The 56,070-nt window shown below is 73.1% G+C and carries 52 protein-coding genes and 3 pseudogenes (2 of these 55 running past the window's edge); 27 read left to right on the plus strand and 28 right to left on the minus strand.

Features of this window, described 5'->3' with window-relative positions; all coding sequences use genetic code 11:
- Positions 1-110 carry the end of an SDR family oxidoreductase gene (locus ACGBYP_RS10565; protein ID WP_411583812.1) on the plus strand. It extends 790 nt beyond the left edge of the window, so only the last 110 of its 900 coding nucleotides appear in the window; its start codon lies beyond the left edge, outside the window; it ends in the stop codon at positions 108-110.
- A gap of 110 nt (positions 111-220) precedes the next feature.
- A complete protein-coding gene (locus ACGBYP_RS10570; RefSeq protein ID WP_411583814.1) occupies positions 221-1,039 on the plus strand; it encodes an alpha/beta fold hydrolase in 819 nt (272 codons plus the stop codon).
- A gap of 56 nt (positions 1,040-1,095) precedes the next feature.
- Here ACGBYP_RS10570 and ACGBYP_RS10575 read toward each other — a convergent pair whose 3' ends face one another.
- The gene (locus tag ACGBYP_RS10575) at positions 1,096-2,073 is read right to left on the minus strand and encodes a LysR family transcriptional regulator (RefSeq protein ID WP_411583815.1); all 978 of its coding nucleotides are present in this window, start codon (positions 2,071-2,073) and stop codon (positions 1,096-1,098) included.
- Between the two features lie 679 nt (positions 2,074-2,752).
- On the opposite strand from ACGBYP_RS10575, the gene ACGBYP_RS10580 reads away from it, so the two are divergent.
- The 5 genes from ACGBYP_RS10580 to ACGBYP_RS10600 all read left to right on the plus strand — a co-directional run bounded on the left by ACGBYP_RS10580 (position 2,753) and on the right by ACGBYP_RS10600 (position 9,664).
- The gene (locus ACGBYP_RS10580; protein WP_411585211.1) at positions 2,753-3,634 is read left to right on the plus strand and encodes an EamA family transporter; all 882 of its coding nucleotides are present in this window, start codon (positions 2,753-2,755) and stop codon (positions 3,632-3,634) included.
- Between the two features lie 559 nt (positions 3,635-4,193).
- Positions 4,194-4,736: an RNA polymerase sigma factor gene (locus tag ACGBYP_RS10585; protein ID WP_411583817.1), complete on the plus strand. Its 543-nt coding sequence runs from the start codon at positions 4,194-4,196 to the stop codon at positions 4,734-4,736.
- Positions 4,733-5,755: a hypothetical protein gene (locus ACGBYP_RS10590; RefSeq protein ID WP_411583819.1), complete on the plus strand. Its 1,023-nt coding sequence runs from the start codon at positions 4,733-4,735 to the stop codon at positions 5,753-5,755. The genes ACGBYP_RS10585 and ACGBYP_RS10590 overlap by 4 nt, the downstream gene beginning before the upstream one ends.
- 364 nt (positions 5,756-6,119) lie before the next feature.
- Entirely contained in the window at positions 6,120-7,196 is a 1,077-nt protein-coding gene (locus tag ACGBYP_RS10595) for an alpha/beta fold hydrolase (protein ID WP_411583821.1), read from the plus strand.
- The gene (locus tag ACGBYP_RS10600; protein ID WP_411583823.1) at positions 7,193-9,664 is read left to right on the plus strand and encodes a GMC oxidoreductase; all 2,472 of its coding nucleotides are present in this window, start codon (positions 7,193-7,195) and stop codon (positions 9,662-9,664) included. Before ACGBYP_RS10595 ends, ACGBYP_RS10600 begins: the two co-directional genes overlap by 4 nt.
- On the opposite strand, the gene ACGBYP_RS10605 is transcribed toward ACGBYP_RS10600, so the two are convergent.
- The 3 genes from ACGBYP_RS10605 to ACGBYP_RS10615 form a co-directional block, all read right to left on the minus strand.
- Positions 9,582-10,415 carry a hypothetical protein gene (locus tag ACGBYP_RS10605; RefSeq protein ID WP_411583825.1) on the minus strand — a complete coding sequence of 278 codons (834 nt, stop codon included), beginning with the start codon at positions 10,413-10,415 and terminating at the stop codon, positions 9,582-9,584. The two genes, ACGBYP_RS10600 and ACGBYP_RS10605, sit on opposite strands and share 83 nt — an antisense overlap.
- A 78-nt stretch (positions 10,416-10,493) precedes the next feature.
- Positions 10,494-11,345 (minus strand): class I SAM-dependent methyltransferase, encoded by an 852-nt coding sequence (locus ACGBYP_RS10610; protein ID WP_411583827.1) that lies wholly within the window; start codon positions 11,343-11,345, stop codon positions 10,494-10,496.
- 106 nt (positions 11,346-11,451) lie between these two features.
- Positions 11,452-12,048 (minus strand): helix-turn-helix domain-containing protein, encoded by a 597-nt coding sequence (locus ACGBYP_RS10615; RefSeq protein WP_411583829.1) that lies wholly within the window; start codon positions 12,046-12,048, stop codon positions 11,452-11,454.
- A gap of 89 nt (positions 12,049-12,137) precedes the next feature.
- On the opposite strand from ACGBYP_RS10615, the gene ACGBYP_RS10620 reads away from it, so the two are divergent.
- The 3 genes from ACGBYP_RS10620 to ACGBYP_RS10630 all read left to right on the plus strand — a co-directional run bounded on the left by ACGBYP_RS10620 (position 12,138) and on the right by ACGBYP_RS10630 (position 17,008).
- Entirely contained in the window at positions 12,138-13,163 is a 1,026-nt protein-coding gene (locus ACGBYP_RS10620) for an NAD(P)/FAD-dependent oxidoreductase (protein WP_411583831.1), read from the plus strand.
- Between the two features lie 81 nt (positions 13,164-13,244).
- A complete protein-coding gene (locus ACGBYP_RS10625; protein ID WP_411583833.1) occupies positions 13,245-14,747 on the plus strand; it encodes an MFS transporter in 1,503 nt (500 codons plus the stop codon).
- Between the two features lie 452 nt (positions 14,748-15,199).
- Complete coding sequence (locus ACGBYP_RS10630) at positions 15,200-17,008, plus strand: FAD-dependent oxidoreductase (RefSeq protein WP_411583835.1); 1,809 nt, start codon at positions 15,200-15,202, stop codon at positions 17,006-17,008.
- Positions 17,009-17,046: 38 nt separating this feature from the next.
- On the opposite strand, the gene ACGBYP_RS10635 is transcribed toward ACGBYP_RS10630, so the two are convergent.
- Positions 17,047-17,538, minus strand: coding sequence for a winged helix-turn-helix transcriptional regulator (locus tag ACGBYP_RS10635; RefSeq protein WP_411583837.1), 492 nt, complete (start codon positions 17,536-17,538; stop codon positions 17,047-17,049).
- Positions 17,539-17,618: 80 nt separating this feature from the next.
- Here ACGBYP_RS10635 and ACGBYP_RS10640 point away from each other — a divergent pair, with 80 nt between their 5' ends.
- Positions 17,619-18,338 carry an SDR family oxidoreductase gene (locus tag ACGBYP_RS10640; protein WP_411583839.1) on the plus strand — a complete coding sequence of 240 codons (720 nt, stop codon included), beginning with the start codon at positions 17,619-17,621 and terminating at the stop codon, positions 18,336-18,338.
- A gap of 46 nt (positions 18,339-18,384) precedes the next feature.
- Positions 18,385-18,558, plus strand: a complete 174-nt coding sequence (locus ACGBYP_RS10645; RefSeq protein ID WP_411583840.1) for a hypothetical protein — start codon at positions 18,385-18,387, stop codon at positions 18,556-18,558.
- 758 nt (positions 18,559-19,316) lie between these two features.
- Here the strand turns inward: ACGBYP_RS10645 and ACGBYP_RS10650 are convergent.
- The 6 genes from ACGBYP_RS10650 to ACGBYP_RS10675 all read right to left on the minus strand — a co-directional run bounded on the left by ACGBYP_RS10650 (position 19,317) and on the right by ACGBYP_RS10675 (position 26,493).
- Positions 19,317-19,934, minus strand: a complete 618-nt coding sequence (locus tag ACGBYP_RS10650) for a hypothetical protein (protein ID WP_411583842.1) — start codon at positions 19,932-19,934, stop codon at positions 19,317-19,319.
- Positions 19,935-20,868: 934 nt separating this feature from the next.
- On the minus strand, positions 20,869-22,293 hold the full coding sequence (locus tag ACGBYP_RS10655) for a metallophosphoesterase (protein ID WP_411583843.1): 1,425 nt from the start codon (positions 22,291-22,293) through the stop codon (positions 20,869-20,871).
- Positions 22,294-22,658: 365 nt separating this feature from the next.
- The gene (locus ACGBYP_RS10660) at positions 22,659-23,507 is read right to left on the minus strand and encodes an NmrA family NAD(P)-binding protein (RefSeq protein ID WP_411583845.1); all 849 of its coding nucleotides are present in this window, start codon (positions 23,505-23,507) and stop codon (positions 22,659-22,661) included.
- A 60-nt stretch (positions 23,508-23,567) separates the two neighbouring features.
- Complete coding sequence (locus ACGBYP_RS10665; RefSeq protein WP_411583847.1) at positions 23,568-24,518, minus strand: nitroreductase/quinone reductase family protein; 951 nt, start codon at positions 24,516-24,518, stop codon at positions 23,568-23,570.
- A gap of 92 nt (positions 24,519-24,610) precedes the next feature.
- Positions 24,611-25,360 (minus strand): SDR family NAD(P)-dependent oxidoreductase, encoded by a 750-nt coding sequence (locus ACGBYP_RS10670; protein WP_411583849.1) that lies wholly within the window; start codon positions 25,358-25,360, stop codon positions 24,611-24,613.
- A gap of 50 nt (positions 25,361-25,410) precedes the next feature.
- Positions 25,411-26,493 (minus strand): alkene reductase, encoded by a 1,083-nt coding sequence (locus ACGBYP_RS10675; RefSeq protein ID WP_411583851.1) that lies wholly within the window; start codon positions 26,491-26,493, stop codon positions 25,411-25,413.
- Between the two features lie 171 nt (positions 26,494-26,664).
- Here ACGBYP_RS10675 and ACGBYP_RS10680 point away from each other — a divergent pair, with 171 nt between their 5' ends.
- On the plus strand, positions 26,665-27,150 hold the full coding sequence (locus ACGBYP_RS10680; RefSeq protein ID WP_411583853.1) for a MarR family winged helix-turn-helix transcriptional regulator: 486 nt from the start codon (positions 26,665-26,667) through the stop codon (positions 27,148-27,150).
- Between the two features lie 55 nt (positions 27,151-27,205).
- Here ACGBYP_RS10680 and ACGBYP_RS10685 read toward each other — a convergent pair whose 3' ends face one another.
- On the minus strand, positions 27,206-27,826 hold the full coding sequence (locus tag ACGBYP_RS10685) for a zinc-binding dehydrogenase (protein WP_411585213.1): 621 nt from the start codon (positions 27,824-27,826) through the stop codon (positions 27,206-27,208).
- A gap of 2 nt (positions 27,827-27,828) precedes the next feature.
- Complete coding sequence (locus ACGBYP_RS10690) at positions 27,829-28,017, minus strand: hypothetical protein (RefSeq protein WP_411583855.1); 189 nt, start codon at positions 28,015-28,017, stop codon at positions 27,829-27,831.
- A 131-nt stretch (positions 28,018-28,148) separates the two neighbouring features.
- Between ACGBYP_RS10690 and ACGBYP_RS10695 the strand changes: the two genes are divergently transcribed.
- From ACGBYP_RS10695 to ACGBYP_RS10705, 3 genes are read left to right on the plus strand one after another with little or no spacing between them, the layout of a single operon-like run.
- A complete protein-coding gene (locus ACGBYP_RS10695; RefSeq protein ID WP_411583856.1) occupies positions 28,149-28,286 on the plus strand; it encodes a hypothetical protein in 138 nt (45 codons plus the stop codon).
- Between the two features lie 32 nt (positions 28,287-28,318).
- Complete coding sequence (locus tag ACGBYP_RS10700; protein WP_411583858.1) at positions 28,319-28,999, plus strand: LLM class flavin-dependent oxidoreductase; 681 nt, start codon at positions 28,319-28,321, stop codon at positions 28,997-28,999.
- Complete coding sequence (locus ACGBYP_RS10705) at positions 28,920-29,210, plus strand: hypothetical protein (RefSeq protein ID WP_411583859.1); 291 nt, start codon at positions 28,920-28,922, stop codon at positions 29,208-29,210. Before ACGBYP_RS10700 ends, ACGBYP_RS10705 begins: the two co-directional genes overlap by 80 nt.
- Positions 29,211-29,226: 16 nt before the next feature.
- Here ACGBYP_RS10705 and ACGBYP_RS10710 read toward each other — a convergent pair whose 3' ends face one another.
- On the minus strand, positions 29,227-29,784 hold the full coding sequence (locus tag ACGBYP_RS10710; protein ID WP_411583861.1) for a TetR-like C-terminal domain-containing protein: 558 nt from the start codon (positions 29,782-29,784) through the stop codon (positions 29,227-29,229).
- 178 nt (positions 29,785-29,962) lie between these two features.
- On the opposite strand from ACGBYP_RS10710, the gene ACGBYP_RS10715 reads away from it, so the two are divergent.
- The 5 genes and pseudogenes from ACGBYP_RS10715 (at position 29,963) to ACGBYP_RS10735 (ending at position 34,763) form a co-directional block, all read left to right on the plus strand.
- Positions 29,963-30,706 carry an SDR family oxidoreductase gene (locus ACGBYP_RS10715; protein WP_411583863.1) on the plus strand — a complete coding sequence of 248 codons (744 nt, stop codon included), beginning with the start codon at positions 29,963-29,965 and terminating at the stop codon, positions 30,704-30,706.
- Positions 30,707-30,735: 29 nt separating this feature from the next.
- A complete protein-coding gene (locus ACGBYP_RS10720; RefSeq protein WP_411583865.1) occupies positions 30,736-31,629 on the plus strand; it encodes an SDR family oxidoreductase in 894 nt (297 codons plus the stop codon).
- Between the two features lie 279 nt (positions 31,630-31,908).
- Positions 31,909-32,871: pseudogene (locus tag ACGBYP_RS10725) on the plus strand (aldo/keto reductase).
- 416 nt (positions 32,872-33,287) lie between these two features.
- Positions 33,288-33,944, plus strand: a complete 657-nt coding sequence (locus tag ACGBYP_RS10730) for a TetR/AcrR family transcriptional regulator (protein WP_411583867.1) — start codon at positions 33,288-33,290, stop codon at positions 33,942-33,944.
- 147 nt (positions 33,945-34,091) lie between these two features.
- Positions 34,092-34,763, plus strand: coding sequence for a WHG domain-containing protein (locus ACGBYP_RS10735; RefSeq protein ID WP_411583869.1), 672 nt, complete (start codon positions 34,092-34,094; stop codon positions 34,761-34,763).
- Positions 34,764-35,300: 537 nt separating this feature from the next.
- Here the strand turns inward: ACGBYP_RS10735 and ACGBYP_RS10740 are convergent.
- From ACGBYP_RS10740 to ACGBYP_RS10750, 3 genes are all read right to left on the minus strand, one after another.
- Positions 35,301-35,639 carry a hypothetical protein gene (locus ACGBYP_RS10740; protein WP_411583871.1) on the minus strand — a complete coding sequence of 113 codons (339 nt, stop codon included), beginning with the start codon at positions 35,637-35,639 and terminating at the stop codon, positions 35,301-35,303.
- Between the two features lie 122 nt (positions 35,640-35,761).
- Positions 35,762-36,256 carry an SRPBCC family protein gene (locus ACGBYP_RS10745; RefSeq protein ID WP_411583872.1) on the minus strand — a complete coding sequence of 165 codons (495 nt, stop codon included), beginning with the start codon at positions 36,254-36,256 and terminating at the stop codon, positions 35,762-35,764.
- A gap of 54 nt (positions 36,257-36,310) precedes the next feature.
- A complete protein-coding gene (locus ACGBYP_RS10750) occupies positions 36,311-36,916 on the minus strand; it encodes an ester cyclase (RefSeq protein WP_411583874.1) in 606 nt (201 codons plus the stop codon).
- 926 nt (positions 36,917-37,842) lie between these two features.
- Here ACGBYP_RS10750 and ACGBYP_RS10755 point away from each other — a divergent pair.
- Positions 37,843-38,400 (plus strand): annotated as a pseudogene (locus ACGBYP_RS10755) (LysR family transcriptional regulator); the annotation flags it as partial.
- A gap of 191 nt (positions 38,401-38,591) precedes the next feature.
- Entirely contained in the window at positions 38,592-38,735 is a 144-nt protein-coding gene (locus tag ACGBYP_RS10760; protein WP_411585232.1) for a hypothetical protein, read from the plus strand.
- A gap of 51 nt (positions 38,736-38,786) precedes the next feature.
- On the opposite strand, the gene ACGBYP_RS10765 is transcribed toward ACGBYP_RS10760, so the two are convergent.
- Positions 38,787-39,602 (minus strand): TIGR03557 family F420-dependent LLM class oxidoreductase, encoded by an 816-nt coding sequence (locus tag ACGBYP_RS10765; RefSeq protein ID WP_411585215.1) that lies wholly within the window; start codon positions 39,600-39,602, stop codon positions 38,787-38,789.
- Positions 39,603-39,821: 219 nt separating this feature from the next.
- Here ACGBYP_RS10765 and ACGBYP_RS10770 point away from each other — a divergent pair, with 219 nt between their 5' ends.
- Positions 39,822-40,343, plus strand: coding sequence for an IS3 family transposase (locus ACGBYP_RS10770; RefSeq protein WP_411585216.1), 522 nt, complete (start codon positions 39,822-39,824; stop codon positions 40,341-40,343).
- Here the strand turns inward: ACGBYP_RS10770 and ACGBYP_RS10775 are convergent.
- Positions 40,261-40,989, minus strand: a pseudogene (locus ACGBYP_RS10775) (F0F1 ATP synthase subunit beta); the annotation flags it as partial. The gene ACGBYP_RS10770 and the pseudogene ACGBYP_RS10775 overlap by 83 nt on opposite strands.
- 177 nt (positions 40,990-41,166) lie before the next feature.
- Here ACGBYP_RS10775 and ACGBYP_RS10780 point away from each other — a divergent pair.
- Positions 41,167-41,763 (plus strand): helix-turn-helix domain-containing protein, encoded by a 597-nt coding sequence (locus ACGBYP_RS10780; RefSeq protein ID WP_411583876.1) that lies wholly within the window; start codon positions 41,167-41,169, stop codon positions 41,761-41,763.
- Positions 41,764-41,788: 25 nt separating this feature from the next.
- Here the strand turns inward: ACGBYP_RS10780 and ACGBYP_RS10785 are convergent, their stop codons facing one another.
- The 3 genes from ACGBYP_RS10785 to ACGBYP_RS10795 form a co-directional block, all read right to left on the minus strand.
- Entirely contained in the window at positions 41,789-42,037 is a 249-nt protein-coding gene (locus tag ACGBYP_RS10785; RefSeq protein ID WP_411585217.1) for a LuxR C-terminal-related transcriptional regulator, read from the minus strand.
- 1,214 nt (positions 42,038-43,251) lie between these two features.
- Complete coding sequence (locus tag ACGBYP_RS10790; protein WP_411583877.1) at positions 43,252-43,419, minus strand: hypothetical protein; 168 nt, start codon at positions 43,417-43,419, stop codon at positions 43,252-43,254.
- Between the two features lie 401 nt (positions 43,420-43,820).
- The gene (locus ACGBYP_RS10795) at positions 43,821-44,300 is read right to left on the minus strand and encodes an Hsp20/alpha crystallin family protein (RefSeq protein WP_411583878.1); all 480 of its coding nucleotides are present in this window, start codon (positions 44,298-44,300) and stop codon (positions 43,821-43,823) included.
- 321 nt (positions 44,301-44,621) lie between these two features.
- Between ACGBYP_RS10795 and ACGBYP_RS10800 the strand changes: the two genes are divergently transcribed.
- Complete coding sequence (locus tag ACGBYP_RS10800; protein WP_411583879.1) at positions 44,622-45,635, plus strand: universal stress protein; 1,014 nt, start codon at positions 44,622-44,624, stop codon at positions 45,633-45,635.
- Between the two features lie 121 nt (positions 45,636-45,756).
- On the opposite strand, the gene ACGBYP_RS10805 is transcribed toward ACGBYP_RS10800, so the two are convergent.
- The 6 genes from ACGBYP_RS10805 to ACGBYP_RS10830 all read right to left on the minus strand — a co-directional run bounded on the left by ACGBYP_RS10805 (position 45,757) and on the right by ACGBYP_RS10830 (position 55,490).
- On the minus strand, positions 45,757-46,413 hold the full coding sequence (locus tag ACGBYP_RS10805; RefSeq protein ID WP_411583881.1) for a phosphatase PAP2 family protein: 657 nt from the start codon (positions 46,411-46,413) through the stop codon (positions 45,757-45,759).
- Positions 46,410-47,468, minus strand: a complete 1,059-nt coding sequence (locus ACGBYP_RS10810; RefSeq protein ID WP_411583883.1) for a lysylphosphatidylglycerol synthase transmembrane domain-containing protein — start codon at positions 47,466-47,468, stop codon at positions 46,410-46,412. Before ACGBYP_RS10810 ends, ACGBYP_RS10805 begins: the two co-directional genes overlap by 4 nt.
- The gene (locus ACGBYP_RS10815) at positions 47,465-49,804 is read right to left on the minus strand and encodes a phosphatase PAP2 family protein (RefSeq protein ID WP_411583885.1); all 2,340 of its coding nucleotides are present in this window, start codon (positions 49,802-49,804) and stop codon (positions 47,465-47,467) included. Before ACGBYP_RS10815 ends, ACGBYP_RS10810 begins: the two co-directional genes overlap by 4 nt.
- Positions 49,805-49,945: 141 nt before the next feature.
- Positions 49,946-52,792 carry an alkaline phosphatase D family protein gene (locus tag ACGBYP_RS10820; protein WP_411583887.1) on the minus strand — a complete coding sequence of 949 codons (2,847 nt, stop codon included), beginning with the start codon at positions 52,790-52,792 and terminating at the stop codon, positions 49,946-49,948.
- Positions 52,789-55,164: a PEP/pyruvate-binding domain-containing protein gene (locus tag ACGBYP_RS10825; protein WP_411583889.1), complete on the minus strand. Its 2,376-nt coding sequence runs from the start codon at positions 55,162-55,164 to the stop codon at positions 52,789-52,791. Before ACGBYP_RS10825 ends, ACGBYP_RS10820 begins: the two co-directional genes overlap by 4 nt.
- Positions 55,161-55,490, minus strand: a complete 330-nt coding sequence (locus tag ACGBYP_RS10830; protein WP_411583891.1) for a hypothetical protein — start codon at positions 55,488-55,490, stop codon at positions 55,161-55,163. The genes ACGBYP_RS10825 and ACGBYP_RS10830 overlap by 4 nt, the downstream gene beginning before the upstream one ends.
- Before the next feature lie 288 nt (positions 55,491-55,778).
- Between ACGBYP_RS10830 and ACGBYP_RS10835 the strand changes: the two genes are divergently transcribed.
- On the plus strand, positions 55,779-56,070 hold the beginning of the coding sequence (locus tag ACGBYP_RS10835; RefSeq protein ID WP_411583893.1) for a DivIVA domain-containing protein. 524 nt of this gene lie beyond the right edge of the window; 292 of the gene's 816 nt are visible here — the first part of the coding sequence; it begins with the start codon at positions 55,779-55,781; its stop codon lies off the right edge, out of view.

Here is a 56,070-nt window from a genome sequence, read left to right on the forward strand (position 1 = left end):
CGGCCCAGCCGGCAGAGATGGCCCCGGCGTTCGTCTTCCTGGCCAGCCCGGAGTCCAGCTACGTCAACGCCGCCACGGTCAGCGCGAACGGCGGCACGCCCACGCCGTGAGGAAGGTTCTTCCCCGGCTTCGGGAGGCTCGGGAGAAGTGCCCGGACGAAGGTCGCACGGGCCCGGCCGTCGCCAGGACGGCCGGGCCCGTGCGCCGGACAGGAGACCGCATGCCCTCGCTGACGACCCATGATGGAGTGCGGCTGCACTACCAGGAGCAGGGGGCCGGACGGCCGCTGGTGCTGCTTCACGGCTGGACGTTCAGCGGCCGGTTCTTCGACCGCAACATCGACGCGCTGGCCGAGGGCGCCCGGGTGGTGACCGTCGATCTACGCGGGCACGGCGACTCCGACAAGCCCGAGCACGGTTACCGCGTCGCCCGGCTGGCCCGCGACCTGCTCGACGTCCTGCAGACCCTCGACCTGCAGGGGGCCACCGTGCTCGGCTGGTCACTGGGCTGCCCGGTGATCTGGCAGTACCTGGAGCTGTTCGGCAGGCACCGCATCGACCGGGCGGTGTTCGTCGAGCAGACCCCGCGGCAGTACCTCGGCGTCGACTGGCCCTGGTACCACGCCCAGTGCTTCGACGACGCCGCGCTGGCCGCAATGCAGGCGCAGGTAGCGGCCGACCCTGCCGGGCAGGACCGTCAGCAGCTGCAGACGATCATGCGCACCCAGCCGACCGACGCCGAGCGGGAGCTGCTCCTGGCCGAGATGGCCAAGTGCCCGCCACGGGTGCGTAACGCCGTGATGGCCGACCACACTCGGCACGACTGGCGCGACTTATTGCCCACCCTCGACCTGCCCACGCTGGTGTGCGTCGCCCGGCAGGACGCCGTCTTCGACTGGCGCGGCCCAGCCTGGGTCGGCGAGCACGTGCCCGGCGCGTACACCGAGTACTTCGAGGAGAGCAGCCACGCGCTGATGTTCGACGAGCCGGAGCGCTTCAACCGGGTCGTCGCCGGCTTCCATGCGGGAGGGGATCGGTGAGCGACTTGTCGTTCCCTACGGTCGGGCGGGCGCACCGCGCTTTTCGCCGACGCCGGCTACGAACCCGACGACGTGTGGGCGCCGGCCGACTCCTGGCAGTGGCGCGACGTGGACCCCGTGCCGTGCTCTTTCCCCCTGGGCAGCGTGTCGATGGGTAGTCGACTGGCCGTGGCCTGTACCGCGGCCAGCAAGTCGGTGTCCTGGTCGGCTCGGGTGAGCGCGACCACCGAAGCCGGGCTGAGGTCGGGCACGGGGATATAGCGCACCCCGACCGACTCGGCCGGCAGGCACTTGGTGATGTAGGCCGGTGCCACGCCCACGGTGTGGCCGAGGGCGTGCTGATGCACGAAGGCCTGGGGATCGGTGGTGGCTATGGTTGGCCAGCGTCGTGGCTGGCGGCCGCCGCGTTCGGGCACGAGGTTCCAGTAGTCGGCCCATGCGCCGGTGCCGGTCACCGTCTCGCCGAGGAACGGCTGGTCGAGCAGGTCGCGGACAGAGACCGTCCGCGCGGAGGCCAGTCGGTGCCGGCGGCCGACCACGGCCACCCGAGGGACGTTGAACAACGGTGTAACCCGCACGCGGGGGTCCTCGATGGGGCCAGTGGTGATTACGACGTCGACCGTGCCGTCGGCCAGCGCCGGGACCCGTTCGTCGGTACGCACCATGCTGACTTGAACTTCTCGCCCGCTGAGGGTGCCTAGCAGCTGCAACAGTTGGGGGGTCCGCGGGCCGGCGCCGCCGCCGAACAGTCCGACGCGCAACCCCGATGGGTGGGTCCGGGCCCGGCCGACCGCGGTGCACAGCTCATCGACGGCGCCCAGCACGCCGGTCGCGTGCTCGAGCAGAACCAAGCCGCTGGCTGTAGGACGGGCCGGAGGGGTCGAGCGGTCAACCAGCCGGGTGGCTAGCTCGGCCTCCAGGTCGCTGATCGCGGTGCTCACGCTGGGTTGAGAGACACCGAGGCGGGCGGCGGCCCGGGTGAACGAGCCCTCCTCCACCACGGCCACGAAACACCGCAGGTGCCGCAGGTCCATGTAGGAACTCCTCACCGAAGCCACTTGCCTCAGCGCATGCCTTGGCCACCAGATTCCGGACTGCGACGTCCAGGATTCCGCGGACCGGGGGCGGCGCCCGCCGTGTGGTGCTGGACCGCTTCTGCTGGTGTAAGCATCCTCGCCGCGAGAAATCCAAGCGAGCTGCGCCGCCGCGTTCTCGAAGGGCTGGCATCATGCTGCTTCAGCAGCAATCGCATCCGCGGCTGTGACCGCCCAGATCTGACGACGCAGCGCTCCGCCCCGGTCGTGAACCGGAATCGAGCAGCCTCTTTGTGGCACCGCGTCCGCAGCGGAGCCGGGAACGAGCGCTATCCCCCACCCGGCAGCGACGAGACCTGTGGTCGGTGCGGCGAGCCTGCGATCACGCGCCTACATGGCAGCGACCCGTTGCCTGACCGGTGGGGTGCCGGTATTCGAACGCCAGCGGATTGAGAGGGCCGATGCCCCTATCGACGATGGGCATGGGCGGTGCCGCCACTGCGCCGTTCCGCTTGACTGGAACCTAAATCGCACGCATCCGTCCCGGCGCGGCCGGTGATGACCGGGTCCGTGTGCCCCATGACCGTCGGAGGGCCTGTGACCAGCATGCTGGCTGCCGCCGGACGGCGCTCGGACCTCACCTGGTTGGTGGCGGTCGCCGCTGCCCTGTGGGGGATGTCTGCGCTCCTGCGCGAACCGCTCCTCGACATGGGACTGCCACCCCGCGCTCATCGTGCTGTACGAGCACGTCGTTCTGGCAGCGGCCACCTCGCCGCTGCTCCTCCCGGCGCTGCGCCGCTTCGCCGCCGCCGGCCTCCGCACGCGGATCGCCGTGGTCACCATCGGTGCCGGGTCGTCGGCGCTGGCCACCACGGCGTTCACCGCGGCGTTCGAGCTGGGTGACCCCATCACGCCCCAGGTGCTGCAGAAGCTGCAGCCGCTCATCGCCCTCCTGCTGGCCGCCGTGCTGCTCGGTGAGCGGCTCCGGCGCCGATTCTGGACCTTCGCCGTGCCTGCGCTCGTCGGGGCGTGGCTGCTGGCCTTTCCGCGTCCGCTGGACATCAGCGTCGCCTCGGCCGCGGCTGCGTCCCTGGCGCTCGGAGCTGCGGTGCTGTGGGCCGCCGGGACGGTGCTGGGTCGGTTCGCCGCAGCCGAGATGACCGCCGACGACACCATGGCGTTGCGGTTCGCCTTTGGCCTGGTGGCGATGGTCGGGATGGTCAGCCTGCGGGGGGGGTGGGCGCCGCTGCCGCTGCGCGCGGTGCCGTTCGTGGTGGGTCTCGCCCTCGTCACCGGCCTGCTCGCCCTCGCCCTGTACTACCGCGCCCTGCGGCACACCCCGGCCAGTCGGGCGACGCTGGCTGAACTCGCCTTCCCGGTCACCGCGGCAGGGGTGGGCGTCGTCGTCCTCGGCCGGGCGCTCACGCCCTCGCAGTGGCTCGGTTTCGTCGTCGTGCTCGTCGCCGTCACCGCCGTCGTGCTCAATGAGCACTCCGCCCGGCGACCGTCCGTCGCCGTCCCCGACTCTGCCGCCGACGCACTCCGGACCACCGTTCGGTGACACAGAGGCGGTGGGATCTAAGGCACGGAGGACGGCGTGCAGTACCTGCACGCTGGGCTTCTGTGGCTTGCTGAGCCAGCATCGCGACGACGCCGCGCTGGACTGCGGGGGGGCGAATCAGGCTGACCCAGGTCTGTGTCCGGGGCCGCCGGATCTCCATCCCGAATCTTCAAAGCTCGTCACCCGCAGCCTGTCCGACAGGTCGGTGACCAACGCGTCGGTCAACCCACCCATTAGTGGCCGGACGGTTCGGCGGGATCGCCACGGCAACGGGGCGCGCGGCGTGACGCACCGCGCGCCTCTGGCAGTCACACCGGCTCGTCGTGTGACCCTGTCCGGGTCGCCGTCGGCCCAGGCCCGCCGGTTCTCGGGCCCGCGAGCCGTGGATGCGAGTGGCCGCGCCCCTGTCGTCGCCGTCGAGCAGGCCTCTGCCAAGACTTTGCCCAGCAGGGCACTCAGGGGCTGTGGCCCGGTCATCCCGTCGACCGGTCATGATCCGGACCCCCTGAATCCGGAGAGGGGTGTGGTGAAACTCGGGATGCCGGACACAGACAAGGTGATGAGCACCGACGATGCGTTCGCCGCCATGTACCGGACCCACCACGCGGCCATCTGCCGGTACGTCGCGCGGCGAATGAACCTGGCCGGGGACGACGAGGTGCGTGACGTCGCCGCGGAGGTGTTCACCACCGCCTGGCGCCGCCGCGCCGCTGTTCCGCCGGAGCCGCTGCCGTGGCTCTACGGGGTGGCCCGCCGCGTACTGGCCAACGAGCGGCGCGGATCTGTGCGCCGCCAGCGGCTGGCCGACCGGCTGTTCGTTCACGCGCTGGACCAGGTGACCGCTCCGGCGGACGTCGACCGGCCGGTCGTCCTCGACGCGCTCGACCGGCTCTCCGCCGCCGACCAGGAGGTGCTCGCCCTGGCGGCGTGGGAGGAACTGGGGCCGGCGCAGATCGCCGTGGTGCTGCGGTGCTCGCGGTCGGCAGCGTCCATGCGCCTGCACCGGGCCCGCGTCCGGCTGCGCGAGGCCATGTCCGCTCTCGACCCGCCACCGCACCTTCCTGCCCCCTCGACCGCTCTTGCCCCGGAGGTTGTGCCGTGACCGACGACCTGCAGCTGCTCGCCGCCGCCGACCCCGCTCCGGCGTCCCGGTGGCCCGGCGGCCCGATCGACGATGCCGCCGAGCGGCACCTGACAAACCTGGTCGCCGGTCAGTTCTTCGCGCCAGCCGCAGTCCGGCCCTGGCGGACGTACCGCCGCGGGATGGCGGCAGCGGCCGCGGCCGGGATTGCCTCCGTGCTGGTCGCCGTCGCGACCGGTGGGCCCGGCGTACCGGCGTCGCCGACTCCGGTGGTCGTGCGGCCGGTGGCGGCGCCTGCACCGCTCGCCGTGGACCCCTCCGTGCCGGTGCCCTCGCTGGCCGAGCTGACCATGGCCGCAGCGAACCAGGTGTCCGGCGACAGTCCTGCGGCCGTCCGGGGTAGCCACGTACGTGCCTGGTACCTCGCCTTCGGCGCCGAGGGCGAGGGGTTCCCCGCCGTCGAGCTACCGGAGGAACAGCTGTCCGTCCCCAGTCCCGACGGTGGGCTGACCGTCACCCGCGTGCCCGCTGACCCGGCTCACCCGACCGAGGTGCGGCTGGACGCCGACGGCACAGCGCCGGCCGACGCCGTCGAAGCGCATACCCGCGCCGCCGAGCTCGCCGCCTCTCCCGAGGACCGGACGCCGCCCCCAGCGGATGCGGCTGCGCTGGCGGCCCACCTCGCCGCCGTGGCAGCCCCCGCCCCGCCGGACGCCGTGGGCCTACTCGATGCCCTGCAGCGAGTGCTGCTGCGTTGGACGCCGGGGCCGGCGGAGCACTCCGCAATCGCCGCCTGGCTCGCCCAGCAACCCGGGCTGACCGCCCTCGGCGCCGTCACCGACCGCCTTGATCGGCCCGGGGTGGCCTACGCGCTCGACGTCACCGCGGAAGGAGGGACCGCCGAAATCCGGCGGACCGTTGTCCTCGACGCCGACACCGGCGCAGTCCTGTCCATCGAGCTGTCCTTCCTCGACGACACCGGCGAGTGGGACGTCGACCCGTACGCAGTGATCAGCTATGTGGCCTTCGGGGTGGGGTAAGCCGACCCGCTGTGACCGGGTTGCGCGCCGGTGCTCGTCAATCCCCTGGGGGACGTTGGCAATTTTGGTCCCGCTGGCGCTCGCAGTGCTAGCGGTGGTGGCAGCGGAGTTCTCGCTGCGCCGGGCGCGAACGGCTCAGGGAGGTGCCAGGCATCGACGGGCGGTGACGCACCCGTTGATCGACCGCGACGGCTGTACCGAGAGCAGGCGGTCCGCCTTGCGGACCCGGGCTATGCGGCGCGGGCGGACTGCCGCGCCGTTCGTGGACGTGGCCTTGGGGGACCGGCCGGGTCTCGTACCCTTCGAAGATCGTGTCCGCTCAGGACACAGGTGCGGCCGCGGGCCGAGGACGGATGCGCTGCCCATGAACACGTCGAGACCGACCCGCTGGGAAACAGAGGTCATCCCGTTCACGGCGGGGGACGGGATGCGGCTGAACCTGCACCATGTCGTCGGCGACCGGTCTGCGACGCGGGGGCCGGTGCTTCTCGTGCACGGCGCCGGGGTCAGGGCCGACATCTTCCGCCCACCGGGGCAGCTGACCGTGGTCGACGCGCTGCTGGACGATGGCTACGACGTCTGGCTGGAGAACTGGCGGGCCAGCGCTGATGTGGTGCCGACATCCTGGGATCTGGACCAGGCGGCCGTTCACGACCATCCGGAGGCGGTCCGCACGGTGGTTGCGGCGACCGGCGCGGACACGGTCAAGGCGGTCGTCCACTGCCAGGGATCCAGCAGCTTCGCGCTGTCCGCGGTGGCCGGCCTGCTCCCGGAGGTCGATGTCATCGTGTCGAACGCCGTCTCTCTCCATCCAGTCGTCCCGCTGGGCGCTCGGCTCAAGCTCCGCCGGCTCGCCCCACTCCTCGCGCCGCTGCTGCCCTACGTCGATCCCGGGTGGGGCGACGCTCCGCCGCCTCACCTGCTGCCGCGGCTGATGGTCGCGGCGGTCCAGGCCACTCATCGGGAATGCGGGAACGCCGTGTGCAAGATGGCGAGCTTCGCCTTCGGCTCGGGACGGCCGGCGCTGTGGTCGCACGACGAGCTCACAACGGCGACCCACGACTGGGTGCGATCCCAGTTCGGCCCCGTGCCGATGACCTTTTTCGCACAGATGGCAGAGTCCGTCCGCCGCGGGCGGCTGACACCTCTGGGCGCCGTCGACGGACTGCCCGACGACATCCTGACGGCACCACCGGCCACCGATGCCCGGTTCGTCCTGCTCGCCGGCGAGACCAACCGCTGCTTCCTACCGGAGAGCCAGGTCCGGACCTACCGTTACCTCGACGGGCACCGCCACGGGCACCACCGGCTGCACGTCCTTCCCCGATACGGCCAGCTGGACGTCTTCCTGGGCCGACACGCCTCCCGTGAGGTGTTCCCGCTGATCCTCGAGAGCTTGGCAGCGCCGGCCGGTGCGACGCGACAGCGCAGGGGGGCATGATGGGCTCCACCTCACCGAGAACGACGCAGCCACGGTGGGTAGCAGCGGAGCGGCTGCCGCGCGACGACTACCAGGCGCTGGTCATCGGTACCGGCTTCGGCGGCGCAGTGGCCGCATGCCGCCTTGCCCAGGCCGGGGTGGACGTCGCCGTGGTCGAGCGAGGCCGACGCTGGCCGCTGGGCAGCTTCCCGCGGGACGCGACCAAGCTGGACGACGGCTGGCTGTGGGCCTGCGGCCATGGGCTCTACGACGCCACCGCGCGAGGCGACATCCTCGCGATCCGCGCGGCTGGGTACGGCGGCGGCTCTCTGGTCTACGCCAATGTGGCGGCACGCCCGCCCGCCGAGGTGTTCGCCGACTGGCCGGCGCCGCTGTCCCGCGAGCACCTCGAGCCGTATTTCGACCTCGCGGCGCACATGCTCGGGGTCAGCCCGACACCGGCCGACCCGCGCACCGGGGCACCGCCGCCGAAGACCCGGTTGATGCAGGAGGCCGCCCGGCGGGTCGACCGGGTCGACGGCTTCTTCCATCCCAACCTTGCCGTCACCTTCGCCGATGATCCGCAACGCCCGAAGCCGCCCCGCCAGGCCGGCCTGCAGCAGGCGCCGTGCACTTTCTGCGGGGAGTGCGACATCGGCTGCAACGTCGGCGCCAAGAACACACTCGACCGCAACTACCTCGCCGTCGCCGAGGCCGCTGGCGCGGCGGTGGGCACCCGCACGGAGGCCGTGTGGATCCGCCGCGAGGACGCCACCGGGCCTGCCGGCGAGCCAGGCTACCGGGTGCGGCTGCGCGAACACGGACACGACAGCGCCGGCAAGGAGGGCGTCGAGCGCGAGGTCACCGCCCGCCATGTCTTCGTCTGCGCCGGCGCGTTGGGCAGCACCGAGCTCCTGCTGCGCAGTCGGGACCAGTACCGGACCCTGCCCGACCTGCCGCCGTCGCTGGGGGAGGGGTACTCCGGCAACGGTGACTTCCTGAGCTTCGGGTTCGACCTGCCCGACGCCGCCGAACCCGTGGCCGGGCCGACGATCACCACGGCCTCCGTCGTGCACGCCGACACGTCTGCTGGCGGCAGGTGGTTCGTCATCGAAGACGGGGGGTTCTCCCCGCACATCGCGCGGCTGGTCGCCGGGCTTGACCTCGCCGGCCTGCCGGCGCGGGTGGCCCGCGCCATGCGGCGGCGGGACCGGCGCACGATCGCCGACACCCGCGCCTTGGCCGCGGCGCTGCCCGACCGCCTGGCGGAGCGCACCAGCCGCACGGCGGTGCTGCTGGCCATGGGTCGCGACGCCGCCGACGGCCGGATCGCGCTGCGCGGGCGCGCACGGCGGCTGCACGTCACCTGGGACACCACGCGCAACGACCCGCTTTACGACGCCGAGGCCGCCGCGTCCGCCGAGATCGTGCGCGCCCTCGGCGGCCGTCCGGCTGTCACCCCGACCTGGCGGCTGTTCCGCCAGCCGGTCACCGTCCACAACCTGGGCGGCTGCCGGATGGGTGGTGGGCCTGCTGACGGGGTGGTCGACACCGACGGGCAGGTCTTCGGGCACCCGGGCCTTTACGTAGTGGATGGCGCTGTCCTGCCCGGGTCGACCGGCGGTAACCCGTCGATGACCATCGCCGCCGTGGCCGAACACTGCCTGCAGGCCGCGGTCCGGCGGATCACCGGTGACTCCTCGTGGGAGCCGCCCGAACGCCTGGACGTGGTGCGCCGCGAGATTCCCGAGGACGCCGCCGTGGCCAGGATCCGGCTCCGTGGCCCGACACCGCCTTCCCGGCCGGGGGTCGTCTTCCGCGAGACGATGCGCGGGTCGGTCGACGGGCGGGCGGTGGTCCTGCGGCTGACCGCACGGATCGAGGACCTGCAGCGCTTCCTCGCCGACCCGATCCACACCGTGGCCCTGACCGGCACAGTGGATGTGGCCGGCCTCACCCGGCGTCCGGCGTCCGTGCAGGACGGGGTGCTGCACCTGCTCGCACCCGCGGAGCCACCCGGGCACGGAGCGCGCACCATGGCCTACGCCCTGCGATTCGACGATGACACGGGTCGGATGTGGGTCCTGCGAGGCGTCAAGGACGTCCGCCGCCGTCCCGGGACCGGCCCGTGGCGCGCCACCACTGTGCTGACCACCACGCTGGAGGCCGAGGGTCAGGGGGCCGGCCCGGAGGGGCGGCTGACCATCACGGCATCCGCGGCGTTGCGACTGCTCGTCAGTCTCCGGGCCACCGGCCTGCCGCGCGCGCCTGCTCCTGTCACCGGGGCACGGGCCGTCGGCACCCTGCTGCGCTTCGGGAGCTTCTTCGCCACGGCAGTCGCCGAGGCATTCCTGCCCCGGACCTCCCGCCGGCGGCGGCGGATGAGCCGTTCCTTGGGCGGCGAAGTCACCGCACGCCGTGGGGCTCTGGCTCGTCCCGGGTCTCGGCGGGACGGTCGTCGTCGTCCATCCGGCCGGCGACGGTGGTGAGGAGCAGGTCGCGGGTCTGCTCCCACCTCCGGGCCCGGCGACGCGCGCGGACGTCCCGTGCCGACCCGGCCGGGTACCGCCGCCGCGCCCACGGGCTGTCCGGCCGGGCCAGCCGGACGGCACCCACCATGCCGACCGGCCACAGCGGCACGCTGAGCAGCGCGGTCCACAGCTTGCCCTTGACCGCGGTGACCACGCTGAGCGCCGCGTTCACGGCGATGAGCGCCGATGCAGCCCATCGCCCGCCGCTTCCGCCGCCGGTCTGCGCGTCCCCGGCCTCGCCAAGATCGAAAGGCAGAACGCCGAGCAGAACCATGGCCGTCAGCGTGGCGACCACCACCACTGCGTCTACCGAACTGCGTCCCTGCCGGGACCAGTACACGTCCCGCAGGTGCAACAGCAGCGCAAACTCGTCGAGCACCAGGCCGGTACCCAGGCCGAACCCCAGCGCCAACCCACTCCGCCAGCCCCCAGTCGTGGGCAGCGCGAAACTCGCCACTCCCGCCGCCGTCATGACGGCCACCCCGACGACCACGTGGTGCAGGTGGACACCGCTCACAGAGATGTTCCCCGGCCACCACCGCACTCGGGCGCGGATCAGCCGGGTGCTGACGCGAATCGCGAGGAAGCCCCCGACCACCCCCAGCAGCAGAAGGAGCAGCGGCTGCTTGCCGCGCTCGACCACCTCCACCTCGTAGAGCCGCAGCCACCACGACGGATCAGCCCAGCCGGAGAGCACGGGGTTGAGCATGCCGTGTTCTACATTCCATCCCAAGCAGCACCTGCCGGTTCACCGGCCCGGTCACGGCCGATCGCTCCTGGGCCGCCCTCAGGCGCGATTGGCCCCCCGTGCGGCCCAGACGGTGCGTTCGGTGCGGACGGCGAGATCGGCGCGGCGCAGGATGCTGCGCGGGCCCTCGACGTCGAGGAGCCCGTCGAGCGCGACGAGATCCTCGATGGGGAGCGCGTCGGCGACGCTGCCGCGCAGACGCCGCAGGCTGCTGAGGGCGTAGGCGCCGACTGCGGGGCGCCGGAATGCCTCGACCGCCAGAGCCAGTACACGTTCGACCTCAATGGCGAACCCGGCGGCGACCAGCCTCGGTCCCCAGTCGGCGCCTCGGTGCGGCACGTGCTCGGCGTGGCGGCGATCACTCGCGGCGTGGCAACGTCCCTCCAGCCCGGGTCGCTCCTCCGGGGCGTCGTCGGGGAGGAAGCGGGGGAAGCCGGCCAGCTCGACGACGGCCAGCAGCCCGCGAGGTGCGAGGAGATCGCGCACCGCGCGCAGCGCGCGGTCGGGTTGGGCCAGGTGGTGCATCGAGGCCGAGGCCCACACCAGGTCCGGCGTGCCGAGGTCGGGCCAAACGGGGTCGTCGAGATCGGCGAGCACGGTGCGCAGGCGTGCCTCTCCGCCCCGCGCGCATGCCTTCTCCTGGAGGCGCTGCAGGTGCACGACCGAGGAGTCGACCGCGGTGATCTCGGCGTCGGGAAAGCGGTCGAGCAGGGCAAAGGTGCCCGCTCCCGTTCCGCAGCCCAGGTCCACGATCTGGCGAGGGGAGGCCGTGAAGGGAAGCTCCGCGACGATGGCGGCGAGGTGCTCGGCCAAGACCTCCGCGTCCAGATCGAGGATTTCTGCCTGATCATCGAGCTGCTGCTGTGGACCATCGCCCGGGGTGTGGACCATGGCCGAAGGCCAGATCCGACTATCCGGTTCTAGCGTGACGCCTCCCAGGCATAGCAAGGAAATGGCTACATCGGGCCCTGTCTGCGCAAGAGCGGCGTCGCGGACGTCAGGAGCACGCGAGGGGATCGGAGTCCTCCTTGCCGCCGGTGGCCTGGTGGCCCCGGCGGGCGTCGCGGTCGAAGATCCCGAGGATCTCGCAGGGGCCGTTCTCGGCCCCGATCGCGTGCGGCAGCATGGTGGGGAACTCGGCGGCCTGGTTGGTCTCCACACGGAAGCGGCGGGAGCCAAGCAGCAGGGTGGCGGTGCCGGACAGGACGACGAGCCACTCGCGGCCGGGGTGCGCACGCATGCGGGCGGGGTTGTCCGGTGGTGGCTGGGTCATCCGCTGACGGATGACGCTGAGGCCGGGGTTGCCCTTCACCGGCCAGCGCATCAGCCCGTGTGCCGCGTCGATCATCGGATTGGCGATCACGTCATCCGAGGCGGTCTCGACCAACTGGTCCAGGGAGGTGTCCAGGGCGCGGGCAAGCGCGGCCAGCTGGTCGAGCGCCAGGCGCCGCTGGCCGTTCTCGATCCGGGACAGCGTGGACTGGCTGACGTGGGCCCGGGCGGCCAGATCGTCCAGGGACCAGCCCTGAGCCACTCGAAGAGCGCGGATGCGCTTGCGTACGAGGCCATCTAGTTCGCTTTCGCCTTGCGTCATGGGCAAGATGCTATGCCTTAACCGCAATTCTGGCTACTTTCCGTAGGCAGTCGGCCCGGATCATGGGTCGCCGACGTTGGGAGCCAGCCGTGTCATCGAGGATTGCGACGCGGGCCGTCGACCCGCTGCTCGAGGGAACCGTCGACGTCATCGTCATCGGCGGCGGTGCCGCGGGATTGAACGGTGCGCTGATGCTCGCCCGCTCCCGCCGGTCGGTCGTCGTGATCGACAGCGGCTCGCCTCGCAACGCGCTCGCTGAGGGCGTGCACGGCCTGCTCGGCCTGGACGGGACTCCGCCCGCCGAGCTGTACGCACGGGGCCGGGACGAGGTGCGCCGCTACGGCGGCGTGCTCGTCTCCGGCGAGGTGGCCGCCGCGGACCCGACCGCTCCGACCGCGGACGGCGACCTGCGCTTCACCGTCACCCTCACCGACGGCCACACGCTGGCCGCGCGCCGCCTGCTGGTCGCCACCGGCCTGCGCGACGTGCTCCCCGACGTCCCCGGGCTGGCCGCGCACTGGGGGCGCGGGGTAGTGCACTGCCCGTACTGCCACGGCTGGGAAGTACGAGACGAACCCATAGGCGTCCTCGCGGTCGGCTCCTCCTCGGTCCACCACGCGCTGCTGTTCCGCCAGCTGACCGACGACCTCGTCTACTTCACCCACGGCACCGAGTTGGACCAGGACACCCGCGCGCGCTTCGCCGCGCGCGACATCCGCGTCATAGACACCCCCGTCCAGGACGTCATCGACTCAACGGACGGCGGCATCGCGGGCGTGCGTCTGACCGACGGCTCCGTCGTCGCCCGCCGCGTGCTCGCCGTGGCCACCACCATGCAGGCGCGCACCGAAGGTCTGGCCGGACTGCGGTTGCAGATGGAGGACATCCCCGGTGGCATGGGCCGCCGGTTCGTCGCCGGGATGGCCGGCCTCACCGACGTCCCGGGCGTCTGGGTGGCCGGCAATGCCGTCGACCTGACCGCCCAGGTGGGGGCCTCCGCCGCGGCCGGCGCCCTGGCCGGCGCCCACATCAACGCCGTCCTGGCCACCGCCGACACCGACGCGGCCATCGCCGAAACCCAGCGCATCACGCCGCCCGCCACCCGTACCGCCTGACGTCCGCAGGACATCCAAGACCGTTCCTGGCGTCCGGACTTCGGTCCGGCGTCCATCCCCGCGTGCCCTCGAGAGGAAGCTATGACCACGAACCAGTCCGCAGCCCGCACCGAGACGGACAACGGCACAGCCGGCGTACCCGAGCCGGCGCAGCTGCGCACCATCCTGATCGCGGTCTGCGTGGCGCTGATGGCGGTCATCTCCTCGGTGTCCGGGCTGAACGTGGCCCAGCCGGACCTGGCCGTCGACCTCGGCGCCTCGCAGGGCGCGGTCCTGTGGATGATCAACCTCTACACGCTGACGCTGGCCGCGCTACTGCTGCCGGTCGGCGCTCTCGGCGACCGGGTGGGTCGCAAGCGGATGCTCGTCGCCGGCCTAGGTGTCTTCGGCTTGGCCAGCGCGATGGCCGGCCTGGCTCCCTCGACGGAGGTGATGCTGGCCGCCCGCCTGCTCAGCGGCGTAGGCGCGGCGATGATCATGCCCATCACGCTCGCGGTCATCACCTCCACCTTCCCCGAGGAGAAGCGCGGTCAGGCGATCGGCGTGTGGACCGGCGTCGCCGGTGGCGGAGGCATCCTCGGCATGTTCCTCTCCGCCGCACTGGTGGACGTCGCGACCTGGCGGTGGCTGTTCGTGCTGCCCATCGCGCTGGTCGTTTTCGCGCTCGTGCTGACCCTGCGTTCGGTGCCCGACTCCCGCGAGATCCCCGCCCACTCCTTCGACACTGCAGGGGCGCTGGCCTCCGTCGTCGCCGTCGTCGGTCTCATCGTCACGCTGCAGGAAGGCCCCGAACGCGGCTGGAGCGACCCGGTTCCGGTGATCAGCCTGGTCATCGGTGTCCTCGCTGCCGTCTGCTTCGCGATCTGGGAGCGGCGGCGGCGGGACGCCGCCCTGCTCGACGTGCGCCTCTTCCGCGAGCGCGGCCTGACCAGCGGCTCAGTCACCCTGCTCGCTGTCTTCGGCGTGCAAGCCGGGATCTTCGTGGTTCTGTTCCCCTTCCTCCAGGCCGTGCTCGGCTGGTCGGGCCTGCGGTCCACGCTCGCGCTGATGCCCGGGCGCCGGCATGGGTCTGTCGATGACCCCTTCCACGGAAGCCATCACCAGCTCCCTGCCGCGCGAGCGCCAGGGCGTCGCATCGGCGCTCAACGACGTCACCCGCGAGTTCGGCACCGCGCTCGGCGTTGCCCTGCTCGGCGCGCTGCTCACGGCCGGCTATCGAAACGCCATCGCCGACGAACTCACCGGCGTGCCCTCGGACGCCGCCGACGCCGCACGGGCCGACGTCGCCACCGCCGTCGAGGCGGCCGACGACGCGGGCGGCCAGGGACAGGCACTCGTGCAGGCCGCGCAGCAGGCCTTCGTCGACGGCTGGCAGCAGGCCATGTGGACCGGAGTCGCCGTCATGGCCGGCCTGTTCGTCTACGTCCTCCTTCGGGGCCCGAGGACGCCTGTCCCCGAACCCGAACTCCGCTCGGAGGACGCCCAGGCCGTCACCGCCCGCTGATCCCGCAGCAGCGAGGCGATGGCAGGGGAGGAGCACGCGGGACGCGGGACCCCCCGAACGCTCCATGCTGGTTCGGATGAACGCTGCAAACGGCGCTGCGCCCGCCGCTGGCGCAACTGCCGAGAAGATTCCACGCCAACAGCTCGTCCTTCGCCATTCTCCTCCTTGCCTCGACATCGCCTGGACGGGCGATGAGGGCTGGTCGACAGCTAGGTCCTGCCGGCCCCCATTGACGCCAAGTGGGACAGCTCGGCGGCGGAATCGGGGTCGGCAGGGTGGCCGACGAACAGGCTCTGACCGTCGCCCACCAGGGGGTGCAGCAGGGCCACCAGCTCGCTGTCGAAGGCGACGACGTCGTGTTGTGCCCACAGCTCGTGGAAGCGTGGGCTGCGCCTGTTCAGCTCGAACCGAATGGGACACGGCCTGGCCGATGGGAACGGCATCGACCGTCGCACCGGATGGCTGCGTCGGAGCGAACTACTCTGGGCGTCCACGCGCCGTCTGGGCGCCGGCCGACGGTGGGGAGGGTGCTGTGACCGAGGTCCGAGTCGACTACGGGGATCCGGACACGACGCCGACGCTGCTATTGCTGGCCGATGGGCCGGGCGCGGCGGACGCGCCGGAGGCGGCGCTACGGGCCCGCTACGAGCCGGAGTACCGGGTGCTCACCGTGAATTCGGTGACCGCGGCACTGGATGCCGTCGACGACCTGCGGGCGCGCGGTTGCCCGGTGGCCCTCGTCCTCGCGCCGATGGCGGTGATCGATGACGAAGGGCAGGACCTCTTCGGCCACGTGCGCGTGGTGCACCCGACGGCCAAGCGGGTGCTCCTCGTGCCGCGCGGCGGCGCGACGGCGCCCAGCCTGCGCGTACCGACCCTCCTCCTCGAGGACGACGCACTGGCGCTGCCGGTGCTGCGGGCGCTCACCCTCGGGCTGGTCGACACCTACCTGCCGACGCCGGGCGGGTCCCGTGACGAGGTATTTCACCTCGGTATCGCCGAGCTGCTCGAGGAGTGGTACCGCGACGCTCCGGGCGCGGCCCCCGCGCTGCGGATCGTCGGTGAGCCGCAGGCCGCGCGCTCTCACGAACTCCGCGACGCGCTGGCTCGCAACAGCATCCCGTTCGAATTCCACGCAGCCGATTCGGACGACGGTCGCGCGCTGCTGGCCGGGGTGGGGCGCAGCGATATCGTCCTGCCTGTGGTGCTCACCTTTGGTGGGCAGGTGCTCGAGGACCCGGGCAACGAGGAGCTGGCCGCCACCTTCGGTCTCACCGCGCTGCCGGAGGACGTGGTGGACGTCGTCGTCGTGGGCGCCGGCCCTGCGGGCCTGTCGACGGCCGTGAACACCGCCTCCGAAGGTCTTTCGACCGTGCTGCTGGAGCGGGCCGCGGTGGGTGGACAGGCGGGCAGCAGCTCGCTGATACGCAATTTTCTCGGGTTCCCACGCGGTATCAGCGGCCGCAACCTCGGCTCACGCGGCTTCGCGCAGGTGTGGTCCTTCGGTGCGTCCATCGCCGTCACCTGGCCGGCGACCGAACTGCGGCCGGACGGCCAGGGGTATCGACTGCGGCTGGCCGACGGCTCGGAGCTGGTCTGCCGCAGCGTCGTCCTGGCCTGCGGGGTGGCTTATCGAACGCTCGACGCCCCGGGTGTGCGGGAGCTGACCGGGGCCGGTATTTATTACGGCGCCGCGTCCTCGGAGGCGCAGGGCCTGGTCGGGCAGCAAGTGTTCATCGCCGGCGGCGCCAACTCCGCCGGGCAGGCGGCCCTCAATCTGGCGCGCCACGCTCATCAGGTCACCCTGCTGGTGCGTCGCGACTCGGTTGAGGCCACGATGTCGCGCTACCTGGTCGACCAGATCGAAGCGACGCCCAATATCGCCGTCCGCAACCGCACGGAGGTGGCGGCCGCGCGCGGTGAGGGCCGGCTGCAGTCGCTCAGCCTCCTCAACGCGGCCACTGGGCAGCTCGAGGAGGTGCCCGCCGCGGCGCTGTTCGTGCTCATCGGCGCCGCGCCGCACACGGACTGGCTGCCCGGCCGGGTGCAGCGGGACGGCCACGGCTTTGTGTTGACCGGCCGGGACGTGGATCCGACTGACCCGGAGCATCCGTGGCCGCTGCGGCGCCCGCCGCTGGACATGGAGACGAGCCTGCCGGGGGTCTTCGCCGCCGGGGACGTGCGCGCCGGCTCGGTGAAGCGGGTCGCGTCGGCCACCGGTGAGGGGTCGGTGACGGCCACCTCGGTGTGGCGCCACCTCGACAGCCTGAGTCGCGTCAGCGCAGTCGGGCCGGTAACAGCGGACTCCGATACCGGACGGGTGCTGCCGGCCGGATCGTGACCCATGTGGCGAAGCGCTGGTAGGCGGCGCCGATCAGCTCAGCCAGAGGGAGCGGCAGGCGCCGACGGGTCGAGTCGCACCAGCTCGACGTCGGCGGGTTCGAGCACCACACCGTCCTGGTCGACGAAGGCGACCGTCACCGCTCGACCAGCCGGGCTGCGAAAGGCAACCGACGTGGGCGTGCGCGAGGGGGTGTGGACATCGCCCCATTGCTGGAGAGCGAGGACGGACAGGCTCAGCTCCCGGCCGGCATCGGTGAGGTGGTAGTCCGCGCGCGGGCGCTGGCCTGGTTCACGGTACTCGCGGCGGGCCATGATTCCGGCGCCGACGAGCGTGTCCAGCCGGGCGGTGAGCACGTCGGAGGCGATGCCCAGGCGGCGGCGGAACTCGCTGAAGCGAGTCGTGCCCATGAGCGCCTCGCGCAGGATGAAGAACGTCCACCGCTCGCCGACCACCTGCACCGCGTTGGCCAGCGAACACGGGTCGCTGCCACGGTATTCGCCTGCGGTCGTGTGCGCATCGTCACCCACGAGTCTCATGCTACTGGGTTGGAATTGCCGTTTCAGGGGATACAGTCTGAGTCCAGATAGCCAACCCAGGAAGGACTTCCATGCAGATCGAAAACTCCGTCGCGCTGGTCACCGGCGCCAACCGCGGTATCGGCCGCGCCTTCGCCGAGGAGCTGCTCCGCCGGGGCGCCCACACGGTCTACGCCGCTGCCCGCCGGCCCGAGACCGTGGACCTCCCTGGCGTCATCCCGCTGCAGCTGGACGTCACCGACCCGGCTCAGGTAGCCGCCGCCGCTGAGGCGGCCTCCGACACCACGCTGCTGGTGAACAATGCCGGCATCTCCACCTACGCGAAGCTCGTCACCGGCGACCTCACCGACATCCGCCGGGAGATGGACACCAATTACTACGGGTCCCTGGCGATGGTGCGGGCCTTTGCTCCGCATCTGGCCCGCAACGGCGGCGGCGCGGTTCTCAACGTGTTGTCGGTGATGGCCTGGCTCGGCTACGAGCACTCCAACGGCTACGGCGCGTCCAAGGCTGCGCTCTGGGCGCTGACCAACGGTATCCGGGTGGAGCTGATCGAGCAGGGCACCCAGGTGACCGGGCTGCTGCTGGCCAGCACGGACACCGACATGATGGCCGGCATCGACGTTGCGAAGAACCGGCCCGAGGACGTCGCCCGCGTCGCGCTCGACGGGGTTGCTGCCGGGGCACTTGAGGTGCTCGCCGACGAGATCAGTGTCGGGCTCAAGGCCAGCCTGGCCCAGAACCCGGCCGTCCTTTACCCGCAAGCGGTCGGTGTGCGGCCGCCGGCCTGACCGGCGACCGCTTCCTTCCCGATTCGACGACGTGGTACGGCTGACCGTGTACTTCGTCGACTGGACGCCGGACTGGATGGGGGCCTTTGCCGAGTGCGTGGCCCAGGCCTTGGCGCGGCTGGGGGTCACACCGGTCGCACCGCCCACTGGCACCGGCGTGGCCGCGCCGGCCGCTTCCGGCCTGCTGGTCGAGGTCGAGGCGACCGCAGTCGTCGGCTGACCGGAGGCGCAGCGGCCGGGACCTCGACGGCTCAGGCCCTGCTCCGCCGGGTGACCGCTCGGTAGTTACGGCAATTGGCGTCGCCCGCAGCACCGGAAGCAGCGCCGTGGCGGCCCTCCGCCGCGCCCAGGTCGGCTTGCGTCGCTGTCCTCCCACACCGGCGTCGCGACGCTGGCGAGAGCCGGCTCGTCAGCCGCAGGCACCTCAACGTGAGGCTCGGGAGAACCCCCGCCTCGACGTGTGCCGATCAGCTGTCGTCGTCCCGGCGGTGGAACCAGAGGGTGAGGGCGAGCGCCACGCCGGCCACACGCCTACGAGCACGTAGCGGACCGGAGTGGTCTGCTGCGCCCGCCGTGTTTCAGCTTGACCAGCACGGTCGCGGCCAGGAGGACGGCGGCGCCGGACCATCATCGCAACCGGGGGAGCCACCCGGAGCCGAGGTCCCCACTTGCCGGATCGGCGGGCTCGGCTCTTCGCCGAGAGAGGGAACATCGATCATGGGATTTCCTGTGGTCGGTCAGCCAGCCGGGCATGTCGCCAGTAGCTCAGCGCCCCGGCGGCACTACCGAGATGGCGAGCCCAACCGTGACCGCTCCGTGTAGAGCAGCGGAAACCCTGGCGGCCCCCGAGGCGGTACTAACGGCGGCGGGGTGACGACGGCGACCTCGGCGGTGGTCCCGGTGTCCACGCCGAACGGGCCGCTGCGCAGCGCCGAAAGGGGCGGCGAGACCGGGCGGCCGGCTGCACGGTGGTTGGCATCAGCGGCGTGCGGCCGTCCACGGCCGGGCGACGGCGAGGGCGAGCAGCAGCGGCACGAGGCCGAGGATGGCGGTGACCCGCAGCGTCCCGGGCACCGCTGACCACCCCTCCCCGCCGACCAGCAGCGCCCACCCGAGAGCGAACAGCGGGAGGGTGATCACGGCCGTGCCCACCGCGGCGCGCAACTGCGTCCGTGCCCTCATCTCGCGTAGCTGCAACCCGACCACCAGCGCCGGGACGAGGGTGAACAGCCAATGGAACACCGGGATGACCGGGCCGTCGTCGGCCGACATGGCTGCGGAGAACAGCGCGTTCCAGCTCAGCGCGAGGGCCGAAGCCACGGTCAGCAGCCACCAGGTGGCTGCCGCACGTTTAGGGAGGGTGGTCGGGCGCGCCAGCGCGGCCCCGGCGGCCAGGCAGATGAGGGCTGCGGCGACGACGAGGATCAGCGTGCTGGGCGGCACGTCGGCGACCTGCCAGCCTGACAGAACACGCTCGGGTGCCGGCCAGCCGCGCGAGCCGACGGCGGCGGCGGCGCCGGTCAGCAGCAGCGCTACCAGGGCGACGGCCCAGACCGGGGGCGCCGGCGCGGAGGCCGCCCGCATGCGCGTGCTCATCGTCGACCCGGAGCGCGAGGCGGTCTTGACATTCTAAAGACGGTATAGAACCGGTGCGCGTTCGTCGTCCATCCACGGGAGGGACTGCGTGTCCGGCCCGCTACACCGGGTCAACGGGCTGGGTGCGCAGCTTGACCGCGCTGCGGACCAGGGCCTGCCGGTCGGTGTCGTCCAGCGCGTCGAGCACCACCTCGCGGACGGCGCGCACATGCGTGGGGAGCCGCGGCGACGACTACCTGGTAGCCGGACTCGGTGAGGGCGGCGAGGGTGAACCGGCCGTCGGCGGGGTTCGGGAAGCGCTGCATCCAGCGGCGCTGCTCGATCCGCTTGACGACGTTGGACAGCCGGGCGAGGGAGCCGTTGGCCAGGTAGGCCAGCTCGCCTATCCGCCCCGGCGCCCCGGGGCCTCGGAGACATGGCTGAGCGCGAGGTACTCGAAGAGGGTGAGCCGGGATGCGCGCTGCAGCGGCTGCTTTAGGCGGCCGGGGAGGAGCAGGACCGGTGAGACGTGCCCCGTCGAGGCTGCTTGCTCATCCGGTGTCAGCCACGGTGCGTCCGTCCGTTCGTCCGCACCGGGTATGGCGACCGGCAGCTCGCCGACATGCATCACAGCCAAGCGGTCCGCCTCGCAGACCGGGTGGAGACCTCGAGTCAGGGCGGCTGGCACGACGACTGGACCTTCCCAGCCTTGGAGGACGAGGTCGTCCCGGCGTTCGACAGTGTGGGGCGGATGCTTGCGACGGCTGGCGCGACATGGTGCGACGTCATCGCGGTCGACTCGTACTACGTGCCCGGCGCCGCCGACTCCATCGGCGAGGCGCACAACTGTGTCACGGTGGCGCAGTTCTGCGAGCGGATGGGGGACTGCGCCCCGAACGGACCCAGCTGGGCGTCCCCGCCCTCGGGGCGCCGGGCATACGCGTGGAGATCCGCGTCACCGCTGTCGTCGGGTCCGGCGGCTGACCGCCTCGGCTCTCTGGGGCAGCGCGGGCGCTCGCCCGCGCGCCGCCGCCGTTCCGGTGGCCACCAGACGGGGGGGTCCCTCGCCGTGCTCGCGCCCAGGCATCCGCCCCAGCACCGCCACCCGCTCGAGCAAGGGCAGCCGGCGGTTCTCGGCCGGGCGCGGGGTCTCCCACAGCTCGGCAACCGGCCCGTGCCGTCCCGCCCGCACCCGCACGTGGTGCTGCGCGAAAACGGGCACGAAGACGGTCGGAGCACCGAAGCGGGCCGGGACCGGCTGGAGCTGGCGCAGCCAGCAGCCGGTGTTCGCCACCACCGCCACCCGCCCGTCGGGCAGTCCGACTTCCGTCAGTGTGGCCTCGTGCGTGTGCCCGGAGACGAACACAGCGATGCGGCTGCCGGGCAGGTCGCCGGCCAGCGGAGGCGTCCGGTCCCCGCCGAGCAGCGCCCGGATGCGCATCTCAGCCGCCGTGCCCTCGGCCGCCTCGTAGGGCACCCGCTGGGCCAGCGCATCGACGACGTTGTCCGCGATCCGTTTTCCGATGACGCCGAGGACCACCAGGCCCATCAGCAGGACGGCGAGGTCGTAGGCGACCCCCAGCAGCAGCGGCCCCGCCGACAGCGTCGGCCCGGGGTCGTCCGAGCGGGAGACCATGACGACCGTTTGCGCCACCAGGGCGACGAGCAGCGGCGCCACCAGCCACCGCAGGACGTGGCTTAAGCCGTGGTAGAAGACCCGGCCGGCGATCCACTGGGGTATGGCCGCCAGCGGGAACACGAAGTTCACCTCCCGCAGGTCAACCCGCTTGGTCACGGTTATACCTGTGCCGATCGGCCGCACCACGTCCTCGACGATGTGGGCGCCCAGCGGGGTATCTAGCGGGTCGGTGTAGTCATGGATCGCGTTCGTCGGATCGAACTGGTTGCCGTGCTCGCAGTAGACGACCTGATCAGGGTGCCCGGCGAAGCTCGCCCGATAGGAGAGCGCGAAGTCGTGCACGAGGCCGGCGTCGACCAGGGTCCTGCGCACGTCGGCGTTCCACCAGACCTCGACGTCGTGGTTGCCGATCACATAGGTCACGCGGTGTCGCGGACTGCGGGCGAACTCGCGCAGCGCGTCGAAGAGCTCGGCATACCGGGACGTACGCAGGATCGCCGCGACGTGCTCGGCACCCTCACCGGCCCGCCCCATGCGCAGAAGGTCGAGGAAGTCGCCGGCCAGGACCAGCTCGACCGCGTCGCTGGTCGCGCCAAGTTCCCGAATCAGCGCGCTGAGGCCCCCGGCAGAGTCGAAGATGTCCGTGCCCGGCTCCCCGCCGATGTGCGTATCGGAGATGAAGGCCAGCAGCGTGTCGTCGGGCAGCTGCCGGACGACGGCGCCCAGCGGGGCGTCGGGCACGGGTCCGGTGGGCGTCGCGCGCACGACATCGGGTGAGGGCACGCCACAGCGTAAGAGGTGTCCTCTCTATGCCCGGGAATTGACTCTGACCCGTATGGACGGCCCGCTGATCTCTTCCTCGGCCGCGGTCAACCCGACCACTGCCGGGGAGTTGCGACACGCCGCCCGATGCACGGCCACGGTCTTGATGCCATCGGGAGCGGCCGCCATGGCCGACGCCAAGCAATGGGCTACTGGCAAGACTCGGTCCCGACCGGCAGCCACAGCTTATCGCGGCCCTGGCCGCTGTCTTCCAGCTCGACAGCCCGAGGAACGCCGCCCACCCCTCGACCTCGTGGCTTGCCGGTCCTGCGCTGGCTGGCCAGCTACCGCGTCGTGGCGACCAGCTCCTGGATGAAGGCGACCAGGCTTCGCGGAGGGCGGCCCAGCGCGGCCTCCAGAATCAGCGAGTTGCCGCCGTGGAAGCCGTGGCGGTCGTACTCACCGAACATCCGCCGAAGCCCCTCGCGCAGGGGGCTGGCCGGCATCCTGGCGAGCACCTCCGCGGGGTCGGACTCGCCGGCCTGGACGGGCCGGCCCAGGGCCGTGCTCAAGAGGTCGGCGAGCTCGACGGTGCTCGTGGTGCCGCCTGCCGCCAGCTCGAAGGTGCCGTCGTCCAGCCGGCTCTCGGTCATGCCGATCGCCGCGACCTCGGCGACGTCGCGGTAGTCGACGTAGCTCATCCGCGAGGACGCCGAGTACGGAAAGGCGATCCGCCCCTGGACGGCCGCGCCCACCAGCCCGGCGAGGTTCTGCATGAACATCGCCGGCTGGAGCACCACAAAGGTCAGGTCTGCGGTATAAAGCGCCTCCTCGACCGGCCGCTTGGCCGCGTGGTTGGTCAGCGAGGAGGATGGGTGGTAGACGCTGGAGAACACCACCTTGCCGACGCCGGTCGCCTCGGCGGCCCGGACCACCGAGACGCCGAGGTCGGCCTCATCGGGGGCGAATGCGGGGTTGAGGTGGAAGACCCCGTCCACACCGTCCATGGCGCGCCGCAGGCTGACCGGGTCCCGGAGGTCACCGATGACGGTCTCCCGGGCGCCGCGGGCCCGCGCCGAGGCGGCCTTCTGCTCGCTGCGCACTAGGGCGCGGACGTCGACTCCGCGCCTGAGCAGCTCCGGTACGACGTGGCCGGCGTTGCCACCGGTGGCTCCGATGACGAGTGCTCGCATGATGTTGCGTCCCTTCGGTCGATGTCCTGACTCTTGCCGGTACGGGTGTGGTAGCTGGGCTCAGTCGGCGCCGGTGAGGTTCTCGATGGCGTATCGGGGGCCCAGGTGGATGGCCTGCCGCAGACGGCTCCGCGCCTCCTCGTCACTCAGCTGCGGAGGCGTCGTCCGGGTGGGCAGAGGGAGGCCCCAGAGCGTGAAGTACTCCTCGAGCCCAGGTGGGCTGACCATGCAGAGCACGCGCGCGTCCCGGCCGGAGGCGTTGTGGAAGAAGTGCGGCGCCCGGGCCGGGACGTTGATCGTCTCGCCCGCGCGGACAACCGACTTCTCGCCCCGGAAGGTCACCTCGAACTCGCCCTCGAGAACGTGGAACATCTCCTCGAAGTCGTGCCGGTGCGGCGGCGGCCCGCCACCGGGCGGGACGAACATGTCGATGAGGGCGTAGCGCCCGTTGGTGTCCTCGCCGCGGATGAGGACGGTGTAGTTATCGCCCACGACGCCGTAGTGGGAGAGGTGCTCGTCGTCGGGTCGGGCGTGGACCAGCTCTCGGTCGGGGTCGTCCACACCGATGCCGACGCTCGGAGAAGACTCGGTGCTGCGCCGGGAGAGCCGGATGACGGGAAGGCGGCGTTCGGTCGCTCGCTGCTGGTAGGTCGCAAACGCCGACGATCGGCGGACGAAGCGGGCGAAGGCGGCGTCGTACTCGTCGCCGTCGAGCTCGACCGCGGTGACGGGGACGGTCTCGACCCCGAAGTCGGTGGCGACCTCGATCTCCACCTCGGGGTGGGCGCGGAGGTTAACCGCCCAGGCCGGGTCCTTGGCGGCGCCCATGGCCGAGGCGACGACCAGCCAGTCGTCGCCGTCGCGCAGGGACATCGCGGGGTTGACCCGAGCGGTACCGGTCTTCGCCCCGCGGGTGTGTAGGAGCACGAGGTTGGTGCCGAAGCCGGCGGAGTCGACCCGGCCGCCGTTGGCGCGGAACTCGGCGATGATCTTGTCGTTAAAGGTGCTCATGACTGCATTTCTCCTGTGCTAGGGGGAGGGGGGGCGCCGGACGGGCGAGTGTGCCGAGTAGGCGCGACGCACCGTCCGGGATGTGCGTCGGGTCAGTTCATGAACATGCCGCCGTCGACGTTGAGCGTCTGACCGGTGATGAAGTCCGCGTCTGGGGAGGCGAGGAAGAACACCGGCCCGACGAGGTCGTCGGCGTGCTGGTCGCGCTTGAGCGCCCGGCCGTTGCGTTGGGACTCGATGAGTTCGGGGGAGAAGGTCTGCACGACCGGGCCGGTGAGTGTGAGGCCGGGGGTGAGCAGGTTGACGGTGATCCCGTCGGCCCCGACCTCGCGGGCGAGGCTGCGGGTGAAGCCGACGAGCGCGGCCTTGGCCGAGACGTAGTGCACCTGGCCGGGAACCCCTGGGTACATGGACGCTGAGCCGAAGTTGACGATCCGTCCCCAGCCGCGCTCCTTGAGCAGCGGCAGGAGGGTGTGGGTGACCAGGTAGTAGCCGGTGAGGTTGATGTCGATGACCCGGCGCCACTGATCGGGGGTGGTGTCGGCGAACGTGTCGAAGGGGAAGTAGCCGGCGCAGTTGATCACCACGTCCAGCCCGCCCCGCCCGCGCGCGAGGTCGGCCAGCCTGGCGACGTCGTTCTCATCGGTGATGTCTGCGGCGAGGGTGACCAGCGAGGTGCCGGCGGAGAGGTCCTTCTGCAGGGCGGCGAGAGCGTCGGCGGAGATGTCGGTGGCCAGCACGGTGTCGCCGTTGTCGAGGAACCGTTCGACAAGCGCGGCGCCGACGCCTCCGGCGGCCCCGGTGATCAGGACGATGCGGCCCGTTGAGTGGTTGTCGGACACAGGGATTCCTTCGCCGTTGGTCGTGGTGGGAGTCCGGGTGCGGTGCGCGGTCATGCGCTGCGTGCCTCGGTCAGCGCGGGGTAGTCGGTGTAGCCGCGCTCGTCGCCGCCGTAGGCCTTGCTCATGTCGGGGCTGGCGAGTTCCAGCCCCCGGGCCAGGCGGGCGGGAAGGTCGGGGTTGGCGATGAACAGCTGCCCGAAGGACAGCAGGTCTGTCGCGCCGCTCTCGATCAGGGCCAGCTGCTCCGGGCCGGTGCGCCCACCTGGGGTGGCCGGGTTGAGCATCAGGGCGCCGTGCCAGGCCGCGCGCAGCACGCCGGTGAACTCCGGTGCGCGCGACTCGAGCACGTGGAGGTAGGCCAGCCCCAGGGGGTTGAGGGCTGCCAGGACGTGAGAGTAGGTGCCGGCGATCTCTGCTTCGTCGATGTCGTTGAGCGGGTTGGCCGGGGAGATGCGCAGCGCCGTGCGGTCGGCTCCGACGGTGGTGGCGACTGCGCGGGTGGTCTCGATGACCAGTCGCGCGCGGTTCTCGGCCGATCCGCCCCAGTCGTCGTCACGCTTGTTGGCGTTGTCGGAGAGGAACTGGTGCAGCAGGTAGCCGTTGGCGCCGTGCAGCTCCACGCCGTCGAAGCCGGCCTCGATGGCGTTGGCCGCCGCGGCGGCGAAGTCGGCGATGGTGTCCTCGATCTGCGCCGAGGTCAGGGGCTCGGGCACGACGAAGTCCTGCATGCCCTGGTGGGTGAACATCTGGCCGGCGGCCCGGATCGGGGAGGGCCCGACCGGGGTGGCCCCGGTGGGGGAGTTGTCCGGGTGGCCGATCCGGCCCGTGTGCATCAGCTGGGCGTAGATGACGCCGCCGGCGTCGTGGACGGCGTCGGTCACGCCGCGCCAGCCGCGGACCTGCTCGGGTGTGTGCAGCCCGGGGGTGTCCGGATAGCCCTGGCCGGCGGTGCTGGGCTGGATGCCCTCGCTGATGATGAGGCCCGCCCCGGCTCGCTGGGCGTAGTAGGTGGCCATCAGCGGCGTGGGGGTCTGGTCGGGACCGTAGGCGCGGCTGCGGGTCATCGGGGACATGACGATCCGGTTCTTCAGGTCGGTACGTCCCACGCGGATGGGGTCAAATGCGGTGGTCACGGTGGCGCTCCTCGTGGCTCAGGCTTCTGCGGATCGGACAGTTCCTTGTTCGAGCAAGGAACTTGCTTCCAGTCTCCACCTGATCTGCGAAGCGTCAAGTCGCGCGGCGAGCTTCTTCGCCGTCACGCAGGATTGGCGCGGCGGTAGCCTTCCCTTTAGGAGGTCAAACCGATGGCGGACGAGCAGGAGATACCAGTTCCCGGGACTGTGCGCGGCGTCGGGCCGGTCAGTCACGCGATCTTCCGCGTGGCCAGACTGCACAAGATGTTTGCCGGTCAACTACTCCGTGAGACGGGCTTGTACCCGGGTCAGGAGCTGCTGATGATGCGACTGTGGGACGAGGGACCGCAGCGCCAGGTGGACCTGGTGCGGACGCTGGACTCCGACGCGCCGACGGTCGCGCGCAGCATCGGCAGGCTGGAGCAGGCGGGTTTCGTCCGCCGGCGCCCCCACGCCAGCGACAAGCGGTCGATGCTCATCGAGGCCACGCCGGCGAGCATGTCGCTGCGCCGCACCGTCGAACGCATCTGGGCCCGGCTGGAGGAGCTCACCGTGGACGCGATGTCACACGAGGACCAGGCCGCCGCGCTGGGGGTGCTCGCGGGCCTGGAGCAGAACCTGCTGGCAGCCGAGCGTGCGCGGGCCGTGTGCAGCTGATCGCCCATGGCCCCCGGCGGCCTCGACCCCGTCTGCCGCCGGGAACCGTGGGCGGTCAGGGGACGAGGACGACCTTGCCGAGGGCGGTGTGGGACTCGGCGAGCGCCATCGCCTCACCGGCGCGGTTCAAGGGAACGCGGGCGGCGACCTGAGCGGTGAGGGTGTGGTCGGCCAGCAGGTGCAGGACGGCGCTCAGGTCGGCGCGCAGCCGAGCACGGAACCGCGCTGGCCGCAGGCAGTGGCCGGACCAAACGTTGTAGAAGGTCGCCGCGCGCCCGTTCGGCAGGACGTCCCACCAGGCCAGCTGTCCCAGCAGGGCCAGGAACGCCGGAACTATCGGGCCTCTGTCCTTGAGCAGCGCGTAGCTGACCAAGGTCCCGCGCGGCGCGAGCAGACTGTAGGAGCGACGGACGCTGGCCCCGCCGATGTGGTCGAAGGCGGCGTCGACTCCGGCCGGGGCCAATTCGTGCACCCGGGTCGCCAGGTCCGGGTCGCGGTAGTCAACCGGCAGCGCACCCAGGTCCCGCAGAGGCTGGTGATGGCGGGGACTGGCCGTGCCGATGACCCGGACCCCGGACTGCCGGGCGAGCTGCACCAACGTGGTGCCGACACCACCGTTGGCGCCGTGCACCAAGATCGTCTGTCCCACCCGCACTCGGGCCGCGCGGTGCAGCATCTTCAAGCCGTGATGTCGTTGATGACGAAGGCCTCGACCTCCGCGGGATCCAACCCGTCCGGGACGGGGACCACGTCGGCGGCGTCGAGCACCGCATGACTGGTCCAACCGCCGGTCTTGGTGAGCGCGCCGACCCGCTGGCCGACGAGCTGCGGATCCACGCCCTCGCCGACGGTCTGCACCGCGCCCACGAGGTCCTAGTCGGGAACGAACGGGAACCTCGGCGGCCCGGGATAGCGATTCCGGCGCATCGCCTGCTCGGCCATCGAGACGACGCTCGCCTCTACAGCCACCAACACCTGACCCCTCGCCGGCACGGCCCGTGGGCGTCGCCACCGTGCTCGCCGCGGACGTGCTGGACGCGATCGACGACGTCGTCGCGCCGGGCGCCGACCTCGCCCCGGGCGAGAAGAACGACACCCCGCCCGCCCTGCTCGACGCGTCACTGCGCCGCCGGTGACCGGCACGGCCACGGCACCGTCCTTCGGCATCATGACCCTGCCGGCGCAGGCCGGATACCGCGACATCGTGCGGGTTTGGCGCGAGGCCGACACGATCCCGCGCATCGAGCACGCCTGGCTGTTGGACCACCTGCTGCCCATCGGCGGTGACCCGTACGGCCCGGCATACGAAGGATGGACGCTGCTCGCGGCGTTGGCCGCGCAGACGCAGCGGCTCCGGCTCGGCCTGCTCGTGACCAGCAACCACTTCCGCCCACCGGCGATGCTGGCCAAGATGGCCGCGACCGTCGACGTCGTCTCCGGGGGACGACTCGACCTCGGGATCGGCGCCGGCTCGCGACCCGGGCATCCGCTGGCCCGGCGCGAGTACGAGGCGCACGGCCTGCCCTTTTTCGACGCCGCAGCTGCGGTGGGGAGCCTCGCCGAGGCGTGCACCGTGATCCGGCGGCTGTGGGCCGCCGACCAGCCGTTCGACTTCCAGGGCGCCCACCACGACCTCGTCGGAGCGTTCTGCAGTCCCAAGCCGGTTCAGCGGCCGCGCCCGCCGATCCTGATCGGCGGGCGGTCCGCAGCGACGCTGCGGGCCGCGCCCGCCGATCCTGATCGGCGGGCGGTCCGCAGCGACGCTGCGCGTGGTTGCCGAGCACGCCGACCTGTGGAACTGCCACGGAGGAGACATCGACGACGCCGCCGGCCGCAGTGCCCTTCTTGACCGGCTCTGTGCGGAGGTCGGCCGGGATCCCGCCGGGATCACCCGGTCGATCCTCCTGCCGGTCTCCTACGACCGGCCCGGTGCGACTCGGGACCTGATCGGCCGGGCGCTAGAGGTCGGCTTCACCCACCTCGTCCTGGGGCTGCCGGCGCCCTATCCGAACGCGGTAGTCCGATGGGTGGCCGACGAGGTGATCGCGAGATCTACCTGACGACGCCGCTGCGGCCTCAGTCCGTGCCCGCGGCTGGCCGCACACTGTCGAACAGGTTGTCGATCAGGGCGTCGGCGAACGAATCGGTCAACGGCTGGTCGGGGATCAGAAGACGGTGGTAGCACGCGCCCCACAGCTGGTCGACGACGATCTCGGGGTCGACCTCGGCGCGTAGCTGGCCTCGTTCCTGGGCGCGGCGCAGTGCGGTGACGGCGAGCGCCCGGCGCGGGCCGGAGTAGCGCTGCCGGTAGGCGGCGGCGAGGTCGGGGTCGATCTGGGCCTGGCCGATCAGCTCGGCGATCACCCGGCCGGCAGGGGTGTCGCGCAGGACGGCGATGAAGGTGCGCAGCTGGGTGGCGACGTCGGCGCGGATGTCGCCGGTCTCGGGAAAGGCCAGGGCGGGCTCCATCGCGGCGAAGTAGCCGTCCAGAGCCAGCGCACCCTTGGACGGCCACCACTTGTAGACCGTCATCTTGCTCGCACCGGCCAGCTCGGCCACGCGCTCGATGGTGAACCCCGCCATGCCCTCGGCCAGCAGCAGGCGACCGGCCGCCAGCAGGATGTCCTGTCGCACCTCGGCGCTGGGCCGCCGTCCCCGGCCGCGACGGATTCGGACCTCGCCCGCGGATCCGCTCATCCCCGGCCCTCCCGATGTCACCTCGAGTTCACACAACCAAATGGACGCAGCGTACAGAGCAAGTATTGTGGACGGTGCGTCCATTTTCTAGACCATCCTCCGGAAGGGGCACGTCATGAGCACTCCATCCACCAGCGACCGCGTCGCTGTCATCACCGGCGCCTCGGGCGGCATCGGCCGCGCCGTCGCCCAACGCCTGGCGGCCGACGGCATGACCGTTGTCGTCCACTACGCCGGCAACGCCGCCGCTGCGCAGGAGGTCGTCGAGTCGGTGACCGCGGTAGGTGCGAAGGCCACCGCCGTCCGCGCCGACGTCGCCGACGAGACCGAGGTCGCCGCACTGTTCGACACAGTCGAGCAGGCCTACGGCGGCGTGGACGTCGTCGTGAACACTGCCGGCATCATGCTGCTCTCGCCGCTGGCAGAGCTGTCGCTGGACGACTTCGACCGGATGCACCGCACCAACGTGCGCGGCACCTTCGTGGTGAGCCAGCAGGCCACTCGCCGGCTGCGCCCGGGCGGCGCACTGATCAACTTCTCCAGCTCCGTCGTGGCACTCGCGCTGCCCACCTACACCGCCTACGCCGCCACAAAGGGCGCGGTCGACGCCATGACCGCGATCCTGGCCAAGGAGCTGCGCGGGCGCGACGTCACCGTCAACGCCGTCGCCCCCGGCCCGACGGCCACGCCGCTGTTCCTCGACGGCAAACCCCAGGACGCCGTCGACCAGCTCGCCTCGATGGCCCCGCTCGAGCGCCTGGGCACCCCCGAGGACGCCGCCGAAGTCGTCGCCTTCCTCGCCGGCCCCGCCCGCTGGGTCAACGGCCAGGTGCTGCGCGCCAACGGCGGCATCGCCTGAGAACCCCGACCTTCGAGAGGAGAACCCCCATGTCGAAGACCATCGTCGTCACCGGCGCCTCCAGTGGCTTCGGTGCCATGACCGTCCGCGCCCTTGCCGACGCCGGGCACACCGTCTACGCCGGCATGCGCGGCACCACCGGCCGCAACCAGGCCTCGGCGGCCGACGCCGCCCGCTACGCCTCCGAGCACGCCGTCGACCTGCGCGCCGTCGAGCTCGACGTCTCCGACCAGGCCTCGGTCGACGCGGCCATCGCCGGGATTATCGAGGACGCAGGCAGGCTCGACGTCGTCGTGCACAACGCCGGCCACATGGTCCTCGGTCCCACCGAAGCCTTCACCCCCGAACAACTCGCCCAGGTCTATGACACCAATGTGCTGTCCACCCAGCGGGTCAACCGCGCAGCCCTGCCGCACCTGCGGGCCCAAGGCGACGGCCTGCTCGTCTGGGTCGGCTCGAGCAGCACCCGCGGCGGCACGCCGCCCTACCTGGCGCCCTACTTCGCCGCCAAGGCCGCCGAGGACTCCCTCGCGGTCAGCTACGCCGCCGAGGTGGCCCGCTTCGGCATCGACACCACCATCGTCGTCCCCGGGTTATTCACCACCGGCACGAACCACTTCACCAACGCCGGCCACCCCGAGGACACCGCCGTCGCCGAGGCCTACGAGACCCGCTACGCCGGGCTCATGGAGCAGGTCGGCAAGCGGCTGGCCGAGCTGTCGCCGGCCGACGCCGACCCGGGCGAGGTCGCCCGGCAGATCGCCGCCGTCGTCGACCTGCCCAAGGGCAAGCGGCCCTTCCGGGTGCACATCGACCCGGCCGACGACGGCGCCGAGGTGGTCAACGCGGTCGGCGACCGGGTCCGGCGGGAGTTCTACGACCGCATCGGCCTGACCGACCTGCTCTCCCCGGCCGGGGCCTGAAGGCACAGCGCAAGGACACCGCACGCGGAGCCGACGTCCGCGCGGGCGTCGGCCCCGCGTGCGGGCGGGCCTCGGACAGCGGACAGGCGCTGCGGGGAGGGTCGGCACCTCCGGACGATCCACCGGAGGGCGCTGTCCACACCTGCCGCGGTGTCCCGGCGCCGGGCTGAGGCACCCACCACGGTCCACGACTCCCAGACCCCCCGGAGGTCCCCCATGCAGTACCGCACGCTGGGCCGCACCGGCATCCACGTCAGCCCCTACGCCCTGGGCGCGATGATGTTCGGCGCGATCGGCAACCCCGACCACGACGACTGCACCCGGATCATCCACCGTGCCCTCGACGCCGGTGTCAACCTCGTCGACACCGCCGACATGTACGCCGGCGGGGAGTCCGAGGAGATCGTCGGCAAGGAGCTCAAAGGCCGGCGCGAGAACGTCGTGCTGGCGACGAAGTTCCACGGCCCCATGGGTGAGCACCCCAACCAGCGCGGCAACTCCAGGCGCTGAATCATGACGGCGGTGGAGGGGTCCCTGCGCCGCCCGCAGACCGACCACATCGACCTGTACCAGGTGCACCGCCCCGACCCAGAGGTGGACGTCGAGGAGACGCTGTCCGCCTTGACCGACCTGGTCCGCAGCGGCAAGGTGCGCGCCATCGGGTCCTCCACCTTCCCCGCCTCCGACATCGTCGAGGCCCAGTGGGTCTCCGAGCGGCGCGGCCTCGAGCGCTTCCGCACCGAGCAGCCCACCTACTCCATCCTCAACCGCGGCATCGAACGCGAGGTGCTGCCCGTCGCCCAGCGATACAGGCTGGGCACGATCGTCTGGAGCCCACTCGCCCAGGGCCTGCTCACCGGGCGCGTCCGCCGCGGCCAGCACACCGACCTGCGCCGCGCGGGCACGTTCAGCCACCTCAGCGACGAGCGCCGCATCGACGCGGTCGAGCAGCTCGTCCCCATCGCCGAGGAGGCGGGGATGAAGCTCACCCACCTGGCGATGGCCTTCGCGATCGCCCACCCCGGCGTCACCTCCGCGCTCATCGGCCTGCGCACCATGGCGCAGCTGGAGGACCTGCTCGCCGGAGTCGAGGTCAACCTGCCCGATGAGGTCCTCGACCGGATCAATGCGGTCGTGCCGCCCGGTACCGACGTCGGTCAGCTCGACATGGCCTACGCGCCGCCCGCGATCGGGCGCCCCGACCTGCGCCGCCGTCCCGCCCAAGGCCGCTCCGCCACGTGAGCCGACGCGCGCCGTCCCGCCCGGCGGACGCGACGACCGCCTCAGTGCCGGGCGGGCGGGTCGGAGCCCCCGACGGCATCGCTTGTCGGCGTGCTGTTCGTGGCCTCCGAGGCCGGGCGACGGTCCACGGAGTCCTCCGACCGGGGACGGCGGGATCCCCGGGACCCGCACCGATCGGACGTGGTGGAGAAGCGGTGAGCCGGGATCGGAGTCTCCGGACTCGCGCGCGGCGGTTCACCAACGGCTCCCCAGTGCCACCCGGCACCGATCGCCTCGCCGCCCACGGGCGTTCTCCAGCTGGTTCCCTGCCGTGGGCAGCTGCTGAATGCGGGGATCGGGTCCCCTCAGCAGGATCACAGCCGACGGTTGGTCGAACGGTGCGGCCTACGCGGTCTTACAGGTGTAACTTCATGCGCGTGAGCACAGGAGTGCAGCAGGCCACAGCTCGACCCCGCGAGCGCAACCGCCGTGGCGAGGGTGGTCGACTGCGCGCGGACATCCTCGACGCCGCGACAAAGCTGTTGGACCGTGGCGGGGACGAGCAGGCGGTAACGCTGCGCGCGGTGGCCCGGCACGTCGGTATTTCCGCGCCGTCGATCTACCCGCACTTCCGTGACCGCCAGGCGATCCTGTCGTCCCTGGTCCACGACGCCTTCGCCGAGCTCGAGCAGGCGCTGCAGGAGGCCGCGGCGGGGGTCGACGACCCGGTCGCCTGCCTGTACACGCTCGCCACGGCGTACCTGGACTTCGCCACCACCCGCCCGCAGCGCTACCGGGTGATGTTCGGAGGGGTGTGGAACGGCGCCCGGGCCGTCGAAGGAGGAGCGGTGAGCCAGGCGCAGGTCGATGCGCTGGGCCAGGGCTCGCTGCGGCTGTTGGCCGCGACCCTCGAAGCGGTCGCCGCGGCAGGCCACTCGGCGAGCACCGACCCCCTCGCCGATGCGGTTGCGCTGTGGGTCGCCCTGCACGGCCTGGCCAGCCAGCGCGCCGCCGCCCCGCTGTTCCCCTGGCCGGATGGTTTCGCCGCGCAGTTGGTCGACCGGGTGTCGCTGCTGAAGCCTGCCGACCGCTGACCTCTCCGCGGGCTATAAGGCGTGCCCCGCCGACGCCGAGGAAGGCGCTGTGCCCGGTGGCTTGACCACGTGCACCCGGTCGCTGCTAGGAGATGGGCCGTCGGCGTCGAGTGACATGCCGTGAGCTTCCCACTGTAAGCTCACGGCGTGGCTGATCAGGCTCCGCGTCCGCTACACCCGGTCGATACGCCGGGCGGCGGCAGCCCGGGGCGTCAGCGCAATCGGCGCGGGGAGGGTGCGCGGCTCCGGGCGGACATCCTCGATGCGGCAGCCGCCATCCTGGGCGAGACGGGCAACGAACAGGCGGTGACCCTGCGCGCGGTCGCCCGCCGCGTCGGCATCGCCGCTCCGTCCATCTATCCGCACTTCGCCGACCGCCAGGCCATCCTCATGGCCTTGGTGCACGGCGCCTTCACCGACCTGGAAACGCAGCTGACCGCCGCGGCGCAGTCCGCTGCGGAGCCCGTCGCGCGGCTGCGCGCGGTCTGCACGGCCTACCTGCGGTTCGCCGGTTCCCGCCCCCGCCACTACAACCTGATGTTCGGCGGGGTATGGAGCGCGGCGGCAGCGCAGGCAGAAGGAGCGATCACCTCCTCCGAGGCCATCCAACTCGGCCAGGAGGCGCTGGCAATCTTCGTCGCTGCTCTGCGGGCCTGCGTGGACGCGGGCCGCTCCACCAGCGACGACCCGCAGGCCGACGCCGTGGCCCTGTGGGTGGCCCTGCACGGTCTGGCGCACCAACGCGCCGTCGCTACTGCCTTCCCCTGGCCGGATGGGATGGAGGCCCGCCTCATCGGACCGATCGCACATCTGACCTGACCCTCGTAGTGGCTCATCCGCGCCGGTGGAGCCGGTGCTGAGCCGAGGTCATCGCCGGGTGGGCGCGCCACCGGCCACCGGCCGAGAATGCGGGCAAACCCTTCCCCACGGAGGGTGCACCAGAGCGGCTGGCCGGTCATGCCCATGGCGGTCGGGGCTGTGCAGTGCGGCTCGGCCGACTTGCCCGGTCACCGGATCGCCGCCGGCCGGGGGGTGTGGTGACCGGCGACGTCCCCTCCGACGGTCGATGGTCCGGCGAGGCTGTCGGACTGTCGGCGGCACTGCCACGTCGACGCGATGGTGCGGTAGGCACCCGTGTCGACGGCCACGTGCGCTGGCAGCACTCAACAGCGATGCGCCAGCCCATGGTCGACTGGCTAGGCAGAAGCCCAGCGGACACCAGCGTGACAGACGAGCGACCTCCGGGTCGGGTGTGGATGCCGTCGAACGGCACCCACACCCGACCCGGAGGTCGCTCCTGCGCCCACAGCCGTGCTGGTCGGTGCGGTCGGTGTCCTCTGACAGGCGGCCTGGAGGTCAGCGCCGGTTGGTCCAGATCTTCAGCAGGACGACCGCTGACGCGGCGACGATCAGCCCGACGGACACCGGGTGGATGTCCTTGGACAGGCTCTGGGCGCCGTCGGGGCGCAGCAGCCAGGTGGCCAGCGGGGTGGCGTAGACCGCGGTGAGCAGACCTGCCGGCCAGCGCAGCGTCTGGACCCGGGTGTCGCGCAGGGCACCGTAGAGCACGAGCGCGACGGGGATCATGGCGAGGAAGGCGAACTGCCCCAGGACCATGACGGGGACCGCCCAGGCCGAGAAGACGACGTAGCGGGGTGCACGGCGGGGCCTGGTGGGTGCGAGGACGGCAGACATGACGACGCTCCGTTCGGTTTCGGGAGTGGGGTGGGGGGCACGCGCTCGGGCTGACGTGGTGGTGGTCGGCCGAGGCCGGGGAGAGGCCGCGGCCGGGCACCGACGGCTCGTGACTGCCGGGGTCAGCCGCGGGGGGACGGTGAGCCGGCGTGGGCCTCGGCGGTGCCCTTGAGGTCGCGCAGCCAGGTCTGCAGCGAGGCGTCGAGCGCCGCCTGCAGGGTGTCGACCGAGGCGCGGACGGGGTCGCCGTCCCAGGACTCCTCGGTGCGCACGAGCACACCGGAGCCGGTGTCGGTGAAGGTCCACACGTGCACGCCGGTGATGCCGTGCGCCGGGCCGCCCCAGACGACGCGGTGCGGCGCGTCGAGCTGGGCGACGGTGGAGGTGATGTCCAGGCCCGCGGTCTGCCAGCCGAACACCGCCCCGGGGGCGAGCGGGCCTCGCGGCTGGGTGCCGTCGATCTGGGAGTGCCAGGAGGGCCAGCCGGCGACGTCGACGTGCAGGTCCCAGATCACCTGCAGTGGTGCGTCGATGAGGATCTCGTGGCGGGAGACGACCGGGGCGCCGGAGTCGATCTGCACGTCGGGTGCCGGGGTGGTGGCGAGTGGGCTGGTCACGGGGAGCTCCTCAGAAGGGGGTCGAGGTCCGGTCGGGGTGGGCGGGTGCCGGTCTCAGCTGGCGGAGACCTGCAGCTGGGTGAGCAGGCCGAGGGTGTCGGCGTTGAGCCAGTACTCCGCCACCTGACCGTCCTCGATCCGCAGCAGGTCGGTGCCGGTGAAGGAGATCGGGGTGCCGGCCGGGGCCGCCGCTCCGGGCACGGTGCCGGCGTAGGTGCCTTCGGCGATCCAGCGCAGGGCGATCCGGTCGCCGTCCACGATGGGGCCGACCTCGACGGTGAAGTGCAGGTCGGGGGCGGTCGCCCGGGTCTGGGTGATCCAGTCCACCATCCCCTGCGGCCCCCGGACGGCGCTGCCGTCGCCACCGTCGAGCATCGGGGCGTGCACCCGGACGTCGGGGCTGACGACGCCCTCGGCCCGGGCGTAGTCCCCGTTCCACAGCTCCAGCCACCCGTCGACCAGCCCGGCGTGCTCGGCGCTGCCCGGCGCCGTCGAGCCCACCGGCGCGTCCTGGGCGGTGGTCGCGGCGGGCGGGGTGTCGGCCGAGGCGCTGGAGGGCGAGACGGCGGCGATGCCGCCGACCGTGGCCGCACCGGCGACGGCGAACGCGCCGACCGCCAGTCGGATCTTCGTGCTGCGGCGGGCGGTGTTGGCGTTCATGGCGATCCCCTTCGGGCCGGGCGGTCGGACCTGAATGTCCTTACAGATGTAACGATAACCCGTGAGGCAACGCTTGTAAACCTAGGACGAGGAGAATGTTTGACGGAGGAGGTGCTCAGTGCCGCGAGCTGGACGGGCACGAGGCATCGGGGACGCCGTGGCCGCGGTCGTCAGCCCGCGCATCCGTCCCCGCTGCGCTGAAGTCATCAGCACGATTACGGCGCCTCGGCCGGGTGCAGCTGGTCAAGGCAGCGGCAAGAATTCCAAGACCCGGTCGGCCTCGCGAATCTGAACGTGCTGGAGCCCGTAAGCGCAGAGGTCATAGCCGGCCGGCAGCTGCCGGACCCGTGGGGGGAGAAGAGGAGCGAGGTTGGCCCTCCGCTGGCGCCGACGGGGGTGTCCTGCTCGCCCTTGCCGGTGGCGCGAGGGGCTCATTGCTCGCCTGGCCGGGGTGCAGGTCCAGCGGGCCGAACTCGCCCGGCGCAGGTCGCCGGTCCCCGGGTCGCGCCCACCGCCGCTCATCTCTCAGCGCGGTGCGGTTCAGTCGTCGGTCACCGCATGTACCTGTCGAACCAGGTGAGCATTGGGGTGAGGTCCTGTGGAAGCGAGGTGCTCAGCAACGTCGGCGCCCCCGTGACGGTGACCGGGGGGAGTGGTCCGAGGAGCTCGGCCGCGCCGACTCCCTGCTATTGCCGGCCTGCGTCGGCGCGGTGGAGATCGCCGGCCCCGCTGACGTCCTGTTCGGCTACCTGCCCGACCTGGACGGGGATGTCGTCTGTCCCCTGACCCGGGCCGGGTACCCGCCGCATCTCGTCGCCACCCTCGGCGAGGGACTCTGACCCGGCGGGGCAGATGCACCGACTGCCACCCTTGATCCTGCGGAGGAGACGCGCGTGGACCTGCGGCACCTGCGGTGCTTCGTCGCCGTGGTCGAGGAGGGCTCCTTCACCCGGGCCGCCGAGCGGCTGGGGATCGCCCAGCCCACGGTGAGCACCGCGGTCACCCGGCTGGAAGACGAGCTGGCCACCCGGCTGCTGGACCGGTCGTCGCACCCGGTGCGCCCCACACGCACCGGCGCGGCCCTGCTCGAGCACGCCGTCGGCGCCTTCGCGGCGATGGACGGGCTGCACGCCGCGGTGCGGTCCGCCGGCCGGACCCCGCCCGACTTGCGGGTGGGGTTGTTCGGCGGGGGTGCCGGGCCCGGAACGCCCCGGCTGCTCCAGCTGCTCGGCGCGACCAGCGGGCGCCAGGTCCAGGTGGACACGGTGCGCGTCGGTGAGCAGGTGCCGACGCTGCTCGGCGGCGAGGTGGGCGTCGTGGTGAGCACCGGGCCGTTCGACGACCCGCGGGTGCACGCCGTCCCGCTGTTTTGTGTCCTGCGGGTGGCGGTCGTCGGGCGGCACCACCCGCTGGCCGGGGCGCGGACGCTCGCCGTCCGGCAGCTGCTCGAGCAGCCCTTCCTGCCGGAGTCGGTGACCGGGACCGGGGTGTGGGCGGACTGGTGGAACCTGGTCCCCGAGCGCGGTGGGCGCCAGCCGCGGCGCTGGCCGGCCGCCGCGTGCACCGACCCCCGCGCCTTCCTGCACCAGCACGCGCTGGGACCCACCGGGGTCTGGCACCCGGCTACGTCGTCGAGTGCGTCCCGGCCGAGTCGCTGGGCGTCCGCTACATCCCGGTGCCCGGCCTGTCCCCGGCCACCGTGCTCGCCCTCACCCGGACCGACGACACCGACCTGCGGGCCGCGGTCGAGGCCGCCGCAGCGCGGCGCCTGGACGGTGCGGTGCCCGGTGCCGGTCCGACGGTGCGCCGCAGCGGGTGACGGACGCGGCGCTGGTCACCACGTGGCCGTCCGCCGTGTGCCGGTGCCCCGTCACGACGTGCTCGGTCCCAGCTCCCGCACCCGTGGCTGCAGCTCGTCGGTCCAGAACCGCCAGAAGCCGTCGGGATCTGGGCCGCCGTTCTGTAGGACCAGGTGGTCGAAGCCGGCGTCCATGAATTTTTGGATCTGTGCGACGTGCACGTCGACGTCCGGGCCGCAGGCGAACACCTGTTTGACGTCCTCGGTGGTGACCGTCGACGTCGCCGCTTCGAAGTTGACCGGGTTGGGCAGCTCGGAGAGCACCTTCCAGCCGGTGAGCGCGAAACGGCCCTTCTCCACCACCGCCTGCGCGGCGGCTTCCACGTCTGGCGCCCAGGCCAGCTGGACCTCGACGTACTTGGGTCCGGTGCCGCCACCGTCGGTGTAGCCGGAGGCGAGTTCGCTCTTGGGCTCGGTGGCGAACAACCCGTCGCCGAGCTCCGCTGCGATCTGGATGGATTCCGGCCCGCTGACCGCAACGCAGATCTCGGGCAGACGGTCAGGCAGGTCGAAGATGCGCGCGTCGTCGAGCTGCAGATGCTTGCCCTCGTAGTGTTGGTAGCCGCCCTGCCACAGCAGTCGGATGATCTCCAGTGCCTCGCGGAAGTATTCGTGGCGGACCCGCACGCTGGGCCAGTCGCGGCCGATGACGTGCTCGTTGAGCCGTTCACCGGAGCCGACGCCCAGAGTGAACCGGCCGTCGCTGATGATCTGCAAGGTGGCAGCCTGCTGGGCCACCAGCGCGGGGTGGTAACGGAAGGACGGGCAGGTCACGCCGGTGACGATGCCGATCCGTTCGGTGCGGGCGGCGATGTTGGCGAACAGCAGCCACGTGCCCGGGCGATCCGGGCTCCGCGCCCCTGAGCGGAGAGCTGGTCCTGGTCATCCTGTTGTTCGCGTCCTCGGGCTGGGCAAAAGCGGCGGCCTTCTCCGTGACGGAGTCGACGAGGTGACGCGGTTCGCCTTCATCGACCGGGAGAAGGCCCAGCATGACGTGGCGCGCTGTGCCGGCTGCTGAAGGTCAGCCGCTCGGGCTTCTACGCCTGGCTGTCCCGTCCGCCCTCGGCGCGGGCGGTGGCCGATGAGGTGCTCACGGAGCAAATCCACACCGCGTACGTCGAGAACCGGCAGGTCTACGGGGCGCCGCGGATCCACGCCGAGCTCGCCGAAGCCGGCGTGCGGGTCGGCCGCAAGCGAATCGCCCGACTGATGCGCGAGGCGCAGATCGTCGGCTGTCACCGGCGTAAGCGACCCTTCGGGAAGACTCGGCAGAACCCACGGGCCGAGGCGGCGCCGGACCGGGTGGACCGCAAGTTCGTCGCGACGGCCCCGAATCAGCTGTGGGTGGCCGACGTGACGTACGTGCCGACGGTGCAGGGCTGGCTGTACCCAGCCTGCGTCACCGACGTGTTCAGCCGGATGGTGATCGGCTGGTCGATGGCGTCCCACCGCAAGACCGACCTGGTCGTCTATGCGGTCACCATGTCGTCAGCGCCGACAGCGCCACCCGCAGGCGGGTGCCCGGCGGCTCGTCCATCTGGCCGAAGACCAGCGCGGTGGACTCGATGACGCCGGACTCGGTCATCTCGGTGATGAGGTCGTTGCCCTCGCGGGTGCGCTCACCGACGCCGGCGAACACCGACACACCGTTGCACTCCTGGGCGACCCGGCAGATCATCTCCTGGATCAGCACCGTCTTGTCCACGCCAGCCCCACCGAACAGGCCGATCTTCCCGCCACGGATGTAGGGGGTGAGCAGGTCGATGACCTTGATGCCGGTCTCCAGCATCTCGGTGCGGCCCTCCAGCTGGTCGAACCGCGGCGCGTGCCGGTGGATCTCCCACCGTGGGGCACTCGCTCCATGACCCGGCTCGTCGAGGCAGTCGCCAAGGGCGTTCCACACGTGCCCGGTGGTCACGTCGCCGACCGGCACCGAAATGGCCGATCCAGTGTCGGTGACCTCGGCGCCCCGGACCAGGCCGTCGGTGGGCTGCATGGAGATGGTGCGGACCACGTTGTCACCCAGGTGCTGGGCGACCTCGAGGGTCAGCGTCTTGCCTAGGTCGGCGAGGGTCACCTCGACATGCAGGGCGTTGTAGAGATCCGGCATCGCGTCGCGCGGGAACTCGACGTCGACGACCGGCCCGGTGACGCGGATGACGCGGCCGGTGCCCTGAGTGGTCTGGGCGGTCGAGCGGTCCTCGGTGACGGTCATCGGCGTCGGTCTCCTTTGAAGGTGCTCGCGGCGTGCGGAACGGACGATTCGCCGTTCCGCGGGACGGCGGCCAGGAAGCCCCCGGTCGCACCGGAGGCGGACAGCCGTACCGCTGGCAGACTGCGTGCCGTTGAGGCCGGTGACCTAGGCCGGTTGCGGAAAGTGCAAGATGCCTGGGTGCCCGAGGACGTCGCGGCCGCCTTCGCCGCGGTGGGAGCCCGCTTACGAGCACTACGTCGGCAACGACAGCTCACCCTCGCCGACGCCGCCGCCGCAGTCGGCATCTCCGCCAGCACGCTGTCCCGGTTGGAGTCAGGCCGCCGGCGGCCCGGCCTGGAGCTGCTGCTTCCTCTAGCTCGCACCTATGGCGTTCCGCTCGACGATCTGATCGACGCACCTTCGACTGGCGATCCACGGGTTCACCCTCGCGCGATCGCTCGGGACGGCATGACGATGCTGCGGTTGACGAACACGCCCAGCCCGATCCAGGCCTACAAGATCGTCCTGCCGCCGGCCGCAGGGCCTGCCGAGCCCGTACTGCGCAGGCACGAGAGATACAACTGGTTGTATGTGCTCAGCGGCCGGCTGCGGCTCGTCCTTGCGGAACGAGATCTGCTCCTGTCCAGCGGCGAGGCCGCGGAGTTCGACGCGCGGACGCCGCACTGGTTCGGCAGCAGCGACCACAACTCCGTGGAGGCTCTGACCCTCTTCGGCCGTCAAGGACACCGCTCCCACCTGCGTGCCGCGCCGCCCTCCCGCTTCCCGGCCGGTTGACAGGGTCGTCCGCAAGCCGAAGCCGCTACGGCACTATCCCGGCGACTCGATCTTCGCTGCGCCGGCATCCCGCGGGGAATCCCCTTGCGCGCGTCCCGCGCGACGATCCCCTGCGGTCCGCCGTGCGTCCGCTCGGCAGCCGCCGGCCTCTACAGCCGACCCGCCCGGTAGGCAGGTACGCCGCCTCTATCCGGTTGCGGACGCCGAGGGTCCGCAGCAGTCCGGTGACGTGGGTCTTGACGGTGCCTTCCGCGAGGTGCAGGTGGGCACCGATCTCGGCGTCGGAGCGGGCCGGGTCCGCTCCGACGTGGCGCTGACCGCGGCGTCGGCCCTTGCCGGTGAGCTACCGGTTCATGCGCCGGGCGCTCGACGCCTCCGGCAACTGGCCGAGCGCACCAGCAGCCCTGACCCATTGCGGTCCTGGATCGACTCCACGGTCGCCGAGCACGGGCACCGAGTGGACCGGCTCGCCCGTTGCCGCAACTCACTGGCTCACGGTGGGCCGGTCAACCTGCGCGTGGCTGCGACCGTCAAGCGGTTCGCCAACCGGCAGGCGGCGCGGACCACCACCACGGGCCTGTGGGCGGTGCTTCGGGGCGAGACTATCGATCAGGCGCACGCCGACTTCAGGGCACGACATGGGACCTGGAAGGAACAGATCGGCGCAGCCGCGTCGGTCGCCGCCGCGCTCAACCTCCCGGCCGACTTATCAGCGCGGCCAACGGGGAGCGCAGCGGGTGACCCCGTCACGCATGACGACGAGCACCGGACAGGTCACACGCGGCAGTGTCCGGGCACGGGTCGCTGTGTGCCAACTTGTGTGCCAGCTTGGCTCGTCCATGGCGGTCCCGGTGGGTTCACGGTCGTCGGTGCAACTCGCTGAGCTGCAACTTCGAACCGTTACGACCTACCACGGACAACCTTCCTAGTGACTCTCAGTTGCGGGGGCGGGGAGCGCCGCCGAGACCCCGTCGGGCATGCGTGTTCGCCTCGCCCGCGCCCGATCGCTTGGAGGGCATGTCCATGTCATCCCCGATTCGAATTCGCGCGATCAAGTCGTCGACGCATCCCGGCGGGCATCGTCAGAGGGCCGCAACACGCGCGGACGCGGGGCAGAAGTACAGCAACCGGTACAGCAACGCGCTCCGGACAGGAGTGAACTGGGACGAACGGCTAGATACACCACAAGCCGCTGACCAGGGGCGATAGCACATTGGCGAACCGCGGCGAACCTATCGAATGTGACTGGGGGTCAAGGGGTCGCAGGTTCAAATCCTGTCAGCCCGACCGAGGAGTTGCAGGCCAGGGGCCGTTCCCGGGAGACCGGGAACGGCCCCTGTCGTTCCGCGGGACGGTGCACGGGGCCCTGCCCCCGACCGGCCGTCGACACCCCGGTTGACGCCGGACGACGACGGGGCAGCTCGCCACAGGGCTGACGAGACGCGTCCGGCCGTGCTCCGAGCGACGGGACGGGGCGGATCGCCGACCTCAGCGGACGACGGCCGCTGGGGCGACGACGACCCGGGACGCGGCCCCGGCGGCGCGGGCGGACACCACCCGACGCTGCATCGTCCGTCGTGTCCTGTGGCGGAGCAGCGCCTGGACCCGCGGGTCTCGGAGGTCCAGCGGGAACACCGGGGCTGCGGGAGCGTCCATGTCCTGATGGTGTCCGGGCCCAGCGGAGCAGCGGCAGGGACGATCGTCCCGCAGCACGGTGTCCGCCGGCCCGTCGGGACACCGGGGAGGGCCGGCGCAGTGCCGGCTCGTCGACCATCGGCGGGCCGACGCACCCGTCCGCGCCGGCCGGGTGCCCAGCCCGTCCCGGCTCTGCCCGTACGTGCCGGGCCGCGCCCGGCACCGAGCGCCCTGTGTCCCCGCTGCGGCGTCCCGCACGCGCAGCGGGGCCAGGCCGGCGGCCCGCTCCCGTCCACCGCGATGAGCAGCACCCCGCCGGCGCCGACGGCGATCCGCGGGCGCGGGGCAGGTGAGCTGGTCACGGGGGACTCCAGCGGCAGGGGTGCTGCGGCCCGGCTGCTCGGCCGGGCCGCAGCCGGTGCTCAGTCCTTGGTGATCGGGATGGTGGTCGGCTCCTGCGGCGCCGGCGGCTGCGGCACGGGCACCCGGATCTCGAGGATGCCGTCCTTGTAGCTCGCCCGGATGTCGGCCTCCGCGGCGCCGTCTGCCAGCGGGAGGACCCGGGAGAAGCTGCCGTAGCGGAGCTCGTGCCGGATGTAGCCCTTGTCCTCGGTGTCGGTCTCCACCTTGCGTTCGGCGTGGATGTGGAGCGCGCCGTCCTGCACGGTCAGCTGGACGTCGCGGTCCGGGTCGATGCCCGGCAGCTCGGCGCGGATGACCTGGGTGTCGCCGTCGCGGTACTCGTCGACGCTGATCACGTCCTCGCCCTGCGGCTCCCACGTCGCGCCGAACGCGCGGCGCACCGGCATCGTCCGCATCCACTCGTCGAACATGCGGTCCAGCCGGGCGAACGGGGACGTCGCGGTGCCGTGGCTCTCCATGCGGTGCTGCAGCGTGCTCATCGGTCCTCCTGGTCGTCGGGAACGGACCTCCACCGTCGTCCCGATGCCCGGCCGGCGGGCAGGGCCCTTCGTCGTCGGTCGCAGCGCCCTTCGGGCCGCAGCCCCGCGGGACAGCACCGCACCGGCGACGCCGGCTGCTCATCCCGGCGGGGCGCTCGCCGTCGACCACCGGGGCGCTGCGCTGCCGGGCGCGACGGCGCGGTTCCCCGGGACCTGCGAGGACCCGACCAGGGACCTCCGTCCCTCCTGGGCACGCGCTCCCGCCGTCATCGTGGCCTCGGGTCCCCGGCGTCCGGACCGGGCCGCGAGGGAGGCACCGCCATGGCAGTGGACACCGATCGCACGGACGTCCGGAGCGGCACCGACGGAGCGGGCCGGTCGCCCGTCGTCGTGGTCGGCGTCGACGGCTCGCCCGGCTCCCGGGCCGCGCTGGTGTACGCCCTGACCGCCGCGGCCCGCCGTGGCGCCGCTCTCCAGGTCGCCGCGACCTCCTCGCTGGAGGCGGCGTGGACCGGCGGCCACCCCGTCGGGATGCCGACGGTGCCGACCATCCGGGAGGAGCTGGAGACCCGCGTCGCGGAGCTGCTGGACGACGTCCGGCGCGACCCGGCGGTCGGCGCGGTCCCTGGCGCCGCCGACGTGCGCACGCTCGTCGCGGTGTCCGTCGGCCCACCGGCCCAGCGGCTGGTCGACGCGTCGGCCGGCGCCGAGCTGCTGGTGGTGGGCAGCCGGGGGCGGGGCGCGGTGCGCAGCGCCCTGCTGGGCTCGGTGGCCCTGCACTGCGTCACCCACGCGCGCTGCCCGGTGGTCGTGGTGCACCCCGCTCCCGCCGGCCCCCGGCAGGGGCGGACGGTGGTCGTCGGCATCGACGGGTCCGCGGCGTCCCGCGCGGCGCTGCTCGCCGGGTTGGCGGAGGCGGCCCGGCTGGGCACCGGCGTCGCCGCGGTGTCCACCTTCGAGATGGTCGACCACTGGATCGACCTCCGGGCGGTCGCCGTGCCCACCGCCGACGAGGTCCGCCGGCAGGTGCAGGCCGGCGCCGAGGAGATGGTCGAGCAGACCGTCGCCGAGTTCCGGGCGCAGCACGACGGGCAGGCTCCACCGGCGCGTGCGGTGGTCGCCGAGGGCCCGCCTGCCGACGTCCTGGTCCAGTGGGACACCGACGCCGCACTGCTGGTGGTGGGGAGCCGGGGCCACGGGGGGCTGCGCGGGCTGATGGTGGGCTCGGTGGCCCTGGCGTGCGTCATGCACGGCACGGGGCCGGTGATGGTCGTGCACCCGACGACCACCCGGACGGAGGCCCCAGCGGCGCGGACGGCGACGGCGGGTGCCTGAGCGGCCGTGACGAGCCCGGTGGCGCCTGCGGCGCCCGTGGCCGGGCGGCCTGGTCACCGTCCCGCGCTGCGGTGCGGTGCGCCGACCCCGAGCGCGTCGCGGCAGGGCGGCACCTCCACCGTCAGTGCCGTGGCACCGGCCGGGGACGCCCCGTACCGGTGGGTGCCCCGGCCCGGACCGGCACACCGACGAGGAGCTGCAGCAGGGCGCCGATCGCCATCCCGGCCGCGGCGCCACCGACGACGTCCAGCGGCGCGTGCGCGCCCAGGTGGACCCGGGCGACGCCGTTGAGCACGGCCAGCGCCAGGACGACGACGACCCAGCGCCGGTGCAGGTACGGCGCGACCAGGACGACGACGCCGAAGGCGATGACCGCGTGCCCGGAGGGGAACGACAGCCCCGCCGACGGCACGTCCCGCAGCACGGCGCCGGGGATGGTGGTGCCCGGGCGCTCCCGCTGGACCAGCGCCTTGAGGAGGTCGTGCTCGACCACCAGCTTCACCGGCACCAGGGCGGCCAGCGCCAGCACCAGCCGCCAGCGGCGCAGCACCGCGGCCGGGACCGCCACCAGCAACGGCATCCCCAGCACCCCGAGCAGCTGGAACCCGTAGAGCGGGGCCCGCCAGGCCTCCGGCCAGCCGTTGACGAACCGGAACACCGCCTGCTCGGCGCCACCGACCCGGCCGGAGGCGGCCACCCAGCAGCACACCGCGGTGCCGGCCAGCCCTGCCGCGGCGGTGACGGCGTCGCGGTGCCGGCGCTGGACCCGCACGCTCACCGGGGCACCAGCGCCCGCTCCGCCGTGGGTGCCGGCCGGCGGCCCACGCCGCGGCGCCACAGCGCCCAGGCGACCACCCCGGCGGGGATCGGCACGAACCAGGTGAGGAACCGGAACAGCAGCACCGCGCCGGTCGCCGTGGCGGCTCCCACGCCGACCGCGGTGAGGCCGGCGACGTAGCTCAGCTCGGCCACCCCCAGCGCGCCCGGCGTCACCGGCACCAGGGTGACCAGCCGGGTCAGCGCGAACACCGCCAGCACCCGCGCCCCGGAGACGTCGGCACCGGCGCCGCCGACGCAGCGCAGCGTCGTCAGCAGCACCAGGAACAGCGCCGCGTGGCTGCCGATCGCGGCCAGGGTCAGCGCCGGCCACCGCCGCTGCAGCAGGGTGCGGGAGTCGGCCCGGAACCCGTCGACCCGCTCCACCCACCCGCTGGGGCCCGGGCGGTGCAGCAGGCGCGCCGTCCGCCCGGCGATCCGCTCGCCGGTGCCGGCGAGCCAGCGGGCCGCTCCCCGGTGGGCCAGGACGGCGATGAGCGCACCGACGGCCAGCACCAGCACGGCGGCGCCCAGCACCGCGGCGACCACCAGCGCCCGGGTCGCGTCCCCGGTGACCGCCAGCGCCAGCAGGGCCACGACCGGCATCCCCAGCTTGACGAAGTTGTTCCAGATGCCGGTCACCACCACCGCCCGGGTGATCGCCGCAGGGGAGTGCCCGAAGGAGTGGTACATCGCCGCCGTCGTGCCCACCCCGAAGGCGAAGCCCGCGGGCACCGTGTTGCTGACCGCGGTCGACGCCTGGTCGGTGAGCACCGCCCGCCGCCAGCCCAGTCCGGGCAGCGCCACCGCCCACAGCGGCGCGTAGGAGACGAGGTTCACCAGCGCCACCGACGCCAGGACCGTCGTCTCGGCCCAGGTCAGGTCACGCACCAGGTCCCAGGCCGCCGAGTAGTCCCCGATCCGGGGGAGCACACCGGCGAAGACGACGGCGACCACCAGCAGGCTCAGCGTCGCCCGGGCGCCCGGGCCGGTGAGCGCCTGCCGCAGACCGCTCACCGGACGGCGCGCCGGCGCGCGGACCGGATGAGCAGCGCACCACCGCCGACCGGCAGCCAGAAGGCGAGCGACCGGTACAGCAGCACCGCGGCGCACGCATCGGCCAGCGGCGCGCCGAGCGCGGGCAGCGCGAGCAGCAGGAGCACCTCGCCGGCACCGGGCAGGGACAGCGCGGGCACGAGGACCCAGAGCAGGCGCAGCACCGCGTAGACGGTGGTGCTGGCCAGCAGCGGGACGTGGGCGCCGACGGCATGCAGCGCGGCGGCCAGCGCAGCGCCCTCCAGCGCGATGCCGGCCGCCGACCACCCGGTCAGGGCGAGCCAGCGGACCGCCTCGGCCGTGGTCCCCGGCGGGTGCGGCGCGGCCCGGCCCAGCGCCCGGGGTCCGGGCGCCGCCCGGACGCCGCGCCGGGTCAGCAGCTGGCCGAGGACCACGAGCAGCAGCGCCCCGGCGCCGACCAGCACGACGGGCACCGAGGACTCGGGCGCCTGCCAGTCCGACAGCCGGCCCTCGACCAGCCCGAGCACCAGGGCCGTGCCGGCGACCAGCACCGAACCGAGGACGGCGCCCCGGGCGGCCCGCACGGTCGCCCGCTCCGCCGTCGCGGGCAGCACCCCGGCGTCCTCCAGGAAGCGTGCGGCGACCTGGCGCCCGCCGGGCCGGCCGCGCAGCACGCTGGCGCAGTCGGTGGACATGGTCGCGCCGAAGGCCCGACCCAGCGCGATCCGCCGTTCCACGCTGACCAGCACCGCGGCCGCCATCGCGGCCCGGCCGAGCACCGCGAACGCCAGGGCGCCGCCCAACCACCGCCAGCCGCCCCGCTCGACCGACTCGAGCACACCGGTGGCGCCGGCGATGACGGTGAGCCCGACGAAGACGACGACGGCCGAGCCGGTGACCGCCAGCCGTGCCGGGGTGCCGGCCGGCAGCGCGCCGGGCCGGTCGGGGTGCGGCAGGCCGAGCTCGGCGCGCACCGCGGCCCGCAGCTCGGACAGCCCGCTGCCCTGCTCGTGCAGCCGGCTCCGGGTGGCGGCCGAGCGGGCCAGCGGGGTCAGGCCGGGCAGCGCCTCGGCCACCGCCTCGGCGCCCAGCGCGGACACGGCGGCGGAGACCAGCACCGCGACGTCCGTGGTGCCGGCCAGCGAGGCGAGCAACTCGGCGACGTCGCCGGCCAGCGCGTCGGCGCCGGCACCGATCTCGGCGTTGCCGAAGTCCAGCAGCCACGGCTGCCCGTCGGCGTCGACCAGCACGCTGGCGGCCACGAGGTCGTGGTGGGCGATCCGCGCCCGGCGCAGCAACGCCACCTGCTGCCAGACCCGGCCCAGCAGTCCGGGGGTCAGCTCGGCGGGTGCCAGCTCGTCCAGCGGCCGGCCGCGGAGCCGCTCCTGCACGACCACCGCCCCGCGGTCGTCACCGCGGGCCAGCAGCACCGCCGGCACCCGGACACCGCGCTGCCGGGCGGTCAGCGCGGCGACCGCCTCGTGCTCGGCCTGCTGTCCCAGGGGCGCCAGCGCGTCGGCGTCCTTGACGTCCCGGACGGCCACCCAGCGGAACACCCGGTAGAGCCAGTCCCGCTCGTAGCGGTCGGGGTCCAGGACCTTCACGAAGACCGCGCGTCCCTCGGTGCGCCCGGTGAACGGGTGGGAGCTCAGCGCGGTCACCCGAGCCGGCCGGAGGTCGTCCACCGGCAGCCCGAAGCGGCTCAGCAGGGCGGCGACCCGGGCCACCGGCGGGTCCCAGCGCGGCACGCCGAACGCCCAGTGCACCAGCGACCCGATGGCCCAGCCGGCCGCGATGCCACCGACGACGTCCAGCGGGAGGTGCGCGCCCACGTGGATGCGGGCCAACCCCACCGTCCAGGCCAGCGCCCAGACGACCCGGCGGGGGCGGCGGGCCAGGTAGGGCGCGGCGGCGGTGGCCAGCGCCGCCGCGACGGCGGAGTGCCCGGAGATGAAGCCCAGCCCGGTCACCTGCTCGTTGAGCACCTCGCCCACCGGCAGCCCGATCGGCCGCTCGCGCTGCACCACCCCCTTCACCAGGTCCGCGACCAGGTAGGCCAGGCCGCCGGAGACCGCCAGGTCGCGGGCCAGCCGGAACCGGCCGGTCAGCGCGGCCACCGCCGCCAGGGTGGGCACGGCGACCACGTTGCCCAGCTGCATGACCAGCCAGACGACCGGCAGCAGCAGCGTGGGCAGGTCGTTGACGAGGCGGAACAGGTCCCGCTCGAGCAGCGAGATCTCGCCGCGCCGGGCGATCAGGAAACCGGTGCCCAGCACCGCGAGGCCGAGCCCGACCCGCACCAGGTCCCCGCCGTGCCGGTGCGGCCGGTCCGTCACCGCCGGGGCGGTCCGGACGTCCGGGGCAGGCGGTTGCCGACGGGGCAGCACGTGGACGTCCATGCCACTCAGTGCACTGCGCCCCCGGTCCCGGTCGGCAGGGTCTTCCGTCCCCGGTCCGGGCACGGTGGTCCCCGGACCTCAGTCGACGGCGACCGTGGTCGACCAGGACACGAGGACGTCGCCGTCCCAGGTGCGGCCGGTGAGCTCGACCCCGACCGTGGCGCCGCCGTCGTCGGTGACCTGCACCGTGCCGAACTGCCCGGCGCCGGGGAAGGTGCCCTCGCTGTACGGCCCGCCCTTCACCGAACCCGGCCGGTCGAGCGCGCCGGCGTGCAGCAGCGGGAAGCCCCCGCCGCCCCCGGTGCCGTAGCCGGTGTGGGTGCCGTCGTCGACGGCGACCATGTGCGCGTCACCGCTGACCATCACCAGGTCGTCGATGCCGTGGGCCGCGATCACGTCGGCGATCTGCCGGCGCTCGGCGGCGAAGCCGCCCCAGTCGTCGCGGCCCGGCTCGTCCGGCGCCACCCAGGGATCGGGGTTGACCCAGACCACCAGCGCCGCCTCACGGGAGGCGCGCACCAGCTCCTGCTCGAGCCAGGCCAGCTGCCGGGCACCCAGCATCGAGTCCGCGGTGCGCTCGGACCGGGTGTCGGTGAGCAGCACCCGCACCCGGCCCACGTCGAAGGACTGGTGGATCGCCCCGCCCTCGCCGTCGACCAGGGGGTGGGAGGGCACGTACGTGCGGTAGGCGGCGCGGGCGGTGGCGCGCACCGGCGACGTGGCGTCGGAGTCGTTGCCGCCGTAGTCGTGGTCGCCCCACGTGTAGGCGACCGGGACCTGCCGGTACAGCGCCGCCTGGGCCGGGGCGGTGAGCGCGTCGGCGTACCGGTCGCCGAACACGCCCACGTCGGCCCGGGTGACGTTGCCGTAGTGCAGGTCACCGGTCTGCAGGTAGAGCAGCGGGTCGACGGCGCGGATCGCGTCGAACACCGCGCTGCTCGAGCCGGTGCCGGCGCAGCCGCCGACCGCCAGGGTGAACGAGGCCGGGCCGTCGGGCACGGTCGAGAAGCTCCCCGTGCCGCGCCCCCGGTCGGCGGTGCCGTCGACCTCGACGGCGAAGGTGTAGCGGGTCGCCGGTGCCAGCCCGTCGACGGCCAGCCGGGCCACCCCGTCGTCCGCCGTCGTCACCGTCGCCGAGCGGTGCTGGTCGCCGTCCGGGCCGGTGACCAGCCACCGGACCTCGCTGCCCGGCTCGACCTGGGCGACCGCCCGGGCCGAGCGGTCGGTGACGCCGCCGGTCCACACCCAGCTCACCCGGTCCACCGGCAACGCCACCTGTCCCGACAGCGGGGAGGCGGGGCCGTAGAGCCGGTCGTGCACCGCAGCGCCCGCGGTGTAGGTGCCGGCCAGCAGCAGGGCGGTGACGACGGCGAGCACGGTGACCGAGCGCAGCGTCCTCCGGCGCTGCCAGTGCAGCCACAGCCCGACGGCGGGGACCAGGAACCCGGCAGCCACGAGCAGACTGACCCACGGCTGGTACGCCACGGCGGCGAAGACGGCCAGGGCCAGCCCCGCCACGGCCACCAGGGCCGCGCCGGTCGCCTCCCAGCGCAGCGCCACCAGCCAGGCGACCGCGGCCAGGCCCAGCAGCGCCAGCTGCACGGTGCGCGAGGTGGTCGGCCCCATGGCCTCGCCCTCGGGGCTCACCGGCAGCCCCTCGACCAGGGCCAGACCGGCGAGCACGACCAGCACGGCGGCCAGCCCGATCCGGCTGGTCCGCTGCAACCCCGCCAGCACCGCCGGGTCGAGCCGCAGCAGGCCGGGGGAGTCCGCGCGGTCAGCCGGCGCCCACGGGCACCCGGCGCAGCGCACGTGCAGCCCGCGGCGTTCCAAAGCCCACCAGGTGGCCAGCACCAGCGCGAGCCCGACGAGCGCGCCGGCCACGACGTCGGAGGGCCAGGAGACCCGCGCCCGCACGGTGCCCACCGCCACGACGAGCAGGGCGGTGCCGGTGACCGCCAGCGCGGCCAGGGCCGGGCGACGCCGCCGGGTCCGTGTGAACACCGTCAGCGGCACGAACCCGGCCATCAGCGTCGCCTGCAGCACCGGTCCGCTGGGCAGCGAGTCGGTGAGGCCGGCCAGGGGTCCGTCCGGCGGGTGCGCTCGCTCCACCGCATCGGTGAACCACCTGGTCAGGACCAGCGAGCTGCCCACCACGGCGAGCTGGCCCAGCGCCAGCGGTGGGCAACGCTGGGCCAGCAGGGCCAGCACGGCCGCCACCGTGACCGCCACCGGCACCTGGCCGAGCAGCTCCCAGCGCAGCGCGGTGCCGCTGGCGCCGGTGACCTCGTCGTCGAACTCGCCGAGGAGCTGGGGTGCCCCCGCGGTGGTGAAGACGAACTGGGCGGCCGCCGCACCGGTGAGCACCGCCGCCCAGCCGAGCAGCAACACCGCCAGCCGCCGCCGCTCCCCGCCCGCCGCGGGCGGCAGCTGACCCAGCGGCGTGCGGGCGAGCAGAGGGCGCACGGCCCGCGGCGGCGCCGGCCAGCGGACGGCGAGGACGGCGGAGACGACCGCGACCGCGGCCACGGCCAGGGCAGCGAGCAGCAGCGTCGCGTACAGCCAGCCGACCTCGCCACCGAACAGGCCGGTCGGCTGGGCGTAGTTCTTGGTCGCGCCCCGGGCACCGTAGACCGCCAGGGCCCCGGTGCTCAGCGCCAGCAGCACGTAGTGCACCCGGGGGCGCAGCCCGGCCAGCAGGGCCGCGTCCGGTGCCGCGCCGGTGGCGACGAAGGACGCCGCGGCGCGGGCCTCCAGCGTCGAGCGGCGGTCCCGCCCGCGCCGCTGACGCCCGTGGAGGGCGTCCCGCAGCAGCGTGAACGCCGAGACCAGTACACCGGCGCCCATGATCGCCGGGACGAAGATCTGGGCCCGGTCGACGTCGGCGTCGGCCCACCAGTCCTCCTTGACCCGGCGGCGGTTCACGTCGGCTCCCCCGTCTGCTCGGGGGCGTCGGCGTGCACCGTGACCACCCCGGCGTCGCCGTCCACGGTCACCCAGCGCCCGTCGAGCACCGCGGTCGCCCCGGCCAGGTTCAGCACGCCCGGGAGCCCGAGCTCGCGCGCGACGATCGCCGCGTGCGACAGCGGACCGCCGCGCTCGACGACGATGGCGCCCGCGCGCAGGAACAGCGGCGACCAGCCGGCGTCGGTCGCGGCGGCCACCAGGACCTCGCCGGGGCCGAGCAGCTCCGGCCGGGGTTCGCGGACCACCCGGGCGCGGCCGGTGTGCCGGCCGGGGCTGGCCGCCCAGCCGGACAGCGTGTCCCCGGTCGGCGGCTCCGCCGGGCCGGTCGCCGGGCTGCCGGTGAACCGGACCGGCAGCGGCGCGTCCCCGGCGCGCTGCTGCAGCCAGCGCTGCCGTCGGGCCAGCACGGCCGGCGGGGGAGGAGCACCGCGCAGGGCCGCCGGCAGCTCGGCGGCGCGCAGCAGGTCGACGTCCGCAGCCGCGTCCAGATCCCCTCCCCGGACCAGCCGGGCACCCAGCTCCAGGTGCACCCGGCGGACCTCCCCGCCCAGCGCGAGCACGGCGGCCTTGACCTGTTCCCGGCGCGCCAGGCCGTCGGTGGCGTCGGTGATCAGCCGGCGCAGCACGTGCATCCGGATGTCGACCACCTGACCGGTCAGGATGCGCACGCGCCGCCACGCGGGCCGCGACCGCAGCTCCTCCTCCAGCTCGCGGCGCGCCCGGTCCCGTTCCGCCCGGCGCGGTGGCCGGACCGGCAGCGCGGCAACGCCGCGCTCGGCCCAGGTGGGTCCGGCGAAGACCGCCGCGCTGGCCGCGGCCGACCGGCTCCGGGACCGGCCCGCCCCGGTCGTCACCCGCTGGGCCGCTGCGGCGGCCGCCTCCTCCCCAAGGTGACCGGCCAGCGTGCGCTCCAGCTCCTGGTAGGCGGCCACGGCCGCGGAGGCGACGGCGAACTCCGCGGTCATGGCCCGCGTCCCCAGGTCCAGCAGCCGCTGCCGGTAGGCGAGCAGCGCACCGTCGTCCACCGTCGGGAGGTCCGGCCGCGCCGCCAGCACCTCATCGACGGCCGGCACGACGACGGCGGCCTCCGGCGGCGCGGCGCGCCGCGCCGCGGCGGCGCGCAGCACGACCCGGCCGGTGCGCCACCACCGCGCGGGTGTGCCCTCGTGGGCCCCGGGCAGTGCCGCGCCGAAGTACTGGCGCTCCAGCTCGGCCTCCGACCCACCGGGGACCGCCCGGGCGGCGGCCTTGAGCAGGTCGAGGTCGAGCGCCGCCCGGCCCTGCACGCGCCGGACGAACTCGTGCGGCCCCGAGCGGTCCGCGGGCAGGTGCCACAACCTCCCGAGCACGGTCCGCAGGGCCTCCTCGACGAGGAAGGAGGACACGTCCCACACCAGCGGGGGCAGCAGTCCGGGCAGCGTCTCGCCGATCCCGGCGGTGGTCAGCTCCGCACCGTCGGGAGGGGTGTCGCTGCCGTCGTCGGTCCGGGCCGGCCCGGTCGTGATGGGGCGTGCCTGCACCAGCCACGTCGTCGCGCCGTCCCACGCCCACTCGACGTCCTGCGGGGTGCCGCCGACCGCCTGCTCGACCCGCAGGGCCAGCGCGGCGGCCTCCCGCACCGGGCCGGGGGTGTCCGCGGCGGCGGGGCCCGACCGCGGCACCAGCCACACCTCGGGCGTGCGCTCGCCGGACACCAGCGCCTCGCCCAGTTCGGGCACCGCCTCCACCCGGACCGACTCGGCCGACCCGCCCGGGTCGACGGTGAAGGCGACGCCGGCGGACCGCGCGGGCACCATCCGCATCAGCACCGTCGGCATCGCCACGTCGTCGCTGCTGATGCCCCACGCGCGGCGGTAGGCGCACGGGGCCGGGTGCCACAGGGAGGCCCAGGTGCGGCGCACCGCGTCGAGCACCCGGTCCGGCTCGACGTCCAGGCTGGAGTGGTACTGGCCGGCGAACGACGCCCCGGCCATGTCCTCGACCGTCGCTGACGAGCGCACGGCCACCCGGCCGCCCCCGCCCGCCTCCCGGGCGGCCGCCACCAGGCGCTCGGCCAGGCTCGCGGGCACGGGGACGTGCTGGAACCGGGTGTCCACCTCCTCGGCGGGGACGACCTCGCCGGCCCGCAACCGGGCCAGCAGGTCGGCGAGCTCCGGCTGCGCAGCCACCGCCCGGTAGGCCGACGCGGTGACGACCGCGGTGTCGGGCACCGGGAAACCGGCCTGGACCAGCCGGTCCAGCGAGGCGGCCTTGCCGCCGAGCTCCTCGCGCGGGCACGGGGCCCCCGGGCGCAACCGCACGACCTCGGCGTGGAGGACGGCCGGGCTCATGGCCGGCTGTCCGCCCGGGCGGTGTCGCCGTCCGCCGGGGCGGTGTCGTCGACGAGCCCTGCCCGACAGGCGGCCACGCAGCGGTCGGCGAGCCGGTCGACGGGCTCTCCGGTGGCCGCAGCGCGGACGTGCAGCCACCGGGCCAGATCGGGCCGCAGCACCACGGCCGACCGGTGCCGGGTCTCGGTGGCCAGCGCGCCGAGCAGCAGCCCCCCGACCGCGGCCAGCAGCACCACCAGGTCGGTGTCACCGGCCCGGGTGGCGTCGAGGACACCGATGACGGAGACCATCAGCGCCACCAGCACCAGCACCCCGGTACGCGTCATGCGGACCCCCTCGGTCGGCTGGGGACGGACGCTCCCGACGCTAGGACGCCCGGGCGCTCCGGCCCCCGGCCGATCGGCCCGCCACGGCGGGACCTTCGGCGCGGCTCGCGGAGGCGGCGGAGGAGGCCGACCCGGGGACGGGGGACGAAGGTCCTCGTCGGGTGAGTGGTGACGGAGACAGGGTCCTTGGCCCTCGGTGAGGCGGCATCGGGGTGCGCCATGGTGGCCTCCCCGACCACGGTGACCGAGGAGTCGGCTCGCGGGCCCGCTCCTCAGGCAGGAGGAGCCATGACCAGGTCCGTGCAGTTGCCCGTCGTGCGGTACCGGGGCCGGCGTCGCCCCAACCCCTCCGGGGATCTCGGCCAGTTGCTCTCCACGGCGCCCTGCTTCCGCCGCCGGCTCACCGGCTACGACCGGCTCCAGGTGGACAACTACCTGTCCTGGGCGGAGTCGGAGCTGGAGCTGGCCGGCCGGCAGCTGGACGAGCTGACCCACCGGCTGGGCAGGTGCACGGCACAGCTCCAGCAGGCCGAGCAGCGGCTGGCCACGTCCCCGGCCGGCTGGGAGATGGGCCGGGTCT

The sequence above is a fragment of the Modestobacter sp. SSW1-42 genome, from assembly GCF_046635825.1.
Lineage (GTDB): Bacteria > Actinomycetota > Actinomycetes > Mycobacteriales > Geodermatophilaceae > Modestobacter.

What these genes read in the sequence shown, in the direction of transcription:
- ACGBYP_RS10570 (WP_411583814.1), top strand. Translation starts at nt 221, where the DNA reads ATGCCCTCGCTGACGACCCATGATGGAGTGCGGCTGCACTACCAGGAG.
- ACGBYP_RS10575 (WP_411583815.1), bottom strand. Translation starts at nt 2,073, where the DNA reads ATGGACCTGCGGCACCTGCGGTGTTTCGTGGCCGTGGTGGAGGAGGGC.
- ACGBYP_RS10585 (WP_411583817.1), top strand. Translation starts at nt 4,194, where the DNA reads ATGAGCACCGACGATGCGTTCGCCGCCATGTACCGGACCCACCACGCG.
- ACGBYP_RS10595 (WP_411583821.1), top strand. Translation starts at nt 6,120, where the DNA reads ATGAACACGTCGAGACCGACCCGCTGGGAAACAGAGGTCATCCCGTTC.
- ACGBYP_RS10600 (WP_411583823.1), top strand. Translation starts at nt 7,193, where the DNA reads ATGATGGGCTCCACCTCACCGAGAACGACGCAGCCACGGTGGGTAGCA.
- ACGBYP_RS10605 (WP_411583825.1), bottom strand. Translation starts at nt 10,415, where the DNA reads ATGCTCAACCCCGTGCTCTCCGGCTGGGCTGATCCGTCGTGGTGGCTG.
- ACGBYP_RS10610 (WP_411583827.1), bottom strand. Translation starts at nt 11,345, where the DNA reads ATGGTCCACACCCCGGGCGATGGTCCACAGCAGCAGCTCGATGATCAG.
- ACGBYP_RS10615 (WP_411583829.1), bottom strand. Translation starts at nt 12,048, where the DNA reads ATGACGCAAGGCGAAAGCGAACTAGATGGCCTCGTACGCAAGCGCATC.
- ACGBYP_RS10625 (WP_411583833.1), top strand. Translation starts at nt 13,245, where the DNA reads ATGACCACGAACCAGTCCGCAGCCCGCACCGAGACGGACAACGGCACA.
- ACGBYP_RS10640 (WP_411583839.1), top strand. Translation starts at nt 17,619, where the DNA reads ATGCAGATCGAAAACTCCGTCGCGCTGGTCACCGGCGCCAACCGCGGT.
- ACGBYP_RS10650 (WP_411583842.1), bottom strand. Translation starts at nt 19,934, where the DNA reads ATGAGCACGCGCATGCGGGCGGCCTCCGCGCCGGCGCCCCCGGTCTGG.
- ACGBYP_RS10660 (WP_411583845.1), bottom strand. Translation starts at nt 23,507, where the DNA reads ATGCGAGCACTCGTCATCGGAGCCACCGGTGGCAACGCCGGCCACGTC.
- ACGBYP_RS10665 (WP_411583847.1), bottom strand. Translation starts at nt 24,518, where the DNA reads ATGAGCACCTTTAACGACAAGATCATCGCCGAGTTCCGCGCCAACGGC.
- ACGBYP_RS10680 (WP_411583853.1), top strand. Translation starts at nt 26,665, where the DNA reads ATGGCGGACGAGCAGGAGATACCAGTTCCCGGGACTGTGCGCGGCGTC.
- ACGBYP_RS10685 (WP_411585213.1), bottom strand. Translation starts at nt 27,826, where the DNA reads ATGCTGCACCGCGCGGCCCGAGTGCGGGTGGGACAGACGATCTTGGTG.
- ACGBYP_RS10700 (WP_411583858.1), top strand. Translation starts at nt 28,319, where the DNA reads ATGACCCTGCCGGCGCAGGCCGGATACCGCGACATCGTGCGGGTTTGG.
- ACGBYP_RS10715 (WP_411583863.1), top strand. Translation starts at nt 29,963, where the DNA reads ATGAGCACTCCATCCACCAGCGACCGCGTCGCTGTCATCACCGGCGCC.
- ACGBYP_RS10720 (WP_411583865.1), top strand. Translation starts at nt 30,736, where the DNA reads ATGTCGAAGACCATCGTCGTCACCGGCGCCTCCAGTGGCTTCGGTGCC.
- ACGBYP_RS10740 (WP_411583871.1), bottom strand. Translation starts at nt 35,639, where the DNA reads ATGTCTGCCGTCCTCGCACCCACCAGGCCCCGCCGTGCACCCCGCTAC.
- ACGBYP_RS10750 (WP_411583874.1), bottom strand. Translation starts at nt 36,916, where the DNA reads ATGAACGCCAACACCGCCCGCCGCAGCACGAAGATCCGACTGGCGGTC.
- ACGBYP_RS10790 (WP_411583877.1), bottom strand. Translation starts at nt 43,419, where the DNA reads ATGGACGCTCCCGCAGCCCCGGTGTTCCCGCTGGACCTCCGAGACCCG.
- ACGBYP_RS10795 (WP_411583878.1), bottom strand. Translation starts at nt 44,300, where the DNA reads ATGAGCACGCTGCAGCACCGCATGGAGAGCCACGGCACCGCGACGTCC.
- ACGBYP_RS10800 (WP_411583879.1), top strand. Translation starts at nt 44,622, where the DNA reads ATGGCAGTGGACACCGATCGCACGGACGTCCGGAGCGGCACCGACGGA.
- ACGBYP_RS10825 (WP_411583889.1), bottom strand. Translation starts at nt 55,164, where the DNA reads ATGAGCCCGGCCGTCCTCCACGCCGAGGTCGTGCGGTTGCGCCCGGGG.
- ACGBYP_RS10830 (WP_411583891.1), bottom strand. Translation starts at nt 55,490, where the DNA reads ATGACGCGTACCGGGGTGCTGGTGCTGGTGGCGCTGATGGTCTCCGTC.